This window comes from Actinoplanes sp. NPDC020271 (assembly GCF_044388125.1).
Taxonomy (GTDB): Bacteria; Actinomycetota; Actinomycetes; order Mycobacteriales; family Micromonosporaceae; genus Actinoplanes.
Genome location: NZ_JBIRWQ010000012.1, coordinates 1 through 55,620 on the forward strand (window position 1 = coordinate 1; position 55,620 = coordinate 55,620).

Below are 55,620 nucleotides of genomic sequence, written 5' to 3' on the forward strand. Positions count from 1 at the left end.
ACCGCGTCCGAACCGCATTCCTGCGGCCCGCCCTCCGGGGCACTCGCTCTACTTTACCCGCCATTCTCAGTTCGTCAAATCCGTGTTTCGCAACCGGATTTTCCGCACCGAGAATTGCCACGATGCTAGATCGTGGGATCTTGGTAGGTTTTCCGTCAGGACGGCCGCTCCGAGCCCCTCGCGGGTCTCGCTCGCTCGCCCGTCTCCCTGGCGGCTCGGTAAACACTACCCGTCGTTCCCGGCAACTCCAAATCGGGGCGGGGCGAGCACGGTCACACCTCGGGCGAGGCACAAAACCTCAGGTCAGCGCCCTGATTGCCGAGAACGAGCCGGCCCGCCGCGTGGCGCAAAACTGGACAGAACAGAAAAGGCCCGGTCCCCCGATGAGGGGACCGGGCCGCGAAGAGACACCTCAGTCGGTGACCTCGACGCCGGCGAACGTGCGCTTGCCCCGCCGCAGGACCAGGAACCGGCCGTGGAGCAGAGCAGACGACGGCACGACCGCCTCGCCGTCGGTGATGCGCTCGTTGTTCAGGTAGGCGCCGCCCTCGTTGATCGTCCGGCGAGCCTCGTTGGCGCTCGCCACGAGACCCGTCTCCTTCAGCAGCGTCCCGACGGGCGGCACCGCACCCCGTACGGAAAGCAGATTTGCCTCGGCCAGAGCGGCGCGCAAGGTGTCGGCGGAGAGCTCGTCGAGCGAACCTCGCCCGAAGAGGGCCTGACTGGCGGCAATCGCCTGCCGGGCCGCTTCCGCACCGTGCACCAGGGTGGTGAGCTCCTCGGCGAGGGCACGCTGCGCGAGACGAGCCTGCGGGCGCTCGGCCGTCGCCTTCTCCAGCTCCTCCAGCTCCTCACGGGTCTTGAAGCTGAAGTACCGCATGTACTTGCTGACGTCGCGGTCGTCGCTGTTGATCCAGAACTGGTAGAAGCTGTACGGGCTGGTCATGGCGGGGTCGAGCCATACCGCGCCGCCCTCGGTCTTGCCGAACTTGGTGCCGTCGGACTTCAGCACCAGCGGGGTGACGAACGCGTGCACCGGGCCGGCGCCGCGACGGCGGACGAAGTCGACCCCGGCGGTGATGTTGCCCCACTGGTCGGAGCCGCCGAACTGCAGCTGACAGCCGTTGCGCACGTGCAGCTGGTAGAAGTCGTTGGACTGCAGCAGCTGGTAGCTGAACTCGGTGAAGCTGATGCCGCTCTCCAGCCGGTTGCGCACCACGTCACGGGCCAGCATCTTGTTGACCGGGAAGTGCTTGCCGACGTCGCGCAGGAAGTCGACGACCGAGACCGAGCCCGTCCAGTCCAGGTTGTTGACCAGGGTGGCGGCGTTCTCCCCGGTGTAGGTGACGAACGGCGAGAGCTGCTCGCGGATGCGCTGCACCCAGCCCTCGACCACCTCCGGCGGGTTCAGGGTGCGCTCGGCGGACTCGCGCGGGTCGCCGATCTGCCCGGTCGCGCCGCCGACGAGCAGCAGCGGCTTGTGCCCGCCCTGCTGCAGGCGCCGGGCGGTGCAGACCTGCATGAGGTGACCGACGTGCAGCGAGGGCGCGGTCGGGTCGAAGCCGACATAGAACGTGATCGAGCCACCGTCGAGTGCTTTGCGCAGCTCGTCGGGGTCGGTCGAGTCCTGGATCAGTCCGCGCCACGTCAGGTCGTCTACGAGAGTCACGCACGGATTCTCCCGCACCGGTCCGTGCGGATCACACCGGGTTTCGGGGATGCTGATCGGATGGGTCACCTGGGTAGCGCGAAACCGCCGATCGAGATCAGCAAGAAGAAGGCCGAGGAGCGGCTGGAGGCGGCGCAGGAGCGGCTGCTGCGCCTGCGCCTGACCCTGGGCGGCCAGATCGGGGACAAGAAGATCGGGCCGCCGCTGTGTGTGCTCTTCGAGGGCTGGGACGCGTCCGGCAAGGGCGGGGCGATCAAGCGTCTCGTGGCTCCGCTCGATCCCCGTCACGTGCGGGTCTCCCAATTCGCCGCTCCGACGTACGACGAGAAGCGCCACCATTTCCTGCAGCGTTTCTGGAATGTGTTGCCCGGTTCCGGCGGGATGACGGTGCTGGACCGCTCCTGGTACGGGCGGGTCCTGGTGGAACGGGTCAAGAAATTCGCCACCGCGGATCAGTGGAAGCGGGCGTACGACGAGATCAACGAGTTCGAGCGCACGCTGACCGCCGAGGGAATGATCCTGGTCAAGTTCTGGATGCACGTGTCGGACGAGGAGCAGCTGAAACGGTTCGAGGATCGGGCCGAAGACCCCTTGCGGGTGTGGAAGCTGACCGACGAGGACTGGCGTAACCGCGAGAAGCGAAAGGCTTACGGCGAGGCGATCGAAGAAATGCTTTCCCGTACGGATCAGCCGCGCGCCCGCTGGCACGTCATCCCCGGCGACGACAAGGGTTACGCGCGCTTGGCCGTCGTCGAGCAGGTTTGCCACGTCGTGGAGAAGCGGCTCGCCAAGCTCGGCCTGTTGAGCTGATTAGTCCGCTTTGCCCGATATCCTGAGGGCATGAGCAAGTTGCTGTTGAGTCTGGCCGCCGTGGTGGCGGGCGTGGCCGGCACCGCCGGAGCCGCGGTCGCCACCGAGCCCACGCCGCAGGCCACGGCCACACCCGTCGCGTCACCGGCCGTGGCCGTGTCGGCCGCACCCGCCGCACCCGCCGTGCCCGCCAAGCCGCAGGTCAAGGGCAAGAAGGCGGTCGCGGTGGTGGTCGTGCGCACCCGCTCCGGGGTGACCGGTCAGTCGGTGTTCACGCTGGTCGGGGCGTCCACGAAGCAGGAAGCCGCGATCCTGCGCCTGGCCTCCACGCCGGCGTTCCAGACGGTGCGCCCGAAGTACGTGGTCGCGAACACGCGCGGCCGGTACACGTACAACATGGAAGTCGGTTTCGGGGACAAGACCAAGAAGCGGGTGATCGTCGTGGAAGGCGCTCCCGGCACGCCGAAGGTCGCGCTGGACCTCATCAAGATGATGACGAGCCTGGACGTACCGGACGCGGCGGTCAACTTCCCGCCCGGGTTCCCGTTCAACTGATGCCGATGACGGCCTCCGCCGCAGCGGGCGGAGGCCGTCGTCACACCACCAGCTTGCGCGCCGAAGCGGCATCCGGCGCCGCCACCGCGAGCTCCGCGAGGCGACGGCACTCGTCGTAGGTGTACCGCGCCAGCGAGGCCCGGACCGCCGGCACCGCGCGCGGCGACATCGACAGACTGCCGATGCCGAGCCCGGCGAGCACCGGGGCCAGCCCCGGATCGGCCGCCGCCTCCCCGCACACGCCGACGGGTTTGCCGCTGTCCCGCCCGGCCTCCCCGCAGATCGCGATGAGCTGCAGCAGCGCGGGCTGCCAGGGGTCGAGCAGGTCGGCCAGGTCGCCGCACATCCGGTCGGCCGCGAACGTGTACTGACTCAGGTCGTTGGTCCCGATGCTGAGGAAGTCGACGACGCCGAGCAGGTCCCGGGCCCGCAGCGCCGCGGCCGGCACCTCGATCATCACCCCGGCCTTGGGCAGTCCCGCCTCGTGCACGGCCGCCGCGAACTCGGCCGCCTCGGTCAGCGTCGACACCATCGGCGCCATCACCCACACGTCCGCGTCGCAGTCCTGCGCCGCCGCCGCGATCGCCGCGAGCTGCGTGGTCAGCACCTCCGGGCGCCGCCGGGCCACGCGCAGACCCCGGACACCGAGTGCCGGGTTCGGCTCGCCGTCCTGGTTCAGGAACGGCAGTGGCTTGTCGGCGCCGGCGTCGAGCGTCCGGATCACGACCCGCCGCCCGGCCATCCCGCGGAAGACTTCCCGGTACGCCGTGACCTGCTCGTCCTTCGTCGGTTCGGCGGTGCGGTCGAGGAAGAGCAGCTCGGTGCGGAACAGGCCGACGCCCTCGGCGTGGACCTCGTCGGCGGCCGGTACGTTCTTCGCCGACCCCACGTTGGCGAGCAGTTTCACCGCATGCCCGTCCGCGGTCGCGCCCGGACCGGCGAGCTCGGACCCGACCCGATTCTCCGCGTGGAAAACCGAATCGGCGGGCCCGACTTCTCCCGTCGCGCCGTCCACCCGGATCAGAGTGTGCTCCGGAATGTCCAGGATGCCCCGGCAGGCGACCACCGCGGGCAGCCCGAGCGCCCGGGCCAGGATCGCCGTGTGACTGGTCGGCCCGCCGATCTCCGTCACCAGCGCCAGCACCTGCGACGGGTCCAGGTCCGCGGTGTCGGCCGGCGCCAGATCCCGGGCCACCAGAACATAGGGGTGACCGGGCTGCGGCACTCCGGGCATCGGCAGCCCGAGCAGCACCGCCACCGCCCGGTCCCGCAGGTCGTCCAGGTCCGCGACCCGTTCCGCGAGATAGCCGCCGGCCTCGGCGAACATCTCCCGGAACGTCCCGAACGCGGCGCCGATCGCGTGTGGCGCGTCGGTGCCGCCCTCGACGTGCTCGCGGACGGCGTCGCGCAGTTCCTCGTCGTCCGCCATCAGCGCCTCGGCCCGCAGCACCTCGGCCACGGTCTCCTCGGACGCCCGGTCGGCCCGCCGTTCCAGCTCCGCGACGACCTCGGCGAGCGCCGCGAAGGCCCGCGCCACCTCGGCCTCGGGGTCGGCCACCGGGGTGGGCGGGGGCAGTGCGGGCGCCGCCGCGATCCGCAGCAGCGGACCGGCGGCGACACCCGCGCACACCCCGATCCCGGAGAGGCCGGCAACCTCAGGCATCGCCGGCACCCTCAAGAGCGTCCAGGTCCTTGGCGAGTAGCGCGGCCAGCCCGTCCAGGGCCTCGTCGGCCCCGTCGCCGTCGGCCTCCAGGACGACCTCGGTGCCCTGCTTGGCGCCGAGCGCGAGCACCGACAGCATGCTCTTGGCCGGCACCGGCTTCTTCTCGCCGACCCGGATGGTGACCTTCACCGGGGCCTTCGCCGCCGCCTCGACGAAGATCTTGGCGGGGCGGGCGTGCAGCCCGCTGGCGGAACCGACGGCAACCGTACGCGTGGGCATGAACCCTCCTAAGGCTCGATGGTGACCTTGATGGCTTCGCCGCGCTCGACGATGCCGAACGCGTCGATGGCCCCGTCCAGCGGCAGCCGGTGCGTGATCAGGTCGGCGACCGGGACCGCGCCGGTGGCGACGAGTTCGAGGGCCTGCTTGTTGTGCGCCGGGCTGGACCCGTTCGCCCCGATGATCATCAGCTCGCGGTAGTGCACGAGGTTCGAGTCGCAGGTGATCGTCGGCTTGTCCTTGGGCAGGCCGCCGAAGAAGCTGATCCGGCCCTGCCGCGCGGCCATCTGGATCGCCTGCTCCTGCGCCTTGCCCGAAGCCGCGGCGGTGATGATCACGTCGGCGCCACGCCCGCCGGTCAGCTTCAGGACCTCCTCGATCGGGTCGACCTCGGCCGCGCAGATCGCCGCGTCCGGCTTGACCAGGTTCGCGGCCATCTCCAGGCGCTGCCGGCTGAGCTCGACCAGGAAGACCCGGGCGGCGCCGCGGGCCCGGGCGAGCCGGACGTGCAGGCAGCCGATCGGACCGGAACCGATCACCACGACGTCGTCGCCCTCACCGACCCGGGCGAGATTCTGCGCGTTGAGCGCGCAGGCGAGCGGCTCGGCCACGGACGCCTCGGCGAACGAGACTCCCTCCGGGATCCGGTTCAGGCCATCAACCTTCAAGACCTCCTTGGGTACGACCATGAACTGCGCGAATCCACCCTCGAAGTGGTAACCCATCGACACCTGGTTCGGGCAGATCGTCATCCGGCCACGCCGGCATTCGTCGCACTCGCCGCAGGGGATCGCCGCGATCACCTGCACCCGGTCGCCGGGCGCCCACCCCTCGACGCCGTCGCCGACGGTCACCACCTCGCCGGCGATCTCGTGGCCCATCACCCGCGGCGGGTGGATGTGGTGGTGACCGAACTTGGAGATCTTCACGTCGGTCCCGCACGTGGAGCAGTTCCGGACCCGGATCTTCACCTCGCCCGGGCCGGCCTCGGGCTCCGGCACGTCCTCGAACCGCACGTCACCGGGAGCGTGGAATCGCACGACCTTCATGAGTTGCTGTCCTCTTCTTTCAGGGCCCCGAGCAGCCGGATCACGGTCTCGGGATCGGTGGCCTCGCGCAGTTCACGGGCCTGGTCCTCGTCGAGCAGGATCTCGGCGAGGGCGGCGAGCAGTTCCACGTGCCCGTCGCCGTTGGCGGCGATGCCGACGCAGAGCGTCACCGGCTCGCCGTCCCAGTCCACGGTCTCCGGGAAGCGCAGCACCGACAGCGCGTCCCGGTTCACCAGTTCCTTGCCGCCGAGGGTGCCGTGCGGAATCGCGACACCCTCACCGACGTACGTGGAGATCGACTGCTCGCGGGCGAGCATAGTGTCGACGTAGCCGGGCTCGACCGCGCCGATCTCCACAAGGGCCCGGCCGGTGCGGCGGATCGCGTCGTCGCGGTCCGCCGCCGTCTCGTCGAGCCGGATCGCCCGGCGGTCCAGCAGCTCAGACATTGAGGTCGGTGCCCTGCTGGATGGCCTTGACCACCTTGGTGACGGCCGGGTCGCCCAGGAAGACCTGGAACGGCACGATCGGCTTGCCGGGCGCGATCGAGCGGGCTCGCGCGGCCAGGCCGTTGTGGCAGACGACCAGGTCGGCGTCGGCCGGGATGGAGTTCACCGGGGTGTGCTCCACGGTGACCCCGCTCTTGCCGAGCTGTTTGCGCAGCGTGCTGGCGAGCATCACACTGCTGCCCATGCCGGCGTCGCAGGCGACGACGAGCTTGTGAATGTCCTTGCCGTTGATGATGGCCATGGCCGGGACCTCCGTTCGTGGTGGTTAGGCGGTTTGTTCCTTGCCGGTGACGGTCGCCTCGGAGGCGACGACCGGGTGCTGGGTGCCGGCGGTCTCGGCGGCCAGGATGGCCTCGTCGGACTCGGCCTCGTCGGCCTCCTGGTCGGACTTGAGCTTGCCGAAGCCGAGCAGCAGCGACGCGACCCCGAAAGTGACCGCGGCGGCGATGATGACGCCGAGAATCATCCCGAAGTAGCCGTCCTTCGCGGTGACCGCGAAGTAGGCGAAGATGCTGCCGGGCGCCGGGGTGGCGACCGTGCCCGTGCCGGTGATCATGAAGGTGGCCACGCCGGACATGCCGCCGGCGATCATCGCGAGGATCAGGCGGGGCTTCATCAGCACGTACGGGAAGTAGATCTCGTGGATGCCGCCGAGGAAGTGGATGATCATCGCGGCCGGGGTGCTGGGACGCAGCGACTTCGGGCCGAAGAACAGGTAGGCGGCGAGCAGGCCCAGACCGGGGCCGGGGTTCGACTCGATCATGAACAGGATCGACTTGCCGTGCTCCTGCACCTGCTGCACACCGAGCGGGCCGAATACGCCGTGGTTGATGGCGTTGTTCAGGAACAGCACCTTGGCCGGCTCGACCAGGATCGAGGCGAGCGGCATCAGGCTGTGGTCGAGCAGCCAGTCGACGGCGTTGCCGGCGGCCTTGGTCAGCCCGTCGACGACCGGGCCGACGGCCAGCTTGCCGAGGATCGCGAAGCCCGCGCCGATGATGCCGGCCGAGAAGTTGTCGATCAGCATCTCGAAGCCCGGCTTGACCTTGCCGTCGATCGCGTTGTCGAAGAGCTTCAGGACGTATGCGGTGAGCGGCGCGATGATCATGGCACCGAGGAACATCGGCACGTCCGCGCCGACGATGACGCCGAACGTGGCGATCGCACCGACGACCGCGCCGCGCTGGCCGTGCACGATCCGGCCGCCGGTGTAACCGATCAGGACCGGCAGCAGGTACTTGATCATCGGGTCGACGAGCTCGGCCAAGGTGGCGTTCGGGATCCAGCCGACCGGGATGAACAGGGCGGTGATCAGGCCCCAGGCGATCAGGGCACCGATGTTGGGCATCACCATGCCGGCCAGGTAACCGCCGAGCTTCTGCACCGAAGCCCGGAAACCGCCGCCGGTGACCTCGGGGGTATACGAAGAGGCCATGAGGATCTCCATTCATTGGACTGGGGTCGTGCTGGTCCCCCGTACTAAAAAATCGGTTTTTGTATCTGAATTTCGGGTTTGCTACGGGTAGCGGCAGGCCGCGACCTTGCGGCCGCCGATCATCTATCGGGGGTACGTCAGTGGGGGCTGATCGGTCGGGACAGGTCCGGGTGAGCATCCAGCCGGACGGTCGTGCGGTTCAGGTCCTCGGGTCGCGGCATCCGGCTGCCGGGCAGGCTGACCGCGGCCGCACCCCAGGCCAGGCCCTCGATCAGCGCCGCCTCGCCGCGCGCGCCGGCCGCGAGGAACCCGGCGAGCAGGGCGTCACCGGCACCGACGGTGCTGCGTGGCGTGGTGACCGGGGAGATGCCGGTGAGCACACCGGACTCGTCGACCAGCACCGCGCCGTCCGCGCCGAGGCTGGCCAGCACGGTTCCGGCGCCGGCCTTGCGCAGCCGGTCGCAGGCGTCGAGCACGTCGCCGAGCGTGGTGAGCTCGCCGCCGACCGCCTCGGCCAGCTCCTCCCGATTCGGCTTGACCAGGGCCGCGCCGGCGTTGACCCCGGCCAGCAGGGCCGGACCGCTCGAGTCGACGGCGAGCCGCGCGCCGGCCGCGACCAGCCGGTCGCAGAGCGCCGCGAACGCCTGCACCGACGGGCCGGGCGGCAGGCTGCCGCAGAGCACCACCCAGTCGGCCCCCCGCGCGGCGGCCAGCACAGCGTCGCTGACCTGGTCGAACTCGGCCGTGGAGAGCACCGGGCCGGCTTCGTTGATCTTCGTGACCGTGCCGTCCGGTTCGGCCACGGTGATGTTGGAACGTGTCCGTCCGGCGATCGGGACGGCCACCAGGTCGACGCCCTCCCCCTTGAGGAGGTCGACCAGTTGCTCGCCCTCGGCGCCGCCCGCCGGGACGACCGCGGTGGAGCGGACGCCGTTGGCCAGCAGCGCGCGGGAGACGTTGACGCCCTTGCCGCCCGGGTCGATGTGCGAGTCGGCGGCCCGGAGAACAGCGCCGCGCAGCAGCTCGTCCACTTCGAGCGCCCGGTCGACGCTCGGGTTCAGAGTGACGGTGAGGATCATGCTTTCACCAACCGGACGCCGGTGGCCTCGACCTCGGCCGCCAGCTCGTGGTCCAGGCCGTTGTCGGTGATCAGCAGGTCCAGCTCGGTGAGACCGCCGAACCGGGCCAGATAGTCGTTGCCGATCTTCGTGTGGTCGGCGAGCAGCACCACCCGGCGGGCCGCGGCGATCATCGCCCGCTTGACCGCCGCCTCGGCCGGGTCGGGGGTGGTCATGCCGCGCTCGACCGTGCAGCCGTTGGTGCCCATGAAGGCCACGTCGACATACATCTCGGACAGTGGCCGCAGCGCCCAGTCGTCCACCGTGGCCAAGGTCTTGCCCCGGACCCGGCCGCCGAGCAGCAGCACCGACAGGTTCGGCTTGATGCCGAGCATCGCGGCCAGCACCGGGGAGTTGACCACGACCGTGAGCTCCCGGTCGGCGGGCAGCAGCTGGGCGAGACGGGCGGTGGTCGTCCCGGCGTCCAGAATGATCGCGCCGTCCTCCGGGATCTCGGCCAGCGCGGCCTTCGCGATCCGCTCCTTCTCGCTGATCAGCACGGCGTCGCGGGTCGCGAGGGCGGGCTCGAAGCCGAGCCGCTCGACGGGGATCGCTCCACCGTGCACCCGGCGCAGCACGCCGGCCCGTTCCAGCACGGTCAGGTCCCGCCGGATCGTCTCGGCCGTGACCGTGAAGCTGTCCGCCAGCGCCACCACGTCGACCCGGCCCTCGGCGCGGGCGCGCCGCACGATCTCCTGCTGCCGTTCCTCCGCGTACATCCACTCACCGCCCTGGCATTGATTTTGCTTTGTCTTTGTTTACGCCCGCTTCTGTCCGAGCGCAATATGTCAAAGAGATTTCGGTCTCCTTACATGGGAAGTCGTGGTAGGCAAATCCGGCGCATATGGTCATCTCCCCCGCACCCGACGTAAGCGACATCGATGCCCGGTTGTGTGGCTTTCCCCCAAGAACGCGCGCCGTGCCCACGGCTGCACCCCAGCCGCGGCTCACCCCGCCGACCGGCGCCCGGCGTTGCCGAACAGCCCTTGAGACAACCACCCGCGCGGGTCGGGAGCCGGTGCCGGCGCGGACTCCTCAGTCCACGGTCCGGGTGGCGACCGTGGCACGGCCGGCTCAGTCCGCGGTCAGGGTGGCGACCGTGGCGCGGATCTGGGCGCGGAGCCAGGCGTGGGCGCCGTCGGCGTCGTACCGCCGGTGCCAGGCCATGGCGATCTCCTTGGCCGGGAGGTCGAGCGGGGGCTCCAGCGCGACCAGGCCGAGGGCTTCCACCGCACGGCTGCCGAGCCGGGCCGGCATCAGCCCGACCAGGTCGGTGCGGGCGACCACGATCAGGGCGGCCCCGAACGTCGGGACGGCCAGCGCCACCTGACGGGCCAGGCCCATGGCGGCCAGGGCCTCGTCGATCGGGCCGGTCAGCTTGCCCCGCCGGGACGCGCTCACGTGGTCCGCCGCGGCGTAACGTTCCACGGTCAGCGCCCCCGACGTCAGCGGGTGGCCGGCCCGGACGACGGCGGCCATCCGGTCGGTGAAAAGCGGCTCGACGACGATCTCCGGCGGCGCGCCCTGGATCACGCCGATGTCCAGGTCGGCCTGACCGTCGCGGAGCTGGGAGCTGCCGTCGGAGGCCGGGTCCTCCCCGAGGAAGCGCAGGCTCACCCCGGGCGCCTCGCCGTGGACCCGGGCCAGCAGTTCCGGGCCGAGCGCGATCGCCACGTCGTCGGCGAGCACGGTGAAGACCCGCTGCAGCGCCGCCGGGTCGGGCGGACCGGGTGGCGTGAAGACCGCGCGGGCGCGTTCGACCAGGGCGTGAACCTCGGTGCGCAGTTCGTGGGCGCGTGGGGTGAGGACCATCTGCCGGCCGGAGCGGACCAGGATCGGGTCACCGATCGCGGCGCGGATCCGGCCCAGGGCGCGGCTCGCGGCGGGCTCGGACAGGTGCAGGCGACGCGCGGCGCCGCCGACGCTGCCCTCCTCCAGCAGGGCGTCGAGGGCGATCAGGAGATTCAGGTCCAGATTCATATGCGTCTGACGCAACCTTCCCCTGCAAAGCATGCATTTGACGTTAGATATAGCCGATCCTAGCGTCGGATCCATGAGACGTGAGAACTCGACACTGGCCCTGACGTGCCTGACCGTGCTGGTGCTCCAGTCGCTGGTCGCGGGCATCAACCTGGCCATTCCGCAGCTCGCCGCGAGCGATCTGCACGCGGACGCGAGCGACCTGGTCTGGATCGTCGACGCGTACGTGCTGGCCTTCGCCGGCCTGCTCATCCCGGCCGGCGCGCTCGGCGACCGGCTCGGCCGCAAAGGCGTGCTGATCACCGGGCTCGCGCTGTTCGGCGTGGCCAATCTGGTCAGCGCCCTGGCCCCGAACGTCGCCGTGCTCCAGGCCGGTCGCGCGCTCGGCGGCGTCGCGGCCGCCCTCGCCCAGCCGGCCACGCTCGCCCTGCTGCTGCACACCACCCGGCCGGAACGGCGCCCGCACGCCATCGCTCTGTGGACCGCCTGCATGGGCTTCGGCGGCATGGTCGGCAACCTGGTCGCCGGGACCGTCCTGCAGTACTTCGACTGGCCCGCCCTGTTCCTCACCTTCGTCCCGGTGGCGATGCTGCTCGTGGCCGGCGTCGCCGCCTGGGTCCCGCGCGCGCCGCGACACGACGCGTCGACCGACCCGATCGGCACGGCGCTGCTCACCGGCGGGCTGTTCGCGCTGCTCTACGGCATCATCGAGGGCCCCGGGAAGGGGTGGACCGACCCCGTGGTGGTGGCGTCCTTCGCCGCCGGGCTGCTCGTCCTCGGCGCCTTCGCCGGGCACGCGCTGCGGTCCCGCAAGCCCCTGCTCGATCCCCGCATCTTCCGGATTTCGACGGTACGGGCGGGAGCCCTCGGCGTCGGTGCCACGTTCTTCGCGTTGTTCGGCCTGTTCTACGTGAACGCACAGTTCCTGCAGGACGTCAAGGGGTACTCGGCGCTGCTCACCGGTGTGGCCATCGGTCCGCTGGCGATCGGGATGGGAGTGGTGTCGCGGCGGGCGGTGCCGCTCGCCCAGCGCTACGGGCCGCGGCCCGTCATCACGGCCGGACTGTCCGGCATCGTGATCGGCCTGGCGCTGCTCTCCACGGTGGACGCCGGCACGCCGTACCCCGTCTACGCCGCGTACCTGCTGCTGATGGCGGCCGGGATGGGACTCTGCGCACCCGCCCTGACCGGTGGGATCCTCGCCGGGCTGCCGGCCGGCAGCGCCGGCCTCGGCTCAGGCCTGAACTCGGCGGCGCGGGAAGTCGGGGCCGCGCTCGGCGTGGCAGTCATCGGCACCGTGCTGAACTCGCACCACGCACTGCGCTCGCCGGACGACTTCCTCGCCGGCCTGACCGTCGGCTACCGCGTACTGGCCGGAGTCCTCGTGCTCGCCACGGTCGCCGTGGTGACGATGTGGCCGGCCCCCGCCCGTGACCCGGAGAAGGCGTCCGCGCTGGTCTGACCGGCCCGGTCGAGTCCCCGGCTGGTTCTGACGGTTGTTGTTCGCACCCCATGACAACCGCCGGAACCAGCCGGGACCGGGAGCACGGCCGCAACCCGGGCCCATGACGCAGCTCGCGCCCACACCCGCCCGCGCCCGGCAACCCGCACCCGACCGACCGCACCCCAGCAAGCCGGACCCTCGCCCGCGCCCGGCAACCCGCACCCGGCCGCCCGCGCCCGGCAACCCGCACCCGGCCCGCCGCGGCCGACCTGGCAGTGGGAGGACCAGCGCTTCGTGTCCGGCCGCCGGCACGCTGACAACTGCGCTCGGCTGCTCGGCGGGCGCGGCACCACGAAGTGGGGGTGCCGCGCCGGGCGTGGATCGGGGCGGGGTGGGTGTGAGTGTGGGTGGGGGGACCGGCGGGGGCGGATGGTCGCCGGGCGGGCCGGCACCGGGATCAGGTGGCGGGCCCGGACCGGGGACGGGCGGGTGCGGTCGGGTGCGCGGCTGGGTCGTACCAGAGACTGATTTTGATCTTTTATCGGTCGTCGGCCGGGACGTACGCGGGGAGGCCGAGCGTCTTGCGGATGGCGTTCTGGACCTCGTCGACGGGCGGGCGGCCGTCGACGTCGTGGACGACCTCTTTGCGCTGGAACAGTTCGAGGACCGGGCGCGTCTTCTCGTGGTAGTCGCGCAGGCGGGCCTCGAGCGCCTCGGGCGTGTCGTCGGAGCGGGTGGTCAGCTCGTGGCCGCAGATGTCACAGCGGCCTTCCTGCTCGGGGCGGTCGCCGATCAGGTTGTAGTCCATGCCGCAGTTCGGGCAGACGCGGCGGCTGAGGACGCGGCGGCGGACCTCGTCGTCGGGGAGTTCGAGGTGGATCACCGCGTCGAGGTCGAAGCTCTCCATGAAGAACTCGGCCTGCCGGCCGTTGCGCGGGAAGCCGTCGATGACGAACCCGTAGTTCCAGTCGTGCTGGCGCAGCCGATCCTGCACGACCGACTCGACCAGCTCGTCGCTGACCAGTTCGCCGGTCGCCATGGTCCGTTTGACCTGGGCACCCATCTTGGTGTGATTGCGGACGTTCCACCGGAAGATGTCGCCGACGCCGATGTGGACCAGGTCGAGATCCTTGGCCAGCAACTGGGCCTGGGTGCCCTTGCCGCTGCCCTGCACTCCCATGATCACGTACTTGCGCATGTGGCTGGCCTCCTCAGTCAGCCGCGCCGATCCGCAACGGGCCGGGCGCGGGGCCGGTCAGTGTGGTCGGGTCGATGCTCCAGGCGGCCGCGACCCGGAACACGTCACGTTCGGAGACCAGGATGGTGGATTCCTCCGGGTCGTAGTCGCCCGGGAGGCCCGCTTCCCGTTCGGCCGGGCCGGGCTCGCCGAACCACGAGGTGACCTCGCCGGTCTGCCCCACATACCCGAACGCGCGCACGAGATCACCCTTCACCGCGCGCTGCCATCGATGCAACTCTGTTACCCGATGTGTGGCGAAGTACTGCACCTCGGTGCCGAGCGTCGCGGAGAGCGCCACCACGTCCGGGCCGGGGGTCATCAGCAGCCGGCCCGGGGCCAGCACCCAGGACGTGTCGCGGGCGCCGGGCAGCGGCGGGGTCACCGCCACCCGGTCGTCGTTGAGGTGCGCCACGTCCAGGCCGTCACGCCAGCCGACGGTGCCGAGGTCACGCAGGCCGAGAGCGGCGAGGACGGCTTCCGGCGAGGCGCCGGCAACCGCCAGCCACGCCTGCTTGCCGCCGAAACCGATCATGACGTCATCCATGTCAGCAACGCTATCCGAGTGTCCGATTATGCCCAGCCGTAATCGTGCCGGAGCTTGTCCGCCACCCAATCGAACCGGGCCCGGTCGAGGATCGCGCCCTCGCGGCGGATGCCGTCCTCCTCGACCTCCAGGACCCGGTCGAGGCGCAGCCAGCTCGGGCGTTCGCTGCGGTCCCAGTCGCCGGCGCCGAGGGCGAGCCAGTTCGGCTGGCCGTCGCGCTCGCTCTGACTGGAGAGCATCAGGCCCAGGAGGGTACGGCCGTCGCGGCCCACCACCAGGACGGGACGATCCTTGCCCTGGCCGGGGTCGTCCTCGTAGGGGACCCAGGTCCAGACGATCTCGCCCGGGTCGGCGTCGCCGTCGAGGCTGGGGGCGTAGGCGATGGTGCGCCCGCGGTCCTGGGTGGGGATGTGCCGGGGTGGCCGGGGTTTCGCGGGCGCGGGGGCCGCGGGCCGGGTGGTGCGGCCCGTGGACTTCGGGGGCTGTCCGCCGAAGATCCGGCGCAGGAGGGAGATCAGTGTTTCGAGCACCGCTGAACCTTACGGCCTTCCCGGAACTGTACGGCCATACAGTATGACGATACAGTCCGCGCCACCGCCGGCAGCCGGGAAGGATGCAGGACATGACGCGCTATGGACCCATGTTCGGGCCGGACCACACGTTCCTCGGAGTGCCCGCGTGCGACTGGCGCGAGCCCTCGACCTACGCCGACGCGGACGTGGTGATCATCGGCGCGCCGTTCGACGGCGGTACGTCGCACCGCCCCGGCGCCCGGTTCGGCCCGCAGGTGATCCGCGGCACGGACTACCTGGCGCACGACGGCACCCGCCCGCACCTGGCGATGCGCGTCGACGCGCTCGGCGCCGACCTGACCGTCAAGGACGCCGGCGACCTGGAGGTGTTCAGCGGCGAGATCCAGCGCAGCTGCGCGACCATCGAGGAGGGCGTCGGCTTCATCGCCAAGCACGGCGCGATCCCGCTTGTCCTGGGCGGCGACCACACCGTGACCTGGCCGGACGTGGCCGGCGTGGCGAGCGCGCACCCACCGCAGCGGATCTCGGTGATCCACTTCGACGCGCACGCGGACACCGGTGACATCGAGTTCGGCTCGCTCTACGGTCACGGCCAGCCGATGCGCCGGCTGATCGAGTCCGGCGCGGTCCGCGGCGACCGGTTCCTGCAACTGGGCCTGCGGGGCTACTGGCCGGGGCCGGACGTCCTGGACTGGATGGCCGACCAGCGGATGAACTCCTTCCACATGAGCGAGATCGTCGAGCGTGGGCTGGACGCGGTGCTGGACAGCGCGTTCGAGATCGCCATGGACGGCTGCGACGGCGTCTTCCTCTCGGTCGACATCGACGTCTGCGACCCGGGGCACGCGCCGGGCACCGGCACCCCGGAACCGGGTGGGTTCACCGCGCGGCAACTGCTCGACAGCGTCTCCCGGATCTGCCACGAGCTGCCGGTCGTCGGCATGGACATCGTCGAGGTGTCGCCGCCGTTCGACCACGCGGAGATCACCGCGATGCTCGGGAACCGGGTGGTGCTCGAAGCGTTGTCCGGGATGGCGCGGCGGCGCAAGGACGGTGACGGGCCGCGGTGGAAGCGCTCGACCCCGCTGCTAGAGGGCCGGGGAACGGCCCAGCAGGCGGGCTAGCGCGTCTTCGAGCAGCTCACCCGCGGCGGCCCGGTCGATGGCCGGGTCGCCGAGGACCACCGGCAGAGCGAGCCCGTCGATCAGCGCGAGCACCTGCCGGGCGGTCCGCATCGGGTCGCCGGTGGTGATGTTCTCCGCCAGCAGTTCCCACCACCGGGTGTAGTCACGCAGGACGTCGGCCCGGACCTCCGCGTCCCGGGACGCCCACCGCCAACTCTCCACCCAGAGTCGCCAGGTCGTGTCGTTCCCCAGGTGTGTGGCGACGGCGAGGAGCCGCTCCCACGGGTCGGTCAGCGTGGCCAGTCGCTCCCCGACCAGCTGGAAGTCCCGCTCGGCGGCGTGCCGGAAGACCGCGATCAGCATGTCCTCACGGGTGCCGAAGTAGTACTGCAAGGTGGACACACCGACCCCGGTCGCCGCGCTCACGTCGGTGAACCGGGTCGCGTCGGCGCCGCGCGCCGCCACCACCTCACCGGCCGCGGCGAGCACCTCGACCCGCTTGGCCGCCGACCGCCTCACCGGGCCAGTCTGTCACCCGACGAAGTCCTGGGTCATCCAGGTCACGCCCTTGCTGTCGCGCACGATGCTCAGGCCGATCCGGGTGAAGCTCTTGCTCAGCAGGTTCTTGCGGTGCCCGTCGTTCGGCGCGACCTCGGCCAGCATCGAGTCGGTCAGCCCGTTCGCGGCCTTGATGATCGCGGAGGCGCTGCTGCCGCTGGAGCCGTACCCGATGTTCTCCCCCGCGCTGCCCCACTCGACGCCCTGCGCGGTGAACCGCTTGCCGATGTCACCCTCGCCGGAGCACTGGTGGGACAGCCCGCAGCCGTTGATCATCAGCTTGTTGTGCAGGGTGGACGCCTTCGACAGGTCGTCGTCGAGCTTCAACGCGGACAGGCCCTCGGCCTTGCGGGCGGCGTTGAGGTGCGCGAGCACCTGCTCGACGACCTGCTCATCCGGGGACTGCGTCGACACCTTGGTCGTCACCGGCACCTTCTTCGGGGTGGTGCTCGGGCTCGGCCTGGTGCTCTTCTTCGTCACCGAGGGCGACGGTGACGGGCTCGCCGGCGTGGTCGTCACCGAGGGGACCGGAACGACGCTCGGGGACGCCGGGGCGGCGAGCGGGACGTCGGCCGGACGGGGGTCGGCGGACGCCTGCCGGCCCAGGCCCATCACGATGAATCCGGCGCCGAGGGCCACGGCCGCCGAGCCCGCCCCCACGGTGTAACGGAAACGACGGGCAGCGGCGAGCGACACGGGATATTCACCTCGGTAGGCCGGACAGGGGACGACGCCCCATGACTATGCGCGACCGGCCGGGTGTGTGCGGTGCCGGAAAGGATTCCTTAAGGAACGGCTCACGGACTCATAAGGGTCGACGTGTCCCGACGTCGAACTCGCCGGCCCGCACGCCCTCCAGGAACGCGGCCCACTCCGCGTGCGTGAAGACGAGCACCGATCCGTCCGGGTCCTTGGTGTCACGCAGCGCCACGATCCCCGGGAGGTTGCCGGCGACCTCGACGCAGTCGCCCCCGTTACCGCCGCTCCGGGTGCTCTTGTGCCAGACAGCACCGGTCAGGTCAGCCATCGCTCTCCTTGATGATCGCGCCGATGAGGTCATCGGAATCGGACTGGCTCAGCGCCGTGGCATCGAGCGCGGCCCAGATGTGCTCGTAGGACTCGACCTCGCCGAGCTTATCCAGGTAGAGCGCGCCGGTGAGGTTCTCGCAGTAGATGGTGGTCGGCTCGGGCGAGGCCGTCCCGACTGCCGGGAACTCCAGGATCGTGAACTGCCCTGAGCTGGACGCCTGGTGCGGGCCGGCCGCGAACGGGACGACCCGGACGCTGATGTCCGGCCGGGTGGAGACGTTGACCAGGTGGGCGAGCTGTTTCTGCATGCCCAGCGTGTCCGGTACCGAGCGGCGCAACACACCCTCGTCGATGATCACTTCCAGCCGCGGCGCCTTCGGGCGGTTGCGGCGCAGCAGGGACTGCCGTTCCAGCCGGACGGCGACCGCGTTCTCCACGGCGGCCGGGTCGTCGCCGAGCCAGCGACCGAAGACGAACTCCGCGTACTCCCTGGTCTGCAGCAGACCCGGGATCACGCTCGGCGCGTACTGCCGGAGGCGGGACGCGGCCTGCTCCATGCCGACGTAGAGCTCGAACCAGGCGGGGACGACATCGCCGTACGCATGCCACCAGCCCTTCGCCTTGGACTCCTGGGCCAGGCCGACCAGCACCTCGGTCATGCGGCCGGGAGCGCCGTACACCCCGCACATCGCGATCACGTCGTGCTTGCGGACCGGGACCTCGCCGTTCTCGATCCGGTACATCCGCGCGCGGGAGAACTCCAGCTCCTGCGCCGCCGCCATGAGCGAGATGCCGGCCTGCTCGCGCAACTGCTTGAGCAGCCGCCCGACCTGCCGTCTCGGTACCGTCGAACCCGTCTCCGACATGCGCGGCGACCTCCTCCCGTAGCACTCCGCCCCGCCTGGCGGTGTGCACATCGCCTCGCCGCGACATCGACCGGTGTCTCGAACGAGACGATCCGTTCGACTACATCGAGACGCCGGGAATCCATTTGCGGGATTCTCGCTGCCACGGCTTGAGCCCGAGCCTAAAGCACGCGACGCTCCATTGTGTAGTCGTCGAGTTGCGGAAGGTAAGGGTGCAGATGCTCGTACCGCGGACCGAACACGTCGGCGAGCGCCCCGCGTGGGACTGCCGGGTCTGCGGTCAGCCGTGGCCGTGCGCGACCGCCAAGGTGGAGCTCGCCGAGCAGTACCAGAAGTTCCCGCACGGCCTCGCCGTCTACCTCGGCTCGTGCCTGATCGAGGCGATCGACGACTGGGCCGCCGGGGCCGGCGGGCCGCCCGCCGACCTCTACGAGCGCTTCCTGGGCTGGGCCGGGCCGGAGGCGCCCTGAACCACCTTCGCCTGCAGCGCCTGATAGAGCTGGGCATCGTCGACAGTGGTGAACAGCGTCGGATCAGAACCGGTCAGCACCACCCACGGGCAGGTCTTGGCGGCGCCGTTCAGGGTCGACTCCGCGATCTTGCGACCGGTGGCGACCTCATACACGCTGAGCTTGTAGCGGCCGACCATCAGGGGCATGTCGGGAGACGCCGCGACGTCGGTCCGGCAGTCCTTGACCTTGGCTCCGCCGCCGATCAGATCCAGACATGCGACGAGCTGCGCCTGCTTGGCGGCCGGAGCCCAGGTCTTCTTCGCGGCGGCTGAGCCCGAGAACGCGTAGCGGTTCAGCGTGCGGGCCGAGCGGTCACCCAGGTCCAGACGCTCCCGGGCACTGATGACGACCGGGTGGGGGCCCTTGCCGGCGTACTTCGGGGCGGTCGGGTAGTAGGTGTTGCCGCAGACCGCGTCGAGGTCGGCGGCCGCGGCGACCGGCTTGGCCGCGGGCTGCGGAGCGGTGGGCGACGGCGAAGCGGAGGACGGCGTGGCGGCGGGCGCCGGCGAGGAGGCCGCCGACGGGTCCGCCTCGTCGGAGGTGAAGACGCCACTGCAGGCCAGGCAGAAGCCGATGACCAGGACTGACGCGAGACCCGCGGCGATGAAGCCGGTGCGGCGGGTGGCAAGTCCACCCCGTTTTCCCGTACGGCGTGAGCCCTGCTCGCCGTCCGCCCCGGCGCCCGCCGAGTCGTCGTTCTCCTGCGGCTCCCCGGCCAGCACCATCGTCAGCTCCCCAGCCCCGTCCCGATGGCGGCGAACTATACCGACCAGTAACACGCTCGTCACCAGGAGCGCGTCGACCCTCCGGGATGGATCAGAACGACCAGGGACCGAACCGGCCCCAGGCGACCACCGCGGAGAGCACCAGCAGGATCAGGCTGGGCAGCACGGCCTGGTTCTCCTTGCGGCGCACGTGCACCACGATCGCCCCGATCATGGTGATCGCCAGGCCGGTCGCGGCCATCGGGACCAGCACCGGAGCGACGTCCAGCAGGGCCGGGAGGAGCAGGCCGACCGCACCGAGCACCTCCGCCAGCCCGATCAGCTTGACCTGGCCGTCACTGAAGTCGGCGGCCCAGCCCAGCCCGGAAGCGATCAGCTTCTCCTTCGGCTGCAGCATCTTCATCGCCCCGGCGGCCAGGAAAGCGGCCGCGAGCAGACCCGCGATAATCCACAGAACGACGTTCATGATTCCTCGATTCACTTCAACAGTTGACGGAAAGTTAGCTCCATTGACTTAAACACGCAAGTGATCCTCGGTTAAACGCTTGAGCTATGCTCGGGACATGGAGAAGACCGAGCCACAGTGGCTGAGCAGCGAGGAACGCGAAGCCTGGCTGGTCCTGATGAGCCTCTTCATGCGGCTCCCGTCAGCACTCGACACGCAGTTGCAGCGCGACGCGGGGCTCAGCAATTTTGAATACGGGATCCTCGCCGGCCTCTCCGAGTCCCCCGGTCGCACCTTGCGGATGAGCGAGCTCGCCGTCCTCGCCGAGGGGTCCCTGGCCCGCCTCTCCCAAGCCGTCGGCCGCCTGGAGAAACGGGGCTGGGTCCGCCGCACCCCGGATCCGGAGGACGGGCGCTACACGCTGGCGGTGCTCACCGACGACGGCTGGGACAAGGTGGTGGCGACCGCCCCGGGGCACGTCACCGAGGTTCGTCACCTGATCTTCGATCAGCTCACCAAGGCGCAGACACGCCAGCTGCGGGACATCGGCCGGCGGATCATGCACGCCGTCGACCCCGACGATCCGTGCGGCGCCACCCGCCTCACCGCCGACTGACCTTTCCGCGGGAGAACGCGATGTCATCACTGTTCAACCCGGCGGTGCCCGCCGGGGCGTACGACGAATTCCTGATCGAAGCCCTGCCCCGGGCCCGCGCCCAGCGGGGCTGGACGCCGGCCGACGGACCGCTCCCGGCTCTCTACCTGAGTCACGGCGCGCCGCCGCTCTTCGACGACGGGCCCTGGCTGCGGGAACTGTTCGAGTGGGCGCAGTCGATGCCGCGGCCGACCGCGATCCTGATCGTCTCCGCCCACTGGGAGAGCGCGCCGCTGTCACTCTCCGCGACCGGCGCCGGGACCCCGCTGGTGTACGACTTCGGCGGCTTCCACCCGCGGTACTACACGATGGAGTACGCGACGCCCGACGCCAGTGCGCTGGCGCAACGGGTCGCGGCGGTGATGCCCGACGCCCATCCGGTGCACCAGCATCCGCGGCGCGGCCTGGACCACGGGGCCTGGGTGCCCCTGATGGCGATGTACCCGCTCGCCGACCTCCCCGTGCTGCAGCTCAGCATGCCGACACAGGACCCCGCCGGGCTGCTCCGGATCGGGGCGCGGCTGCGGGAGTTGCGTTCCGAGGGCGTACTGGTGATCGGGTCGGGTTTCATGGTCCACGGTCTGCCGTTCGTCACCCGGGAAATGCTGTTCTCCGGAGCGATCCCGACCTGGTCGTCCGATTTTGATCACTGGGCGGCGGAGGCACTGGCGCGCGGCGACGTGGACGAGCTGGCGGCCTACCGGCACCGGGCGCCGGGGATGCCGTTCGCGCACCCGACTCCGGACCACTTCACGCCGCTCTTCGTCACGCTGGGTGCGGCCGACGAACCGGACGCGCCGGCGCGGACCGCGATCGAGGGCTACATGATGGGCTTCTCCAAACGCTCCTTTCAAACCCTCCCCTGACCCCACCGGCCCAGCCTGCACTCGCCGCCGCCACGCCGTCCCTCGGCGCCGGTCCTCTGTTCCCGCCCGGCGACCCCGCCGAGCACGTCGGAACACCTCACGCCCAGCTCCGCGTCCGGAACACCGCCCAGAATCAGCCCGGCGGACGCGGCCGGCGCCCGGCAATGGTTCGGGCGCGCCGAAGCACTGCTCGGGGCCGGCCGGGCGGCTCACGCCGGGGCGCGAACCCTCGTGGTGGGCGCTCGCTGCGGTCGGCCGGGGATGAACGGGTGCACTCGGTGTCCGCGGGGGTGCACGGTTCGCGGGGGTTCGGTGGGTTGTGGTTGGGTTGAGGGGTGGGATATGGGTGGATGGAGTTGCCGGCCGGGGCGGTGGACGTGGCCGCGCGGGAGTTGCTCGGCTGGCGGCTTTCCGCGAACGGGGTGACGGTGCGGCTGACCGAGGTGGAGGCGTACAGCGGGCTGGGAGCCGATCCGGCCAGTCACGCCCATCGCGGCGTCACGAATCGGAACGCGGTGATGTTCGGGCCGGCCGGTCGGCTCTACGTCTATCAGATCTACGGGATGCACTTCTGTGCCAACGTCGTCTGCGGCGAGGAGGGCAAGGCCGCGGCGGTGCTGCTCCGGGCCGGTGAGGTGGTGGACGGGGTGGAGACTGCGCGCGAGCGCCGGCCGGCCGCGCGGCGGGATGCCGGTCTGGCGGCCGGGCCGGCCAAGTTGATGCAGGTCCTGGCGTTGAACCGGGCTGCCAACGACACCTCGGTGGTCGACGGGAGCGGCCCGGCGACGCTCGCGCCGCCGACCACCGGGACAACGGCGATCGAGGCCGGGCCGCGGGTCGGGGTGACCTCGGCGCACGACGTCCCGTGGCGTTTCTGGATCGCCGGCGACCCGACGGTCAGCGCCTACCGCCGGCACACCCCCAAGCCACGCCGACTCCGCACGTAGCCGAGCACCCCGGCGCCGCCGCCCAGCCGGACATGTTGAGCCCACCCGGCCGGGCAACGCCGACGCTCGGCCCGGCCCGGGCCCGCCGGGGCCGGACAATCCGGATGCCCCGGTCCTCCCTGCGGGCGCGGTGCACGACGTCGATCGAGTGACCGGGCGGCCGGCGGTAGGGGTGGACGTCAGGACTCGTCGACGCCGGCCTCGAGGGTGAAGACGCCGAGCCGCTGCGTCGGCCGGGTCAGCGCGACGTAGAGGTCGTTGGCGCCGCGCGGCGAGCCGGCCCGGATGCGCGCCGGGTCGACGACCACGACGGTGTCGAACTCCAGCCCTTTGGACTGGGTGACGGTGAGCAGCACGGCGTGGTCCTCCAGGTCCGGCGACGAGCCGGTGGTCAGCGCCGGCAGGGCCGCGGCCAGGGCCGGCAGCACGTCGGCGGGGGCGATCACGGCGAGGCGGCCGTCACCTGCGGCGGTGATCTCCCGCGCGACGTGCGACGCCAGGTCGGTGAGCGTGCCGGTCGCCTCCCACGGTTCGACACCGGTGGAACGGACGGGTTTCGGTGCGACGATCGGCGGGTCGGCGTCGGCCAGGGCCTGCTCGGTCCAGCTCATGATCTCGGCCGGGGTGCGGTAACTGACCGTGAGTTCGGCGAGCCGCCACCGGTCGGCGACGTAGGGCGAGAGCACGTCCGCCCAGCTCGCCGGGGCTCCGAGGGTGCCGCTCTGCGCGAGGTCGCCGACGACGGTCATCGAGCGGCTCGGGCAGCGCCGCATCAGCAGCCGCCACGCCATCGGGGACAGTTCCTGCGCCTCGTCGACGATGACGTGGCCGAAGACCCAGTTCCGGTCGGCGGCGGCCCGCTCGGCGGCGGTGCGGAACTCCCGTTCCTCGAGGTGTTCGGCGAGCATGTCGGCCTGCATGACGTCCGCGATGTTGGGGATCGCGGCCTCGTCGTCGTCCTCCAGTTCATAGGATTTCGAGCCCGCGGTGATGTCGAGAACCCCTTGCGCGTACGCCAGGCGCCGTCCCTGCTCCCGGGCCGCCGCTGCCCGGGCCGCCCGGTCGTCCGCCCCGAGGAGTTCGGCCGCCTCGTCGAGCAGCGGCACGTCCGCCGCGGCCCAGCCGGTGCGTGGCGCACGGCGGAGCAGCACGGCCTCGGCCGGATCCAGCAGGCCGGATGCCGCCGATTCGAGGGCGCCTTCCACGGCGTACAAGTCGATCAGCAGTTGATCGGGGGTGAGCACCGGCCAGAGCGAGTCGATCGCGGCGGTGACCACCGGATCGGCCGCGAGATCGCCGCGGAGGTCCGCGCGATCGGCCGCGTCGAGCAGGTTGGGCGTGGTCAGCGCGTCGTCCTCGCCGAGCGGGTCGTCCCAGAACGGGTCGTCGCCGATCCGGTCGGCGACCTGGGCGGCGAGCGCGTCGAGGACGCCGGCGACGAAGATCGGGCGGGCCCGGTTGTGGGTCAGGCCGGAGTCGCGGGCGCGCTGCCGGGCCGGCTCGCAGTCGGCCGCGGTGAGCCGGAGCACGTGCCGGTCGACCTCGACCTCCAGGGGTTCGGCGGGCACGCGCTGCCGGTCCCGGACGGCCGCGGCGAGCAGGTCGACCAGCACGGCGCGACCCTTGATCTCGGTCACCTCCGGCGCCTCGGCGTGACGCGCGGTGATGCCGGGATAGAGGTCACCCATCGTCGCGAGCAGCACGCCGGTCTCCGCGAGCGACGGCAGGACCTGCGAGATGTAACGCAGGAAGGTCGCGTTCGGCCCGACGATCAGCACGCCACGGGCGGAGAGCTGCTCGCGGTACGTGTACAACAGGTACGCCGCGCGGTGCAGCGCGACCGCGGTCTTGCCGGTGCCGGGGCCGCCCTGGACGACGAGCACTCCCCCGGCCTCGGCGCGGATCACCCGGTCCTGTTCGGCCTGAATGGTCTCGACGATGTCGCGCATCCGGCCGGTGCGGTTCGCGGTGAGCGCGGCGAGCAGGGCGGCCTCGCCGACGATCGAGGTGTCGGCCCGGGCGGCGTCCAGGTCCAGGATCTCGTCGTCGAGTTCCACGACGGTACGTCCCCGGGTGCGGATGTGCCGCCGCAACGTCACCCCGAACGGGCTGATCGCGGTCGCCACGTAGAACGGTCGCGCGGCCGGCGCCCGCCAGTCGATGAGCGGGGGCTCGCCGGTGTCGTGGATCCCGATCCGGCCGATGTGGAGGGGGCCGCCGTCACGCAGGTCGAGACGGCCGAAGCAGAGTCCTTCCTCGACGGCTTCGTACTGGGCGAGGCGCTCGGCGTACGCGTAGATCGTCGCGTCACGCTGGAACAGTTCGCCACCTCGGAGGCGGGCCTCACTGAGGCGGTTCCGGAGCTGTTCGCGGAGTTGATCGAGGTGGCTGTAGACCTCGTCGAGGTGGGATTGTTCGCCGGCGAGACTTGACAGACTTGACACCGTTGCCCCCAGGACGTATTCTGATGGTGGTTCTTTCGGCTTTCTTTGCCGAAAAGTGTGGCAACTGGCCAGGCTAGCAGAGTTTCGCCGTGTCCCGCTCGGGTAGCCGCGCTTCATGACAGCGACCGTCACCTTCATCGGCAACGCCACCACCCTGCTCCGGCTGGGCGCGTTCACGCTGCTCACCGATCCCGCCTTCGGAAGCGCGGGCAGCCGCGTCTACCTGGGCAAAGGCATGTGGACCAAGCGTCTGACCGACCCCGCCGCGGCGTACGCCGATCTCCCCGCCCCCGACGCGATCCTCCTCTCCCACCTGCACGGCGACCACTTCGACCGGGCCGCTCGCCGGGCGATCCCGCGCGACCTGCCGATCCTCACCACCCCGCAGGCGCAGCGGCGACTTCGCCGCAACTGGTCGGCCGCACAGGGCCTGCCGGTCTGGGACGCCCAGGAGTGGCATCGGGACGGCGAGACCCTGCGGGTCACCGCGCTCCCCGGCCGCCACGGCCCCGGCCTGTTCGACCTGCTGCTGCCGGACGTGATGGGCTCGCTGATCGAATGGGAGCGCGACGGCGAGCCGATGCTGCGTCTCTACATCACCGGCGACACCCTGTACCGGCCGTTCCTCGGCGAGATCAAGCAACGCTGCGGGGACGTCGACGCCATGCTCATCCACCTCGGCGGCACGCGGGTCCTCGGCATGCTGGTGACCATGGACGGCCGGCAGGGCGCCGCGCTCACCCGACTGATCCGGCCCAAGGTGGCACTGCCGATCCACTACGACGACTACCGGGTGATGAAGTCGCCGCTCAGCGACTACCTGGTGCGCTGCCGCGAAGGCGTGCACCCGCTGGTCCGCGGCGACACGTATGACCTACCGGTCCGGGTGCGCTGAAACCTCTCCACGGCCGACCGGCGGGCACTAGCGTCTGTCGGTGATGATGTCGCATCGGGGGCTGCTGCTGTACAGCGTGCTGTGCGGGGCCGGGGTGCTGTGGTCGGGCGGGCTGATCGTGGCGCTCGCGCTGGGCCACCGGCCGGTCGACAAGGTCGTCGCCGTGGGCGTCGCCGCGCTGCTGACCGTGCCCGGTTTCGCGGCCGCCGTCCTGTCCAACCGTCGCGGTTACCGCACCCAGCAGCCACGGCGCCTGTGGGCCCTGGCCTCCTGGGTGCCGCCGCATGTCCCGGTCTGGGCGGCACTCGCGGCCGGGGCGGTGTTCTTCGGCTTCTGGCTGGCCATCGTGCTCGCCTTCGTCACCCTGAAAGGCAATCCGGAGGTACGCCCGGACGGGACCTTCGTCCTCGACAAGACCACCGTCGTCACCCAGGAGACGTACGAGCGGCAGGTCGACCACGAGCAGCAGATCTCGCTCGGGGTGCTGGGCGCGTTCGCGATCGGCGGCTGCTTCCTCTGCGCGGCCCGCGCCACCGACCACGAACCCGGTTGACGGTTTTCCCCACTGACCACGAGCCTCGCTGACGGTCTACAGTCACGGGCATGCGATGGCGGCCCGTCCTTCTCGTGAGCGGCGTCGTCGTGCTGCTCGCCCTCGCCGGGGCCGTCGCCGTCCGAGCCGGCCGCAGCAGCAGCCCGGCCGGCCCGGCCCTGCACCTCTCGGCCACCGCCGAGCAGTGGCGCGTCCACGAGGTCAACCGGCAGCTCGCCATCGCCCTGCACAACAACGGTGACGTGCCGGTCCACGTGACCCGGGTCGAGCCGGTGCTGCCCTCCTTCGACGGCGAGGCGGGCGTCGACACCGACGCGGTGCTGCCGGTCGGCGGGTTGCGCGTCGACGTCCCGGTTCCCTACGGCACCGGCACCTGCGCGACCGCCGCCGCGTCGCACGTCGTCGTCGACGCCCGCGCGGAAGGCTCGACCGTGGTCGAACACCTCACCCTCGCGCTGCCCGACCCGAACCCGCTGCTGGACCGACTGCTCCGCGCCGACTGCGCCACCCAGCGGATCCAGCAGAGCGTCACGCTGCGCTTCGGCCCGTGGACCGACGCCGGCGACTCCGGTCTGCGCGGCAGCCTGCTCGTCGAACGGACCGCCGCCGCAACCGGCACGATCGCAGTCCTGGAGCTGGACGGCAACGTGATGTACGCGCTCACGCTGCCCACCGGCACGCCCCTCGCCACGGTCACCGCCGCCGAGCCCACGGCCTCGGTGCCGTTGACGGCGTCGCCGGGACGCTGTGACGCGCATGCGCTCGCCGAGATCAAGAAGCCGTTCGAGTTCCTGGCGACGGTCACGTTGGACGGCGGCGACAAGCTGATCACGGCCGTCCCGGTGCCCGACGCCGACCGCAAGACCCTGGACACGATGCTGCGCCGCATCTGCAAACTCCCACCCGCCGGCTGACCGGCCCGACCCCCGCCGCACCGCGGCCCCGGCCGGGCGTCACGCACCGCGGCCGGCGCTACGGGGTGTACGCGGCGGCCACGGCGGCCGGTCTCGACCTTGCCCGGCGCCGCGCCGAGCCGGCCGGCAGACGCCGGCTCGCCGGGCAGGTCCTGGCCGATCGATCCGCGGCATCATCGGCGGACCGGAAGCGGGACGCCGGCGCGCCGTGAGGCTTGCTAGCATCCGCGCACCACAGATCGAACGGGGTCACGTTGCGCAGACTTCCTCTCCTGGTCGCGGCGGTTGTCACGCTGCTTCCGGTCACCCTTTTGAGCACCACCTCCTCGGCCTCGGCGGCGACGGGCAAGCTGACCGTCAAGACGTACGACCGGGCCGGGGCGACGTTCCGCACGAAGGTGCAGATCATCAATCTGGCCACCAACGAGAGCTGGACCGTGTCCAGCTTCACCGCGAAGGCGCTGCCCAAGGGCAAGTACGCGGTGATCACCGACATCTGGAACACCAAGGACAACACCGACACTCTCGGCGGGAGCATCGTCACCGTCCCGGCCGGCTCGGTGAGCGCCACGATCGACGCCCGCAACGGCCGGTCGGTCACCATGAACCTGGACAAGAGCCCCGGCACCGGCTACACGCAGACGGTCCGGGCGGCGATCTGCACCGTGGACAACGGCGCCCCGATCAAGATCGACGCTTGGAACAGCCCCGGGCGGCTCTTCGTCATCTCGAACAGCTCGACGAACCTGCGGTTCGCCTACTCCTCGATCTGGCAGTCCGAGGACGGGAAGGACACGTACATGGTGGCGCACGGTCCGTCGGCGAAGGTGCCGGCCGGCGTCCGGGGCACGGTCAGGACGGCCTCGCTGGGCACGGTCACCGCGTGGGCCCGGCGCGGGCCGGCCGGCAGTGACCAGACGAGCATCTCGTTCCAGGAGGACAACGACTGTCACGCCGGTTACGGGGCCGGCGTGTTCAACGGGCAGACGCCCGGTTCGGCCAAGGTCCACGCGAACGCCGGCAAGTGGATCCTCGACGCGGACTGGTACGCGGCCGAGTCGAACGGCAACACCGCCTCGATCGGGGGCGACACCCGGAACCTGACGGTCGCGGCCGGTAAGTCGTACGCCCGGACGTTCTTCGCCTCGGCCTGGGGACCCGGCTACCACGTTCCGGAACTGACCGGTTCGAGCCTGACCTTCGACACCGACAGCATGTTCCGCGATCCCGGCAACTCCGGCTCGATGATGGAGGCCAGCGAGCTGTCCCGGGTCATCCTCACCGACAGCCGGAACAAGGTGCTGAAGTCGCAGTGGCGGCAGTCCTGGGGCGACCACGGCGACCCGTTCTTCACCGCCCGGATCCCGGCCCGCGACTGGTACACCCTGCAGATCAACGCCCGCCGGTACCGGCCCGGCATCACCTACCCGGCCGACATGCTCTCGACCAGCGCGCAGCTCACCTTCAAGATGCGGCTCGACCCCAAGGCCAAGCCGCGGCTCACCGACGTGCTGCTGCCCAGGCTGACGCCGTCCGGGCTGAACCTGCGCAACGAGGCCAAGGCCGGCGGCACGACGACGGTACGGATCGACACCGAGCGGCGCACCTGGGACACCGACCTCGCGGTCGGCAAGGTCACCCCGCGCAGCGTCTCCCTGCTGGCGTCGTTCGACCAGGGCAAGACCTGGAAGCCGATGCCGGTGAAAAAGAGCGGGACCGCCTGGGTCGGCACGGTCACCAACCGCGGCGCCGGCACGATCTGGCTGCGCAGCCGGGTGACCAGCACGACCGGGGCGTACGCACAGGTCACGATCGCCCGCGCGTACGCCGTCGCCTGATCGGCGGGCTCACGAGGTCGGCGCGACTCCTTACGGATCGTGGAGGAGCCGCGCCCGACCGACCACCGCTGGACCCACTTGGCGGCCGTGTCCTTCTTCGTGCGGTCGGCCAGGTGGTGCCAGTCCATCCGGCAGCGGGTGCGGGTGATGTCCAGGACGCCGAAGCCGTGCCGTCCGTCTCGACCCACGGCCAGAACGACGTCAAGGAGATGTTCGGCCGGGCTTCACCCTGGTCAACTCGCCGGTAGCTCTGCCGGCGTCTCAGCAGGCGGCCTCGCTGAGGATCACGGGCGTCACGCCGCGCACCGGTTCGCCGCCGACCGGCAGGGTGGTCACCGGGGTGAGCTCGCGACGCGTGGTCTCGCCGATCGCGTCGCCGGCCGAGGCGGCGAACTCGTCGGCTATGTCGATCGCCTCGAGCACGAGGCCCCGTCGCTCCCCCAGGCGCACACATCGCCCGGCGGCCAGCTCGGCGCGCAACGCCGTCAGCTTGCCGAGACAGTCATCCAACAGGCCGAGCATCTGATCGTGCATGGGGGGGCGCCTCCGTTACCGCACACCGCGATCGGGCCGCCACCGGCACGGCGGCGGCCCGAAGCGCGTCACTTCTTCTTCTTGTTCTTCTTGTCCTTCTTCTTGTCCTTCTTCGACTTCTTCGCCATGGGTCGTCCCTCCTGATCGGCACTGAACAACAGGCTCGATCGTAGGCTCGACGGCAGGCCGTAGATAGCCGTTTGGTCACCCGTGGTAGATCCTACGTTTACTTTTTGTTCTTCCGGTTAGGTGCTTGTGAATTCCCGACTCGCGGGACGCATGACCACAACGCGGACACAGCGCACGAGGCGGATGTGCCAGAAACACGAAACGGCCGGCCCGATCGGGCCGGCCGCCGGAGCTCGGGTCAGGAGAGGACCGCCTCGACGGCGTCCTCGATGGACGGGCCGTAGAGGTTGTCGTCGCCGCGCGGACAGAGCCCGGTCGCCTCGAGCGCCTGCCGGACGTGACCCTCGGCGTTCACCACCTCGTAACCGTGACCGGTCCGCATCGCCCGGGTGTAGCCGACCAGCAGCACCTCGATGCACTCGCTGCCGATCAGGTCGATCCCGGCCACGTCGACGACGACCCGGGAACCACGCGCCCGGTCGAACGCCTGTCGCAGCTCACGGCGCAGGTCGGCGCTGGACCGGCGGTCGAAACAGCCGTCGAGGTGCAGGAAGACCGTCGAGCCGGTCTTGCCCGGATTGCGGTGGATCACACAGCGCACTTCGCCCATACCGACAGGTCTACCGAAGAGATGTGTACACACGACCAACAGCGCGATAAGACGTAATCCGCGAGCCATGAGGCCTGCGTCACTGTTCGCGCCCGGCCGGGCCCGGCCGTCTACCGTGTGGCGGTGGAGATCGAACTCTGGTCGGTGGTCACCGAACCGGAGGCGCTCGCCCTGGCCGGCCCGGGTGCGATGCTGCTGACCGGGACGGAAGCGGCCTATGCGGTCGGCCCGGACACGATCGTGGTGGTCGCCCCGTCGGCCGGCGAGGCGGGCGAGATCACGCTGCCCGGGCCCTTCCCCGAGATGGTCGAGGAACGGCTCGCCGGGGTGCTGCGGCCGGCGGTGTGCGCGTTCGCCCGATTACCCGAGGGCTGCCTCGCGCTGGGCCTGGCCCGGTCGACCGTGCTCGGTTACCGGCGCGGGGCGCTGCACGACATCCGGCTGACCTTCGAGGCGCCGGTGCCGCCCGGTCTGCTCGGCCGGGTGGCGCCCGGGCTGGACTGGCTGGAACAGGTGGGCTTCGACCCGGTCGGGGCGATGGAACGGTTCATCGCCGGGTGGTATCACGACGTACCGACCGGTAATGATTTTCCGTTCTCCGGGGGTCCGCCGCCGCTGCAGGCGTTCCATCGGGCCGCCGCGGGCCGGCCGGAGGTGCTCGGGGTCTCCTCGCGGATCCTGCCCGAGCCGGTTGCCGGGCGCCCCGATGGCCTGATCACTTTCGGCCAGGCCGGCGACGGCGTTTTCACGATGGTGATGGAGCCGGACGAGAAGGACCCAAGAATTTGGTACGACGGCCTGAGCGACCGCCTCCTCCCGGAACGGGAACGTCTCAGCGGCCACCTGTTGCAGTCCACCCTCGCGCGAGCCGCGATGGACGGCCCGCTCGGCGGGATGGCGTTCGTCGACCGGCCCCAGGCGCGGCGGGTCATCGCCCCGCTGCGCCGGGTGCCGCTGCGCCCGATGCGCTGGCCGTCGCTGTTCACGCGCTGTTACGCCGGGCCGGGCACGGTCGTGCTGCTCGGCGAGGACGACGCGGACTGGTTCGAGATGTACGTCGGCGTGCGTCACCCGGATCTGCTGCGCCGGCTGCGCAAGCTGGGCCTGGACTGGGAGTCGTTCACCGACTCGTGACGAGCAGGCCGTCCCGGGCCGAGGTCAGTTCCTCGATCGCCGCGTTCAGCGAGTCGGCGCCCGGCCCGTCGCCGGCCATCTCCCGCGCCATGGCGAGCAGCCGCAGCGTGTCGGTCATGTTCGCCGCGGCCGACTTCACCCGGCGGGTCAGGTCGTCGCGCATCAGGTTCAGCAGAGGCTCATCCACGGAGAGTCACATCGGCGGCCGCGCGGACGGCTGAAGGAACCCGGGCTTCCCATCTCCCGGGAATCTCGACAATCTCAACTGATTTAGTAGACAAGGTGGGTGATCGTCGGCCAGACTTCCGTCTCATGGACCTGACCATGGCGCTCGCGGGACTCGGCGTCGGGATCATCGTGGGCCTGACCGGCATGGGCGGCGGGGCCCTGATGACCCCGATCCTGGTGCTGCTCTTCCACGTCAACCCGGTCGCCGCGATCGGCAGCGACCTCGCCGCCAGCGCGGTGATGAAACCGTTCGGCGGCGCGGTCCACGCCCGCCGCGGCACGGTGAACTGGAAGCTGGTCGGCTGGCTCTGCGCCGGCAGCATCCCCAGCGCGTTCCTCGGAGTGCTGCTGCTGCGCCTGCTCGGCGACGACGAGAGCGTCCAGCACATCGTCAAGATCAGCCTCGGCGTGGCGCTGCTGCTGGCCGCCGGCGGCATGATCGCCAAGGCGTGGAGCAGCCGGCGCAACGGTGACGGGCCGCCCGCCGAGATCGTCGTCCGGCCGCTGCCCACCCTGCTCATCGGTGTCATGGGTGGCCTGGTCGTCGGCCTGACCTCGGTCGGCTCCGGCTCGCTGATCATCGTGGCGCTGCTCGCGCTCTACCCGAAGCTGCGCGCCAACGACCTGGTCGGCACCGACCTGGTGCAGGCGATTCCGCTGGTCACGGCGGCGGCCCTGGGGCACGCGTTCTTCGGCGACCTGCACCTGGACATCGCCGGTGCGGTGGTGCTCGGCTCGATCCCGGGCGTGCTGATCGGCTCCCGGATCTCCTCGCGGGCGCCGGGCGGGCTCGTCCGGTCCGCGCTGATCATCGTGCTGCTGGCCAGCTCGCTGAAGCTCTTCGACCTCTCCACCGCAATGGTGGGCGTGGTCACCGGCATCGCGATCGTGGTCGCCGTCGCAGCCGGGCTGATCAACCGGAGGAAGCCGGCCGCCGCGGAGCCGGAGCGGGAGCGCGTTCCGGCCTGACCGACAAGGACGGCCGGCTGACCTCATTTCCCTCCCGATCCGGCCGACATGATCGGTAGGAGGTCGGATGAGCGTTCGACGGAAGCTGCTGGCCGGATACCTGGTGGTGGCCTGCCTTGTCGTCGCCACCGCGGCGACCGCCTGGTTCTCCGGCATGTACTCGGCGCGGCACGCCGCCGCCAAGGAGGCCGCCCAGGTCGCCCGGGGCATCGGCAAGGACATCGCCCTCGGGCTGCCGATCGACACCCCGGGCGAGCAGACCGCCCCGCTCTACCAGAGCGCGAGGTCGCTGGCCAATTACATCGAGCGGCTGCACGACACCCAGCACCGGGACGTCGTCGCGGTCGACAAGAACAAGCGGATCCTCGGCGACGCGGTGCCGGAGAACGTCGGCTCGGTCTTCGACCACGACACCGGCGACGAGATCGGCCGGACCATCGCCGACGGCGAGTCCCGGATCTTCGTCGAGGAGAGCGTCGACTACCCGGCCGGGATCAAGCAGGTCGTGGTACCGATGCAGAACGCCGCCGGGCGCACCATCGGGGCGGTCGTCCTGGAGTACACCCCGCTCTACAACCAGATGCTCGCCTCCGCGCGGCGCGCCCAGCTCGTCATCCTCGTCGTCGCCGCGGTCGCGTTCCTGCTGGTCATCGTCCTCGGGCACCTGCTGGCCCGCTCGCTCACCCGGCGGATCACGTCGCTGACCACCGCGGTCGGCGTGGTCCGCACCGGCGACTACTCGCACCGGGTGCCCGGCGAGCCCGGCTCCGACGAGATCGGCCGGCTCGCGGTCGCCTTCAACGAGATGGCCGAGCAACTGGACTCCTCGGCCCGGGAGATCCTGGCCAAGGAGTACACCGACAGCATCCTGGCCAACGCCGGCGAAGGCATCTGCGGCGTCGACCCGGACGGGCGGATCGCGTTCGCCAACGCGGCCGCCGGGCGGATCACCGGCCTCGGCGTGACCGGGCTGCTCGGCCGGGAGGCCACGACCGTACTGCCGGACGCCGGGGACGGGCTGACCCCGGGCACCCGCGAGGTGACCCTGGAACGGCCGGACGGCACGAGCGTGCAGGTCGAGTACACGGCCAGCGAGATCGCGAAGGGCGGGCGCCCGATCGGTGCGGTGGTCGTGCTCCGGGACGTCAGCCGGCAGCGCGCCCTCGAACACGACCTGCGCCACCAGGCCCTGCACGACGGGCTGACCAACCTGCCCAACCGCAAACTGCTGCTCGACCGCCTCGAACACGCGCTCGCCCGGGCCCGGGCCACCGGCGGGCCGCTCGCCGTGCTCTACCTCGACCTCGACGGATTCAAGCGGGTCAACGACAGCCTCGGCCACAACGCCGGTGACCTGCTGCTGCGCACCGCGGCCGAACGGCTCACCCACGCGCTGCGGCCGCAGGACACCGTGGCCCGGCTCGGCGGGGACGAGTTCGCCGTACTGCTCGAGGACGCCGACCCGGAAACCGTCGAACACCTCGCCCGGGAATGCCTGACCGTGCTGTCCCGGCCGTTCCTGATCCACAACCGGGAATCGCTGGTCTCGGTGAGCATCGGCGTGGTGCCCGACGCGGCCCGCTACGCCGACGCCGACGAGGTGCTGCGCAACGCCGACGTGGCCATGTACGCGGCGAAGGAACAGGGCAAGAACCGGTTCCTCACGTTCGAGACCCAGATGCACGAGCAACTGCTGAACCGGCTCGACCAGGAAGCCCGGCTGCGCGACGCCGTGCACCGGGGCGAACTGCGGCTGCACCTGCAACCGGTGGTCGGTGTACCGGCCGGGCAGATGGCCGGGGCCGAGGCCCTCGTCCGCTGGCAGGACCCGGAACAGGGACTGCGGATGCCCGGCTCGTTCATCCCGCTCGCCGAGGAGACCGGCGCGATCGTCGACATCGACCGATGGGTGCTGTTCGAGGCGTGCCGCGCGGTCAAACGCTGGCAGGACGACGACCCGGCCACCGCGCCGGCCTGGGTGAGCGTCAACCTCTCGGCCGCGCACCTGGAGGTGCCGGACCTGACCGACCAGGTGGCGTACGCGTTGTCCAGCACCGGGCTCTCGGCCCACTGCCTGGTGCTGGAGCTGACCGAGACCGTGCTGATGCGGGACCTGGCGGTCACCTCGGTCCGGTTGGAGGAACTGCGCGAGCTGGGCGTCAAGATCGCGATCGACGACTTCGGGACCGGGTACTCGTCGTTGGGGTACCTGCGGGACATCCCGGTCGACGTTCTCAAGATCGACCGGTCGTTCATCGACGGGATGGCCGGGAACGGGCGACAGCAGGAACTCGTCAACGCGGTGATCCAGCTCGGTCACACGCTGGGGCTGCGGGTGGTGGCCGAAGGGATCGAGGACGCCTCGCAGTTGAGCCTGCTGACCGTGATGGGGTGCAAGTTCGCGCAGGGGTATCACCTGGGGCGGCCCGAGCCGGCCGAAGCCCTGATCACCCGCCTGTCGACGCCCACCCTGCACGCCTGACCCGTCTCGGCCGCGAAGCACCACTGGGCGCCGGCCCGCGGGGCGGGCCGGGTGCCAAGCGGTTCATCACGATCGTGGAGGCACTGCTGAGGTCCCAGCCGCCGGGAAAGGGCGGGACTCCGGGGGTGTTTCCGCACGCCCGAGGCACCCCGGGGAACCAGCCGGCCCCGCCCTCCCGGGCTGATCGGGTGAGCGGGGCCGGGGTTCCGGTTCGTCCGGTGCCGGATCCGGGCCGGCCGGACCTTTGTTCAGTTCTGGACGAAGACCGAAACTGTACGCGCCGGGACTGTGAACGTGCCGGTCGCCGCCGCGAACGAGGCCGTGCGGACCACCGGGTCGGCCGAGGACTGCTGTACCGGGTGCAGCGCGACCTTCGCGCCGGCCAGCGACGGCACCTTCTGCGTGGCCGCCGAGGCCGTGGCGTTGAAGACCACGGTGATCGACTTCCACTTGCCGTCGAGGCCGCGCGTGTCCAGCGTCATCGTGATCACGCCGGGCGTCTCGTCCTTGCCGGAGAGCGGGAACGCCACCCGCTGCTGCACCTGGGAACCGGTGGCCAGGCCGAAGACCGGCGACGACTTCCGGATCCTCAGCAGCTCCTGGTAACGGTTGTCGGCGAGGCTGATCGCCGCGCAGTCCGGTGTGAGGGCCGGATCGGCGAGCAGCGGCTTGGCGTACTTCCACTTCGACTGGTTGTCGGCGGCGGGCGGCAGTCCCTTGCCGAAGCCGTTGCCGCGGGTGCAGTCCCATTCGATCTCGTTGAACCAGTCCCCCGAGTTGAACGAGTTGCGGTCCAGCGACTTCGAGCGCAGCCGTTCACTGCCCGCGGTCACGAACCCGAGACCCTGCCCGAGCACGGTGGTCGCGAGCGCCACCGACTGGGCCCGGGCCCGGTCGGTCGCCGAGGTCGACGGCGGCAGCTTGTACGCCAGGGCGTCGTAGAGGATCTCGTTGTCGTGCGCGTCGACGTACGTGATCGCCTCGTCCGGCGCCGCGGTGTACCCGGCCGGCGAGCCGTTGTAGTCGACCTGCGACCCGGTGACCGTGGCGCCGCTGGAGTCGACGAAGCGGTAACCGGAGAGGTTCCCGGTCAGTCCGACCTTGATCAGATCCTGGTAGCGGAGCAGCCGGGCCTTGTCGTCGGCCGAGGTGCTCTCGGCCAGCCCGGACGCGAAGCCCTGGATCCGCGGGTCGTCGTCGAACGGGCCGCCGCCACGGACCGCGTCCCGGAGCCGGTCGTTGAACGTGCCGATCCCGGTGCCGGCCAGGTTCACCTGCGTGGCCTGCACGAAGCGGGCGTTGCCGGCCACCTCGCCGAAGTTCCAGCCCTCGCCGTAGACGTAGATGTTCTTCCCGTCGACGCCGTCGCGTCCGAGGGTGAGCTTGTCCAGCGCCTTGCGGACGGCCAGGATGTTGGCCTTCGGGTGGTGGCCCATCAGGTCGAAGCGGAACCCGTCGACCTTGTACTGCTTGGCCCAGGTGACGATCGAGTCGACGACCAGCTTGCCCATCATCGCGTTCTCCGGCGCGGTGTTGGCGCAGCAGGTCGAGTCGGCGACCGTACCGTCGGCGTTCAGCCGCTGGTAGTAGCCGGGCACGATCTGGTCGAGCACCGACTTGTCGTCGACGCCGGCCGCCGCGGTGTGGTTGTAGACGACGTCCATCACCACGCGCAGGCCCGCGTTGTTGATCCCGGCGACCATGGTCCGGAACTCCTTGGTGCGGCCGGCCGGGTCGACGGCGTAGCCACCCTCGGGCACCGTGTAGTGCAGCGGGTCGTAACCCCAGTTGTAGCCATCTTTGTCCGCCACCGCTCCGACGCAGGCCTGCTGCTGATCGGAATCGGACGGGTAGGACGCCAGGTCACAGGCGGGCCGGGCCTGGTCGGCCCGGTTCTCGGGGATCGTCGCGAAGTCGAACACCGGCAGCAGGTGCAGGTGTGTGACGCCGGATCTGCCCAGGTCGGCCAGGTGCTTCAGGCCGGCCGAGTTGCCCGTGAAGGCCTCATAGGTGCCCCGCCGGGCGGCGGGAACGGACGTGTCGGCGATGGAGAAGTCGCGCACCGACAGCTCCTGGATCTGGATCTTGGCCGGCGCCGTGGCGGCCGGCTTCTTCAGAGAGCTCCACCCGGCCGGCGCCAGCTTCGGGTCGGACAGGTCCAGGAACTGGCTCAGCTTCGAGTCGGTGGACAGCGCCACCGAGTACGGATCGGTCACCGATGCGGTGACGATCTTGTCGACGGCCGGCTGCCAGGCGGTGACCCGGAACTTGTAGTACTTGCCGTAGTCGCCGCGCGGCACCGGCAGGGACCAGACCCCGGTCCGGTTGTCCCTGGTCATCGGCTTGAGCGTGGCGCTCGACCCGACCGCGTCGTAGACCTCCAGCTCGACGTCGCGAGCCGTCGGCGCCCAGACCGACACCCGACCGTTGACGTAGCCGAGATCAGAATCGGTCGCCGCGGTGTAGACGTCGTCGAGCACGCCCGCGGTCTGCACTCCGGTCGCCGCGAGCAGCTTGCCGCTGGTGTCCCGCTCGGTGACCACGACCTGGCCCCGCAGGATGTCCGGCACGTTCTTCGCGTCGAGCTGGAACGCCCCGTACTGCCAGAGGTGCGGGAATCTCGCCCGCTGCGCCTCGGTCAGACCGGTGCGCTGCGAGGTCAGCGGGACGGACTGATAGGAACCGGTCAGCTCGCCGTCGGCGACGCCGATCCCGCCGGTCGCCGAGTACACCAGGGTGTAGACCTTGCCGTCGGTGCCCGCACCGACCGGCTGCAGCGTCGTGCCGGTGCCGGTCTTCCAGGCGATCGTCGACCGGTCCATCCAGACCGCCGACTCCTTGGTCACGTCGGCCGACCCGCCGCCGCCGACGGTCTTGACCAGCGGCAACAGCCGGGTTTCCTGCCCGGCGAGCAGCCAGACCTCGTGTCCCGACTCGGCGAAGGTGAGCCGCTGGTCGGTCGGCAGATCCTTGGTGTCGCCGTTGTGGATGAGGTAACTCAGCCCGGCCGCGCCCTCGGCGAGAGGAACCTCGAAGACCGCGCCGTACGCGTCGAACCGCGCCGGCTTCAGCGGACTGCCCCAGTCCGTGCCGGTCGCCGCGCCGTCCCAGACGTGCAGCCCCCAGCCGTCGTAGTTCCCGTCCGCCTTACGCCAGTGGACGACCGCTTTCGACTGGTCCTGCGTGACCGCCGGCGGCGTGGTGTAGACCGCCGGGTCGCCCTGCTTGAGCCACACCTCCGGGGTCTTCGCCGGGTCCAGTGAACGGTCGGCGTCGGTGTCCTTCACGTCGTCCTTGCCGACCACGATGAAGCCCATGCTCCTGGCGTTCGGCGCCAGCTTGACGTAGGCGAAGCGGCCGTACGCGTCCTCGCCGACGAACGGCTGACCGCTGGGCCAGGTGGTGGACATCGACGGGTCGACGTCACCCCAGGTGTAGAGGCCGTAGTCGTCGTAGCCGCCGGCCGGGCGCTGGTAGTGCACGATCGCGTAGCCGACGGTGGACGCGGCCACCGGCGTACCCACCGTGATGTTCGTCGTCGACGAGGCGAGCCGCCCCTTGCTGTCGCGCACCACCGCTTTGTATCTGACCGGAGTGTTGCCGGCCAGCCCGTCCAGGTCGTGGTAGACCCGGTAGGGCGCCTTGTCAGCGGTGCCCAGCAGCTTCCACGGGCCGTTGCCGACCCGCGCCGCGAAGGTCACCGTGGCGAGCGGGTCGCCGGTGGTCTCGGCGGTGAGCTCGGTGCGCGTGGCCACCGAGGTGCCGGCGGCGGGCTTCAGGGTCACGGTCGGCGCGGCCGGCGTCGCCGGAAGAGCCGACCTCGATTTCAGTACGAGCGTGGACAGCGCCGGCACGGTGATCGTCACCTTGCCGTCGGCTCCCGCCGTCACCGGGGCCGACCCGCCGTAGATGCCGGTGAACGTGGCGCCCGGCGACCCGGTGGCGAAACTGACCGTCTGGGTGGTGGTGGCGTTGTTGGCCGCGACCACGTACTCGGCCCGCTTCGCGGTGTCGGTGCGGGAGACCGCGAAGACGTTCCCGGATGCGTACCGCGTCGTCTGCACCCCGTTGACCAGGGCCGGGTTCGCCTTGCGGAGCTTCGCGAGCGCCGCGATCGTCCGGTAGAGCGGGTGCGACGTGTTGTAGTTGTCGGCCGCGTGGGTGCTGTCGGTGCCGATCAGGTCGTCGTCCAGGTAATCCGCGGACTTGCTGGCGAACATGTCCTGGCGGGCGTCCTTGTCGCCGCCCGGCCCGGTGAAGCCCTGCTCGTCGCCGGAGTAGACGACCGGCTGCCCACGGGTCAGGAACATCAGTTCGTGCGCCAGCTGATCCCGCTTGAGCTGCGTGTCGGCGGTCGCGGCGCTCGCGATGAACGAGCCGATCCGGCCCATGTCGTGGTTGCCGAGGAACGTCGGCAGCCGCTCGGCGCTGGTCGTGGCGGTCGTGTAGAGGTCGTCCTCGGCGTAGACGTTCCCGAGATCAGCGGCGTTGCCGGCGCCGGTGACGAACGCCTGCGCCGCCGCCTGGAACGAGAAGTCCAGCGTGGCGGGGAGCTCACCCTGCCGTACGTAGGTGGATTCGATCTCCTGATCGGCGCTGTAGACCTCGCCGAACATGAAGAAGTCGTCCTTGCCGGCCTTCTTCGCGGCCTTCCGGATGCCCGCCGAGAACTGCGGCCAGAAGTCGAGGTCGGTGTGCTTGACCGTGTCGAGGCGGTAGCCGTCGATGCCGGTGGCGCCGATCCAATCGGCGTAGATCTTCGTCATGCCGCGGACGACCTCGGGGCGTTCGGTCCACAGGTCGTCGAGGCCGTAGAAGTCGCCGTACTCGCTGTTCTCGCCGGAGAACGTGGAGTCGCCGCGGTTGTGGTACATGTTCACGTCGTTGAGCCAGGCCGGGACCTTGACGTTCTTGTCCTCGGCGGCGACCACCGGCGTGTAGGGGTAGCTGCTCGCGTCGACCTTCGGGAAGCCGTTCGTCCCGGTCGCGTAGTTGCGGTCCTCGAAGGGCTGACCCTCGGTGTCCGTATAGGGCGAGGTGCTCTTGTCGATGTACGAGTACTGGTTCTCCCGATACTTGATCACGTCGGCGGTGTGGTTGACGATGATGTCCAGGAAGATCTTCATGCCCCGCTGATGCGCGAGCGTGACCAGCTTCTTCAGGTCGGCATTCGTCCCGAAGTGCGGGTCGACCCGGGTGAAGTCGGTGATCCAGTAACCGTGGTAACCGGCCGAGATGTCGTTGCCGCTGCCCTGCACCGGACGGTTCTTGAAGACCGGCGCGAGCCAGATCGCGGTCGTCCCCAGCCCCTGGATGTAGTCGAGCTTGTCGATCACACCCTTGAGGTCGCCGCCGTGGTAGAACCCCTTGTCGGCCGGGTCGTAGCCGGTCGACAGCCGGTCCCCGGTGAGGCCGCCCCGGTCGTTGGACTTGTCGCCGTTGGCGAACCGGTCCGGCAGGACGAAGTAGTACTGCTCGTTGGTCCCGGCCTGCTGGTCAGCGCCCCAGTTCGCGATGACCGAGGCGCTGGGTTCGGCCGCAGCCGCGGTCGCCTCGGTGGCCGGGACCATGAGAAATGGGAGGAGAAGGCTGAGCAGCGCGGTCCCCCACCGCGATTTACTCGATGCCACTATGCGCCCTTCCGATCAAGAGTTCGTCCATGTCCATACATCAATCGGTGCGGGGTCATCCTTTCACCGCGCCGGCGCTCAGGCCCTCCACGATGTAGCGCTGCAGGTACATGAAGACGCCGACGGTCGGGATCGCGGTGAGCAGCGTGCCGGCGCAGAAGATCCCGAAGTTGGTGTTCCGGTCCGAGCCCTGCACCAGGCCGTAGAGGCCGACCGCGAGGGTCTTCGAGGCGCCGTCCCGCAGGAACAGGTTGGCCAGCAGGAACTCGTTGATCGTGCCGATGAACGCGAGCAGCCCGGCGACCGCGATGATCGGCGAGACCAGCGGCAGCAGGATCCGGAAGAAGATCCCGGTGTGCGAGGCGCCGTCGACCGTGGCCGACTCGTCCAGCTCCTTCGGGACCGTGTCGAAGAACCCCTTCATCAGCCAGGTGTTCACGCCGAGAGCGCCGCCGAGGTAGAGCAGGATCATGCCCCACCAGGTGTTGAAGCCGATCCCGGGCCACAGGTCGGTGATCGTCGAGAAGATCAGGAACAGCGCGACCACGGCCAGGAACTGCGGAAACATCTGGATCAACAACAAGAACAGCAATCCCGTACGGCGACCGGAGAACCGCCGGCGGCTGAACGCGAACGCCGCCAGCGCGGAGAGGAAGATCGAGAGCAGGCTGGCCAGTCCGGCGATCATCACGGAGTTGAGGAACCAGTGCGGGAAGCCGGTGTCCCGGAACAGCCGGGTGAAGTTGTCGAGCGACGCGCCGGTCGGGACCAGCGTGCTCGACGACAGCGTGCCGAGCGGGTTGAGCGCCGCCGACAGCACGAACAGGATCGGCCCGAGCGAGAACAGCACGGCCGGCACCGCGACCAGGTGGCGCCAGCCGGTGTCCGTGAACCACTTCATGCCGACACCTCCGCTGCGCTCCGGCGTCGGCATGAAGTGATTGCCGAGCTCGATGATTCGCCCGTCGGCTCGCTCATGAGTAGACCTCCTCCTGCGCTCGGGTGCGCCGGAAGCCCACCGCGGAGACCACGGCCACGATCAGGAAGATGAAGATCGAGATGGCGGCGGCGAAGCCGTACTGGGCGCCGGAACCACCGAAGGCCAGCCGGTACGTGTAGGTGATCAGCAGGTCGGTGGCGCCCGCGTTCGGGTTGTCGGCCGGGAACGGCCCGCCCTCGGTGGTCAGGTAGATCGCGTTGAAGTTGTTGAAGTTGAACGCGAACGACGAGATCAGCAGCGGCGTCAGCGCGACCAGCAGCAGCGGCAACTTGATCGCCCGGAACGCCTGGAACGGCCCGGCGCCGTCCACCCTGGTGGCGTCGGTCAGCTCGGCCGGGATCGCCTGCAACGCCCCGGTGGTCACCAGGAACATGTACGGGTAGCCGAGCCAGAGCTGCACCAGCAGCACCGCCAGCTGCGCGGTGATCGGCGTGCCGAGCCAGTCGACGTGGGTCCCGAACACGCTGTTGATCAGGCCGAAGTCGGTGTTGAACATGTCCCGCCAGACCAGCAGCATCGCGAACGACGGCATGGCGTAGGGCAGGACCATCAGGATCCGGTAGAGCCCGCGGAAGCGCATCCGGGTCGACTGCAGCGCGATCGCGCAGAACATGCCGAGCAGGAACGTGCCCCCCGTCGACCCGATCGCGAACAGGAAGTCCCAGATCAGCGTGCCGAGGAACGACGACGCGATGGTGTCGTCGGTCAGCACCCGGGTGAAGTTGGCCAGCCCGACGCCGACCTTCCACCCCTGGGCGAGCCGGTCACCGTCAGCGGCGATGAACGCGCCCTCGTCCTCGTCCGCTTTCCACACCTTGCCGGTGGTGGTGTCCTTGATGCTGTCGGTCACAGGATCAAAGGCACGAAGAGCCTTTCCCTCGTACGCACGTGTCAGTCCCGCCGATCGGATGGCGCCGGCCGCGGTCGGCACCGCCAAGTCGGTGATCTCCTGGCTGCGCGCGCTCGCCTGCCCGGCGGTGAGGACGGTGTAACCGGACGGCGGGTTCCCGTCGGCCGGTTTCAGCCCGCTCTCGTCACCGACCGACACCTGCCCGGTCCTCGGGTCGGTGATCAGGAACGCCAGCGCGTCGCCCTTGGTCAGGATCCTCAGCTGGTACTCGGTGGAGCCGGGCACCCGGGTGACCGAGGCGGTCTGGATGGCGGTGATCGCCTCGGCCTTGCTGCCCCGGTGACCGTCACCGAAGTTGGTGAACGCCGTGCCCGCCGTGTAGAGCACCGGGAAGATCTGGAACACGACCAGGAAGATCGTGCCCGGGACCAGGTACTTCGCCGGGATGTACCGCGGCGACAGGTACAGGTGGAGCAGCCCGGCGGTGGTCGCGGCCAGGACGCCCAGACCGATCCAGTGCTCGCCCTCGGCCAGCGGGAAGGCGGCCCAGACCGCGGTCGCGACGACCAGGCCGAGCAGCACGATCTTGACGATCAGGCCGGTCGGCGTCGCGCTCCGCACCGGCGTGTCGTCCTCGGGGGCGGGAAGGGCCCGCGTCGAGGCGGGCCCTTCGAGCTGCGTCGTCATTACTTGGTGATCGCGGCCGAGATGGTCTTGGCCGCGGCGTCGACCGTCGGCTTGGCGTCGGCGCCACCGATGACGGCGGCCTCGGCCTTGCCGAACGGCTCCCAGATGGCGGCCATCTCGGGGATCGCCGGCAGCGGGATGGCGTTCTTGCCGGCCTCGGCCCACTTCGCCACGTCCGGGTCGCTGCTCTTGACCGAGTCCAGCACGCTGGTCAGCGCCGGCGGGCGCGGGTCGGCCTGGTAGAGAGCGGTCGCCAGCTCCGGCGTCGTCACGTAGTTGGTGACGAACTCCTGCGCGAGCGCCTTGTTCTTGCCCTTGGCCGCGACGTAGAAGGTCTGCACGCCCAGGAACGGGGTGGCCTCCTTACCGCCCTTGAACGGCGGGACAGCGGTGATGTCGTACTTGATGCCGGCCTTCTTGGCGTCCGCGGTCGCCCACGGGCCGGAGACGAGGAACGCGCACTTCTTGCCGGTGAAGGTGGCGACCGCGTTGTCCGGGGTGATCGAGCGCTTCAGGGCGCCGTCACCCTTCTCGCCCAGCGCGCGCAGCTTCTCGAACGCGGCGACCGAGCCCGGCTTGCCGACCCCCAGGTCCTTGGCGTCGTAGTCGCCGCTGGAGGTGGTGCCGAACAGGTAGCCGCCGGCCGAGGCGTACAGCGGGTACGCGTGGTAGGCGTCGCCGGTCGGGCCGGACTGCAGGCAGAGGATCTCCGAGGCCTTCTTCTCGGAGACCAGCTTCTTGCCCTGCGCGACCAGGTCCTCGATGGTGGCCGGGGCGCTCGGGGCGAGGTCGGTGTTGCGGATCAGCCCGATGTTCTCGGTCGCGTAGGGGACGCCGTACGTCTGGCTGTTGAAGGTCACGGCCTTCAGCGCGCCCGGCTGAAGTCCGGTCTTCTGCGCGTCGCTGAGCTGCACCGGGTCGATGGCGCCGTTCTGCACCAGGTTGCCGATCCAGTCGTGCGCGCCGACCATCACGTCCGGGCCGCTGCCCTGCTGGGAGGCGGTGAGGAAGGTGGTCTGCTGGTCCTTGGAGATCGCCTGGATCTTGACGGTGACGCCGTTCTCCTGGCCGAACTTGTCGGCGAACGGCTTGAGGGCGGCCGAGCGTTTGTCGTCGGCCCAGATCACGAGCTCGCCGCCGGCGGCGGCCTTTTCGGCGGACGGGCTGCTGGCCGGCGTCTCTTCGCTGTCGCCACAGGCGGCGGCGCCGACCAGGCAGAGCATGCTGGCCGCGATCACTCCGGCGGTGCGGATGCGCATGGTGAAGCTCCCGTTCTCATACGGATTCAGCGCTACGAAAGGGATGACCTGGGCGCGGACATGGCTCGGCGCCCACAAGATCGGTAAGGTGTCGTCCTTGTTGCGGGGACGTTAGCAAGCTCTTGCAGTCAATGGAAGAGCTTGCAGATCGCTGACCGGAAACGGCGCGGCACTACAGTGACACCATGCGTGCACGGATGGCGGACATCGCCCGTCAAGCCCAGGTCAGCGAGGCGACGGTCTCTCGCGTCATCAACGACCGCCCCGGCGTCTCCGCCGAAACCCGGCAGGCGGTCCTCACCGCCCTCGATGTGCTCGGCTACGAGCGCCCCGAGCGCCTGCGCAAACGCAGCGCAGGCCTGGTCGGCCTCGTCGTGCCCGAGCTGGACAACCCGATCTTCCCCGCGTTCGCGCAGGTCATCGAGTCGACGCTGGCCCAGCAGGGGTACACGCCGGTGCTCTGCACCCAGTCACCGGGCGGCGTCACCGAGGACGAGTACGTGGAGATGCTGCTCGACCGCCAGGTCTCCGGCATCGTCTTCGTCTCCGGCCTGCACGCCGACACCACCATGGACGTCGAGCGCTACCACCGGCTGATCGAGCGGCCGCTGCCGATCGTGCTGGTCAACGGGCACACCGACGGCATCGCCGCCCCGTTCGTCTCCTGCGACGAGCAGATGGCCGGCGACCTCGCCGTCGGGCATCTCGCCTCGCTCGGCCACCGCCGCATCGGCATGATCTCCGGGCCGCACCGATTCAGCCCGGTCCAGCGCAAGCTCGCCGGTTACCGGGCCGCCATCCAGCGCGAACTCGGCATCCCCGGCTCCGAGGCCGACGACCTGGTCGAGCTCACCCTCTTCGGCGTCGAGGGCGGCGAGGTCGCGGCCGAGCGCCTGCTCAACAAGGGCGTCACCGGGATCATCTGTGGCTCCGACCTGATGGCGCTCGGCGCGATCCGAGCCGCCCGGCGGCGCGGGATGGACGTGCCCGGCGAGGTCTCGATCATCGGCTTCGACGACTCGCCGCTGATGGCGTTCACCGACCCGCCGCTGACCACGCTGCGCCAGCCGGTGGCGGCGATGGCGGTGGCCGCGGTCCGGTCGCTGGTGGACGACATCAACGGGCACGGTTCACCCAGGTCGGAGTACCTTTTCCGGCCTGAGCTGGTGGTGCGTAACTCGACGGCGATGGCGCCGGCGCGGCGGGCCCTGACCGCGGACATCTCGGCCGCCTGACCGATCCTCGGCGGCGGCGCCCCTGCCGCCGCACTCGCGCGGCCCGCTCGCCGCGGCCTGCCCGGCCGCCGGACCACTCGCGCCGTCACGCTGCGCCGCACGCCGCACCGGCCATGCGGCTGTTCCGTGAGCGGTCCCGCGGCGGCGCACCTCTCCGGCCGCGGCAACTCTGCCGGTTTGTTCCTGGTCAGACCCGTTTACGGCGGTAGCGGTGCCAGAACTGCACCCGGCTCCGGTCCGGACTTCGCCCGCTCGCACGGCCGACACTGGAAGAAACTTGCTGCAATTTCTTGCACAGTTTGCGACCCGAGCACGCGGATACGCTCAGGAGAGCGTGTTCTTGGACTCGTTCATGCGGACGGCGTCCGTGCAGGTTGCGGCGGTCTCGCCGGAAATGCTGCCGAGAATCGGCGACGCATCCGGTCATCGGCCGCAAGGACATGCGGGCTTCTTGCAATCCTGATCAAGACGACCCGGCCACGAGCGTCACTCTTCGCCACTTTCTCCGATGTGAGCCATGCCACTTCGGCGCCGCGTTACCGTAGATCGCGAACACGCCGGCCGCGTCGCGGGACAGCAGCCCGTGCCGCACCCGGCGGCTGCCCCTCGACCGGCAGCGAGATCAATCGCAGGGACCGCGCCGGCCGCCAGGACTCCTCCGGGGCGAAACGGGCCACGGATCGTCGCAGCGCGACACGTCGAACTCCGGGCCGTCAGCCGAGCGGGGGCGCGGGCGGCCCGTCGTCGTGGAGGGCTCGCTGAACCACCCAGTACACCTGATCGACGGTGAGGCCGTAACGGAAGGCGATCGCGTTCACGTCGTGGCCGTCCGCATACTCCGCGACGATGGCGTCCTCGTTCGGGAACGGGGGCGGCTGCGCCGGGAACCCGTAGGCGGGCGGCGCGTAATAACCCTGGACGGGCGGCTGAGTGGCCGGCGGTGGACCGGGCGGAGGGGGTGGCGGCGGGTAGTAGCCCTGAGCCGGTGGTGGCGGCGGGTAGTAGCCCTGAGCCGGCGGCGGCGCGTAGTAGCCCTGAGCGGGCGGGTAGTCGCCCTGAGCCGGCGGCGGCGCGTAGTGGGGCGCGGGCCGGCCGGTGGGGCCGACCTCGCCCTGGACCACGGCATACACCTGCTCGACGCTCAAGCCGTAGCGCGCGGCGATCGCCTCGACGGGGTGACCGTCGCCGAACTCGGCGACGATGCGGTCCGCCCAGCTCGCATCTGATTCGGTCACGTTCGTCAAGCTACCCTCCGCGCGCTACCGCCGTACTGCGGCAATCGCGGCCGCGACCAGAGGCGGACCGCGAGTCGGAAGATCAGCTCAGCCAGGTGGTCAGATTCCGCAAAGCGGTGCGGATCTCCGGAATCGGGACGAACTCCTCGTCCGTGTGGGCGAGCAGCGGGTCACCGGGCCCGTAGTTCACCGCGGGAATCCCCAGCGAGGCGAAGCGGGACACATCCGTCCAGCCGAGCTTGGCCTGCGGCGCCCGGCCGACCAGCTCGACGAACTCCTTGGCGGCGGGCCGGTCGAGGCCGGGCCGCGCGCCCGGGGCCCGGTCGGTGACCTCCAGCTCGAAGCCGGCGAAGACCTCGCGCAGGTGGGCCTCGGCGGCGTCGGTGTCCCGGTCCGGCGCGAAACGGTAGTTGACGAAGATGGTGCACAGGTCCGGGATGACGTTGCCGGCGATGCCGCCCTCGATCTTCACCGCGTTGAGGCCCTCGTGGTACTGCAAGCCGTCGACGATCGGCTGCCGCGGCTCGTAGGCCCGCAGGATGTCGAGGACGCCACCGGCGGAGTGGATCGCGTTGCTGCCGCGCCACGAACGGGCGGCGTGCGCGGCGACGCCGGGCACGGTGATCTTGACGCGCATGGTGCCCTGACAGCCGCCCTCCACGGTGCCGTCGGAGGGCTCGCCGAGGATCGCGAAGTCGCCGGCCAGCCACTCCGGATGGTTGCGGACGAGCCGGCCCAGGCCGTTCAGCGCGGCGGCGACCTCCTCGTGGTCGTAGAAGACATAGGTGACGTCGTAGCGCGGCGCGGTGAGAACAGCGGCAAGCTGGAGCATGACGGCGACGCCGGCCTTCATGTCGACGGTGCCGCGGCCACGGAGGGTCTCGCCGTCCTCGACGACGGGCAGATTGTCGGCGATCGGCACGGTGTCCAGGTGACCGGCGAGGACCACGCGGGTCGGGCGGCCCAGGCTCGTCCGGGCGACCACGGCATCACCGTCGCGCAGCACCTCCAGGTGGGCGAAGCCGCGCAGCGCGGCCTCGACGGCGTCGGCAAGCTGCTTCTCGTCGCCACTGACCGAGGGGATGTCGCAGAGGACGCGGGTGAGGGCGACCACGTCGCCGGTGAGATCGAGATGAGCCATGATGCAACTTTATCAGACGTCAGGTATTATTATGCACGAGCTACAGTCAGCGGGAAGTTCCGAACGATCAAGGAGTGGGTGTGCCGGAGAGTGACGAGCCGACAAGGCTCTGGGGTGCGCGGTTCGCCGGTGGGCCGGCGGAGGCCCTGGCCCGGCTGAGCGTCAGCGTCCAGTTCGACTGGCGCCTGGCGCCGTATGACCTGCTCGCCTCCCGAGCCCACGCCCGCGTCCTCGCCAACGCCGGCCTGCTCGACGCGGAGGAACTGGGCAAGATGCTGGCCGCGCTCGACGACCTGGAGCAGGCGTGCGCGACCGGCGAGTTCCGCCCCACCGTCGAGGACGAGGACGTGCACACCGCCCTCGAGCGCGGCCTGCTGGAGCGCCTCGGGGCGCTCGGCGGCAAACTGCGCGCCGGCCGGTCCCGCAACGACCAGGTCGCCACCGACCTGCGGCTCTACCTGCGTGACCACGCCCGCGGCGTGGCCGTCGCGCTGATCGAGCTGGCCGACGCGCTCACCGAGCAGGCCGCCCGCAACGTCGACACCCCGGCGCCCGGCATGACCCACGTGCAACACGCGCAGCCGGTCAGTTTCGGTCACTGGCTGCTGGCCCACGTGCAGCCGCTGCTGCGCGACCTGGAGCGTCTGCGGGACTGGGACGTGCGGACCGCGATCAGCCCCCTCGGCTCCGGCGCGCTGGCCGGCTCGTCCCTCCCGCTCGACCCGGCCGCGGTCGCCAAGGAACTGGGCTTCTCCGCCCCCGCGCCCAACTCGATGGACGCCGTCGCCGACCGTGACTTCGTCGCCGAGTTCCTCTTCACCACCGCCCTGATCGGCGTCCACCTGTCCCGCCTCGGCGAGGAAGTGGTCCTCTGGACGTCCACCGAGTTCGGCTGGGTCGAGCTCGACGACGCGTTCGCCACCGGGTCGTCGATCATGCCGCAGAAGAAGAACGCGGACATCGCCGAGCTGGCCCGGGGCAAGAGCGGGCGCCTCATCGGCGGCCTGGTCGCGGTGCTGACCATGCTCAAGGGCCTCCCTCTGACGTACGACCGGGACATGCAGGAGGACAAGGAGCCCGCCTTCGACGCCGTCGACACGCTGGAACTCCTGCTCCCGGCGCTGGCCGGCATGATCTCCACGATGACCGTCCGGGTGGACCGGCTCGCCGCCGCCGCTCCGGTCGGCTTCTCGCTGGCCACCGAGGTCGCCGACTGGCTCGTCCGCCGCGGGGTGCCGTTCCGGGACGCCCACGAGATCACCGGCAAGCTGGTCGCCCTCTGCTCCGCGCGCGAGTGCGAGCTGGAAGACCTGACCGACGAGGATCTGACGACGGTCAGCGACCACCTGGACCCGTCGGTGCGCGAGGTGCTCTCGGTGTCGTCGGCCCTCGCGGCCCGCACGACGCCGGGCTCGACCGGGCCGGGGCCGGTCCGCGATCAGCTCGCGACCGTGCAGCACAAGCTGGACACCTGGCGGCAGTGGGCGGTGGAGAAAGCAGTTCCGCGCTGACCTCTGGTTCGCGCTGACCTCTGGTTTCGCGGCGGGGTCCCGGCGGTTGTGCGCCGAGGCCCCGCTTTCGCTCCTGCCGCCGCCCGGTTGCGGTTCCGGCGGCGACCAGCCGTTTCAGCGGACGACGGGCTCGAGTCGCAACGCGGTTGCGGTTCCGGCGGCGACCAGCCGTTTCAGCGGACGACGCGCTCGAGTCGCAACGCGGTGAGGGACAGCCACAGGCAGAGCAGCCCGGCCGGCATGACGACCAGTCGCGCCGTCGAGCCGACCGCGGTGTCCAGGGTCATCAGCAGCATTCCCAGCACGGCGAGGACCGCGACCCCGGCCCGGATCCGGCGCAGCACGGCAAGCTGGACGAAGAGCGCGACCAGCCCGGCGATCAGCAGGACCGGCCCGGCACCGTACAGCACGGCTTGCACCCCGGGGATCCGGAACGCCCGCTCGAACAACTCTCGCATCCCGTCCCGGTCGGACGCGGCGACGCCGACGGCGATGTCCACGATCATCTGACCGAGAACGGCCAGCAGCCCGGCGGCGGCGACGACAGCGCCCGCCGTCGCGACCACAGTGGCCCGGCGCGACCCTCGCGCCCGGCGCCACAGCTCGGCGATGACCAGAGCGAACAGCCCCCACCCGAGGATCCACACGGCGTGCGCCGCGACCCAGCCGGCGCCGGTGCTGCGGCTCCCGCCCAGCCGCATGATCGTCCAGCCGGTGAGGACCCCGGCCGGGGCGAGCAGCAGCGCGGCCGCGGTGGGACCGGGGCGGGCCCGCACCACGGGAGTGATGATCACTCGGCGTCCTTGAGGATGCGCTCCACGGTGGCGACCCGCTGGTCCATCTCCGCGAGCTGGTTCGTCACCTGGGCGAGGCGGCCGGCGGTGTCCTCCTGGGTCGCGACGGCCCGCTCGGCGATCTGCCGCAGCTCGGTGTCGCGCGCCAGCGCCGCCTTGGCGCGGCGGCTCGCCCCGATCTGCAGGATCACGACGACCGCGATGGCGCCGAGGGCCAGGAAGATCACCAGTTCTTCGACGAGGTAGTCAGGCATGTCAGTCCTTTCCGGGGTCACCGGCGTCGTTCGGAGCGGTCAGCGTCAGGGCGGCGCCGGCCAGGGTTTGCGGGGTCAGGTGCAGCACGAACGGCGTCACCTCGTAGAACTTCATCGCCTTGCCGTCCTCGGACAGCTCGAGCGTGGCCGAGACCAGGCCGGATTTCTCCAGCCGCTTGAGGTGCACCTGCAGCAGGGCCCGGCTGATGCCGAGGTCGCGGGCGAGCTGGCTGACGTAGTTGCGGCCACCGGCCAGGGCGGCCAGGACGCGCATCCGATGAGGGTTGGCCAGGGTGGCCAGCACGTGCACCAGCTCGTCACCGGTCAGGTCGTCAGTTTGCATAACCATCCTCGGCACATGCAAAAGATTATTGGCAGGTGCCAGATGTGTCAACCATCGACGCCGATGTTGTTGATCGACGGCCCGCATCCCGGGCCCGGGAACAGCGATGAGCGCCGGCCGCGGGTGGCGGGCCGGCGCTCATCGGTGTTCCGGGCGGCTGAGGCCGCAGTGGTGGTCCGGTCAGTCGGCCGGGTGGGCGGCCAGCCGCGCGATGCTGCCCGGCATGGCGTACATGTGGGCGAACGCGCGCGCCTGCTCCCCGGTCCAGGCCGACGAGCCGTGGCCGTAGACGATGCCGGCCCGGGTCGCGGCGTCGAGCAGGCTGTACGGGCTCTTGCTGCCCAGCAGCACGATGTTGCCCTTGTGCAGCAGCACCCGGACGGTCCCGGTGACCCGCGCCTGGCTGGAGTCCAGGAACGCCCGGAAGTCGTCCATGATCGGGTCGAAGTAGACGGCCTCGTGCAGCAGGTCGCCGTACGTGTTGCCGAGCGTCGCCTTCGTCGCCTGCTGCCGGTTGGAGAGGACGAGTTTCTCCAGCTCACGGTGGGCGGCGATGAGGATGAGCATGCCGGGCGCCTCGAAGCCGACGCGGGCCAGGTTGCCGACCATCGTGGAGCCCATGTGGATGCCGCGCCCGACGCCGTGCTCGCCGCCGAGGACGTTGAGCGCCCGCAGGATGGCGTAGTTCGGCGCGTCCGCCTCGACCAGGGACTCGCCACCGGCATAGGTGGCCGCGATGACCTGCCCCTTCTCGAAGGTCAGGTGCAGCTCGACACCCTGCTCGGGCGCGTCGGCGATCGACTTCGTGTAGGTCCAGGCGTCCTCGGGGAGATAGTCCCAGCTCCCGTACGTCTCCTCGCCGCCGATCGAGGTGCCGATGAGTCCCTCGTTGATCGAGTACTTCTTAACCTTCTCGCTGACCGCGAAGCCCCGGCTGCGCAGGAACTCGGCCTCCTCCTCGCGGACCAGGCGCTCGTCGCGTACGGGCGTGATGATCTCCAGGTGGGGAGCGAGAGCCCGGATCACGGCGTCGTAGCGGACGTGGTCGGCCCCGGCCCCGGTCGAGCCGTGCGCGACGGCGTCCGCGCCGACCTGGAGCGCGACGTGGACGACCTTCTCCGCCTGGATCAGCCGCTCGGCGCCGACGCACGACGGGTAGGCGCCGTTGCGCAGGTAGTTCGCCTTGATCGCGTACGTGATCACGCGGTCGTAGAGCTCGGCGCGCGCGTCGACGACGTGGTGCTCGACCGCGCCCAGTTCCTCGGCGCGGGCCGACACCACCTCGGCCTCACCGCTGTGCAGGCCACCGGTGTCGATGTTGGCGGTCACCACGTCCCAGCCCTTCTCGCGGAAGTCCACGAGGGCGTACGAGGTGTCCAGCCCACCGGAGAAGGCGAGAACGATCTTGCGCTTGGTCATCGGGACTGTTCCTTTTCGAGAATCGGCACGTAGGTCTTGCCGTCGTGACGGACGTGACCGGGCGGCAGGACGTAGAAGTCGCAGCGTCCCGCCTCGATGTCCTTCTGCATCGCCTGCTGCCGTTCATAGTCGAACGGGTCGAGCAGGAACGTCGGCTCGGGAGTCGGCGCGCCGGCCGGCAGGGTCAGGTCGGACTGGTAGACGAACGAGCCCGGCGAGGTGTGGAACGGGACGGTCGCGACCAGGATCTTCAACGCGCCGAACTCGGTGTGGACCTTGAGCGCGCTGTTGTCGTACTGCGTGACGCCGTCGAGTTTCTGCGCGCGATAGGAGGAGAGCGCGAGCGCCTTGGACGCCTTGCCCAGCCCGACGGCCGGCATCAGCGACCACAGCGACCAGCCGACCCAGCGCCCCGGCTCGGCCGAGGGCGCCGCGCAGTAACCGCCGACCGGCACCGGACCGGTGTAACCACTGGCCCGCATGTCCTCCTGCACCTTGCGCAGCAACTGCTTGACGTCGGTGTCGAAGCGGAACGTGGACCGCTCGACCATCGCCGCGAACTCGTCCTGCGGCAGACTCGCGATCAGCGCCGCGGCCGGCATCAGGATCAGGTCGACCATCACCCACTGCGGCATCGGGATGCCACGGTCACCGAAGGCGATGCCGTTGATGACATTGAAGAGATTCAGGAATTCCCGTACGGACCAGTCGCGCTCGGACGTGTCGGTGAAATCCAGCCAGTTGAGCTTGTAGCCGTACGGCAGCTCGTTCAGGTGCGGGCGGATCGTCTCGTTGGAGGCGAGGAAGAACTCCACGCCGAGCGCGGCCAGCGTGCCGGTGTGGTCGGCGAAGTCCGGGAACCGGGTCTCCACGGCGGGTGCGAAGGTCATCGCGGGCTCTCCTCACGGTCGTTCTCCGACCGGCTCCAGTTGTCGAGTTTCGCTGCCAGGGCCGCACCCGAGCCCGGCCCGCCGTCCCGGGCCACGACGAGGATCGTGTCGTCGCCGGCGATCGTGCCGACCACGTCGGCCAGACCGGACCGGTCGAGCGCGCTGGCCAGGAACTGCGCGGCGCCCGGCGGGGTGCGCAGGACCGCGATGTTGCCGCTGGAGTCGACGCCGGTGAGCAGCTCGCGCAGCAGCCGGATCAGCCGGGCGGGCCCCTGACCGGTGGTCTCGCGCAACGGCCGCTTGCCGTCCTCGGGGATCAGGTAGGCGCCGCTGACCTTGACCGCGTTCAACTCCTCCAGGTCGCGGGAGAGCGTGGCCTGGGTGACCTGCACGCCCTCGGAGGCGAGCAGGTCGGCCAACTCGGTCTGGGAGTGCACCGTGCGGCTCCGGATCAGCTCCACGATCCGGGCGTGCCTGCCCGCGCGCGTGACCGGTGAACTCATGTCGGCACTCCGCTTCGCTGCGCGCCGGCACGAGTGACGAGGCCGAGCGTGCTGATGAGCTCCCTACGGTCGCTCATTGTTGACCGCCAGCAACCAGGCGAGCAGGGCCTTCTGCGCGTGCAAACGGTTCTCCGCCTCGTCGAAGACGACGCTGTGCGGGCCGTCCATCACCTCGTCGGTGATCTCCTCGCCGCGGTGCGCGGGCAGGCAGTGCAGCACGATCGCCTCCGGCGAGGCGACTTTCAGCAGCTCGTCATTGATCTGGTACGGCCAGAACGGGGTGAGCCGGTCCTTGCCGTCGCTCTCCTGACCCATCGACGTCCAGGTGTCCGTGGCGATGACGTGCGCACCGTCGGCCGCCTCCCGCGGGTCGCGCAGCACCTCGACCGAGCCCCCGGTCCACGCCGCGATCTCCGACGCGCGCCCGACCACGGCCGGATCCGGGTCGAACCCGGAGGGGCCGGACACCCGCACGTGCATCCCCGCGGTGGCCCCGGCCAGCAGGTACGAATGGGCCATGTTGTTGGCGGCGTCACCGACGTACGCCAGGATCCTGCCCTTCGTGGTTCCGAGCCGCTCCCGGATGGTCAGCAGATCGGCCAGCAACTGGCACGGGTGGTACCCGTCGGAGAGCGCGTTGATCACCGGCACGTCGACGCCGGAGGCCAGCTCGGCGAGCCGCTCGTCCTCGAACGTGCGGTAGACCATGGCACTCACGTAGCGTGACACGACCCGACCGGCGTCGGCCAGGCTCTCGCCCCGGCCGAAGTGCGTGTTCTGCGTGTCGACGATGATCGGCTGGCCGCCCAGCTCGGCGATGCCGGCCTCGAACGAGAGCCGGGTACGCAGGCTGGCCTTGTCGAAGAAGACCGCGACCGAGCGCGGGCCGGCCAGCGGCGTGAAGCCGAACCGGTTCGCCTTCATCTCGGCGGCCAGGTCGAGGACGTCGGACTGCTCCTGCGGGGTCAGGTCGTCGTCGCGGAGGAAGTGGCGCAGGGTCACCGGATACCGTCCAGGGCAGCGATCAGGGCGTCGGCCTGATCGGAGGAGATGATCAGGGGCGGGGCGATCCGGATCACGTCCGGCTTCGCGGCGTTGACCAGGAAACCGGCGGCGCGCAGGCGGGCCGCGAGGTCGGCCGCGTTGTCCTGGTTCAGCACGATGCCGAGGAGCAGCCCGGCGCCGCGGACACTCTTCACGTACGGGTGGTTCAGGGCCTCGATCCCCCGCCGAAGCTGCTCACCGACCCGCTTGACGTGGTCTAGCAGTCCCTCGCCGGCGATCGTGCGGACGACCGCGAGGCCGGCCGCGCACGAGACCGGGTTCCCGGCGAACGTGCTGCCGTGCAGGCCGGGCGTGAGCAGGTCGGCGGCCGGGCCGAACGCGATCGCCGCGCCCAGCGGCAGGCCACCGCCGAGACCCTTGGCCAGGGTCACGACGTCCGGCTCGACGCCCTCGCTCTGGTGGTGGAACCAGTGGCCGGTGCGGCCGATGCCGGTCTGGATCTCGTCGAGCACGAGCAGCGCGCCGTGGCGGGTGCAGATCTCGCGGGCCGCGGTCAGGTAACCGGCCGGCGGGACGACGAC

General features: G+C 70.4%; 53 protein-coding genes and 1 pseudogene (1 of these 54 only partly in view). 17 read left to right on the forward strand and 37 right to left on the reverse strand.

Going from position 1 to position 55,620, the window contains the following annotated elements; genetic code table 11:
* Positions 1–412: 412 nt before the first annotated feature.
* Complete coding sequence (gene tyrS, locus ACH442_RS25080; protein WP_396340536.1) at positions 413–1,669, reverse strand: tyrosine--tRNA ligase; 1,257 nt, start codon at positions 1,667–1,669, stop codon at positions 413–415.
* Between the two features lie 60 nt (positions 1,670–1,729).
* Here tyrS and ACH442_RS25085 point away from each other — a divergent pair, with 60 nt between their 5' ends.
* Together ACH442_RS25085 and ACH442_RS25090 are read left to right on the forward strand one after the other, a co-directional pair.
* A complete protein-coding gene (locus tag ACH442_RS25085; protein WP_396340537.1) occupies positions 1,730–2,479 on the forward strand; it encodes a polyphosphate kinase 2 family protein in 750 nt (249 codons plus the stop codon).
* Positions 2,480–2,509: 30 nt separating this feature from the next.
* A complete protein-coding gene (locus ACH442_RS25090; RefSeq protein ID WP_396340538.1) occupies positions 2,510–3,034 on the forward strand; it encodes a hypothetical protein in 525 nt (174 codons plus the stop codon).
* Between the two features lie 40 nt (positions 3,035–3,074).
* Here the strand turns inward: ACH442_RS25090 and ptsP are convergent, their stop codons facing one another.
* The 9 genes from ptsP to ACH442_RS25135 all read right to left on the reverse strand — a co-directional run bounded on the left by ptsP (position 3,075) and on the right by ACH442_RS25135 (position 11,065).
* Complete coding sequence (gene ptsP / locus ACH442_RS25095; RefSeq protein ID WP_396340539.1) at positions 3,075–4,697, reverse strand: phosphoenolpyruvate--protein phosphotransferase; 1,623 nt, start codon at positions 4,695–4,697, stop codon at positions 3,075–3,077.
* Positions 4,690–4,977: an HPr family phosphocarrier protein gene (locus ACH442_RS25100; protein ID WP_396340540.1), complete on the reverse strand. Its 288-nt coding sequence runs from the start codon at positions 4,975–4,977 to the stop codon at positions 4,690–4,692. Before ACH442_RS25100 ends, ptsP begins: the two co-directional genes overlap by 8 nt.
* Before the next feature lie 8 nt (positions 4,978–4,985).
* Positions 4,986–6,026 (reverse strand): zinc-dependent dehydrogenase, encoded by a 1,041-nt coding sequence (locus tag ACH442_RS25105; protein WP_396340541.1) that lies wholly within the window; start codon positions 6,024–6,026, stop codon positions 4,986–4,988.
* Positions 6,023–6,472, reverse strand: a complete 450-nt coding sequence (locus ACH442_RS25110; protein ID WP_396340542.1) for a PTS sugar transporter subunit IIA — start codon at positions 6,470–6,472, stop codon at positions 6,023–6,025. Before ACH442_RS25110 ends, ACH442_RS25105 begins: the two co-directional genes overlap by 4 nt.
* Entirely contained in the window at positions 6,465–6,773 is a 309-nt protein-coding gene (locus ACH442_RS25115; RefSeq protein WP_396340543.1) for a PTS lactose transporter subunit IIB, read from the reverse strand. Before ACH442_RS25115 ends, ACH442_RS25110 begins: the two co-directional genes overlap by 8 nt.
* 24 nt (positions 6,774–6,797) lie before the next feature.
* Positions 6,798–7,967: a mannitol-specific PTS transporter subunit IIC gene (gene mtlA, locus ACH442_RS25120; protein ID WP_396340544.1), complete on the reverse strand. Its 1,170-nt coding sequence runs from the start codon at positions 7,965–7,967 to the stop codon at positions 6,798–6,800.
* Positions 7,968–8,104: 137 nt separating this feature from the next.
* Entirely contained in the window at positions 8,105–9,046 is a 942-nt protein-coding gene (gene pfkB / locus ACH442_RS25125; protein WP_396340545.1) for a 1-phosphofructokinase, read from the reverse strand.
* Positions 9,043–9,804 (reverse strand): DeoR/GlpR family DNA-binding transcription regulator, encoded by a 762-nt coding sequence (locus ACH442_RS25130; RefSeq protein ID WP_396340546.1) that lies wholly within the window; start codon positions 9,802–9,804, stop codon positions 9,043–9,045. The genes pfkB and ACH442_RS25130 overlap by 4 nt, the downstream gene beginning before the upstream one ends.
* Positions 9,805–10,159: 355 nt before the next feature.
* Positions 10,160–11,065, reverse strand: coding sequence for a LysR family transcriptional regulator (locus ACH442_RS25135; RefSeq protein ID WP_396340547.1), 906 nt, complete (start codon positions 11,063–11,065; stop codon positions 10,160–10,162).
* Between the two features lie 73 nt (positions 11,066–11,138).
* Between ACH442_RS25135 and ACH442_RS25140 the strand changes: the two genes are divergently transcribed.
* Entirely contained in the window at positions 11,139–12,527 is a 1,389-nt protein-coding gene (locus ACH442_RS25140) for an MFS transporter (protein ID WP_396340548.1), read from the forward strand.
* 520 nt (positions 12,528–13,047) lie between these two features.
* On the opposite strand, the gene ACH442_RS25145 is transcribed toward ACH442_RS25140, so the two are convergent.
* From ACH442_RS25145 to ACH442_RS25155, 3 genes are read right to left on the reverse strand one after another with little or no spacing between them, the layout of a single operon-like run.
* Positions 13,048–13,707, reverse strand: a complete 660-nt coding sequence (locus ACH442_RS25145; protein ID WP_396340549.1) for an adenylate kinase family protein — start codon at positions 13,705–13,707, stop codon at positions 13,048–13,050.
* 13 nt (positions 13,708–13,720) lie between these two features.
* Positions 13,721–14,293, reverse strand: a complete 573-nt coding sequence (locus tag ACH442_RS25150) for a hypothetical protein (protein WP_396340550.1) — start codon at positions 14,291–14,293, stop codon at positions 13,721–13,723.
* 26 nt (positions 14,294–14,319) lie between these two features.
* Entirely contained in the window at positions 14,320–14,823 is a 504-nt protein-coding gene (locus ACH442_RS25155) for a type II toxin-antitoxin system PemK/MazF family toxin (RefSeq protein ID WP_396340551.1), read from the reverse strand.
* A gap of 92 nt (positions 14,824–14,915) precedes the next feature.
* Between ACH442_RS25155 and speB the strand changes: the two genes are divergently transcribed.
* Complete coding sequence (speB, locus tag ACH442_RS25160; protein WP_396340552.1) at positions 14,916–15,950, forward strand: agmatinase; 1,035 nt, start codon at positions 14,916–14,918, stop codon at positions 15,948–15,950.
* Here speB and ACH442_RS25165 read toward each other — a convergent pair.
* The 4 genes from ACH442_RS25165 to ACH442_RS25180 form a co-directional block, all read right to left on the reverse strand.
* Entirely contained in the window at positions 15,915–16,469 is a 555-nt protein-coding gene (locus ACH442_RS25165) for a TetR/AcrR family transcriptional regulator (protein WP_396340553.1), read from the reverse strand. The genes speB and ACH442_RS25165 overlap by 36 nt on opposite strands.
* 12 nt (positions 16,470–16,481) lie before the next feature.
* The gene (locus tag ACH442_RS25170; RefSeq protein ID WP_396340554.1) at positions 16,482–17,204 is read right to left on the reverse strand and encodes a CAP domain-containing protein; all 723 of its coding nucleotides are present in this window, start codon (positions 17,202–17,204) and stop codon (positions 16,482–16,484) included.
* A gap of 109 nt (positions 17,205–17,313) precedes the next feature.
* On the reverse strand, positions 17,314–17,535 hold the full coding sequence (locus ACH442_RS25175; RefSeq protein WP_396340555.1) for a DUF397 domain-containing protein: 222 nt from the start codon (positions 17,533–17,535) through the stop codon (positions 17,314–17,316).
* Positions 17,528–18,403 carry a helix-turn-helix domain-containing protein gene (locus tag ACH442_RS25180; RefSeq protein ID WP_396340556.1) on the reverse strand — a complete coding sequence of 292 codons (876 nt, stop codon included), beginning with the start codon at positions 18,401–18,403 and terminating at the stop codon, positions 17,528–17,530. The genes ACH442_RS25175 and ACH442_RS25180 overlap by 8 nt, the downstream gene beginning before the upstream one ends.
* Positions 18,404–18,621: 218 nt before the next feature.
* On the opposite strand from ACH442_RS25180, the gene ACH442_RS25185 reads away from it, so the two are divergent.
* Positions 18,622–18,873: a hypothetical protein gene (locus ACH442_RS25185; protein WP_396340557.1), complete on the forward strand. Its 252-nt coding sequence runs from the start codon at positions 18,622–18,624 to the stop codon at positions 18,871–18,873.
* Here ACH442_RS25185 and ACH442_RS25190 read toward each other — a convergent pair.
* Complete coding sequence (locus ACH442_RS25190; protein ID WP_396340558.1) at positions 18,831–19,640, reverse strand: hypothetical protein; 810 nt, start codon at positions 19,638–19,640, stop codon at positions 18,831–18,833. The two genes, ACH442_RS25185 and ACH442_RS25190, sit on opposite strands and share 43 nt — an antisense overlap.
* 91 nt (positions 19,641–19,731) lie before the next feature.
* On the reverse strand, positions 19,732–20,106 hold the full coding sequence (locus tag ACH442_RS25195) for a DoxX family protein (protein ID WP_396340559.1): 375 nt from the start codon (positions 20,104–20,106) through the stop codon (positions 19,732–19,734).
* A 97-nt stretch (positions 20,107–20,203) separates the two neighbouring features.
* Between ACH442_RS25195 and ACH442_RS25200 the strand changes: the two genes are divergently transcribed.
* The 3 genes from ACH442_RS25200 to ACH442_RS25210 all read left to right on the forward strand — a co-directional run bounded on the left by ACH442_RS25200 (position 20,204) and on the right by ACH442_RS25210 (position 22,553).
* On the forward strand, positions 20,204–20,701 hold the full coding sequence (locus ACH442_RS25200; RefSeq protein WP_396340560.1) for a MarR family winged helix-turn-helix transcriptional regulator: 498 nt from the start codon (positions 20,204–20,206) through the stop codon (positions 20,699–20,701).
* A 20-nt stretch (positions 20,702–20,721) separates the two neighbouring features.
* Positions 20,722–21,606: a dioxygenase gene (locus ACH442_RS25205; RefSeq protein WP_396340561.1), complete on the forward strand. Its 885-nt coding sequence runs from the start codon at positions 20,722–20,724 to the stop codon at positions 21,604–21,606.
* Positions 21,607–21,956: 350 nt separating this feature from the next.
* Positions 21,957–22,553 carry a DNA-3-methyladenine glycosylase gene (locus ACH442_RS25210; RefSeq protein WP_396340562.1) on the forward strand — a complete coding sequence of 199 codons (597 nt, stop codon included), beginning with the start codon at positions 21,957–21,959 and terminating at the stop codon, positions 22,551–22,553.
* A gap of 179 nt (positions 22,554–22,732) precedes the next feature.
* Here ACH442_RS25210 and ACH442_RS25215 read toward each other — a convergent pair whose 3' ends face one another.
* Positions 22,733–24,997, reverse strand: a complete 2,265-nt coding sequence (locus ACH442_RS25215) for a HelD family protein (protein ID WP_396340563.1) — start codon at positions 24,995–24,997, stop codon at positions 22,733–22,735.
* 115 nt (positions 24,998–25,112) lie between these two features.
* Between ACH442_RS25215 and ACH442_RS25220 the strand changes: the two genes are divergently transcribed.
* The 4 genes from ACH442_RS25220 (at position 25,113) to ACH442_RS25235 (ending at position 29,197) form a co-directional block, all read left to right on the forward strand.
* Positions 25,113–25,892: an MBL fold metallo-hydrolase gene (locus ACH442_RS25220; RefSeq protein WP_396340564.1), complete on the forward strand. Its 780-nt coding sequence runs from the start codon at positions 25,113–25,115 to the stop codon at positions 25,890–25,892.
* A 43-nt stretch (positions 25,893–25,935) separates the two neighbouring features.
* A complete protein-coding gene (locus ACH442_RS25225; protein ID WP_396340774.1) occupies positions 25,936–26,445 on the forward strand; it encodes a hypothetical protein in 510 nt (169 codons plus the stop codon).
* 50 nt (positions 26,446–26,495) lie between these two features.
* Complete coding sequence (locus ACH442_RS25230) at positions 26,496–27,359, forward strand: hypothetical protein (RefSeq protein WP_396340565.1); 864 nt, start codon at positions 26,496–26,498, stop codon at positions 27,357–27,359.
* Between the two features lie 254 nt (positions 27,360–27,613).
* Positions 27,614–29,197 (forward strand): hypothetical protein, encoded by a 1,584-nt coding sequence (locus ACH442_RS25235; protein ID WP_396340566.1) that lies wholly within the window; start codon positions 27,614–27,616, stop codon positions 29,195–29,197.
* Positions 29,198–29,458: 261 nt separating this feature from the next.
* Here the strand turns inward: ACH442_RS25235 and ACH442_RS25240 are convergent, their stop codons facing one another.
* Together ACH442_RS25240 and ACH442_RS25245 are read right to left on the reverse strand one after the other, a co-directional pair.
* The gene (locus ACH442_RS25240) at positions 29,459–29,731 is read right to left on the reverse strand and encodes a hypothetical protein (protein WP_396340567.1); all 273 of its coding nucleotides are present in this window, start codon (positions 29,729–29,731) and stop codon (positions 29,459–29,461) included.
* 367 nt (positions 29,732–30,098) lie between these two features.
* On the reverse strand, positions 30,099–30,470 hold the full coding sequence (locus tag ACH442_RS25245; protein ID WP_396340568.1) for an STAS domain-containing protein: 372 nt from the start codon (positions 30,468–30,470) through the stop codon (positions 30,099–30,101).
* 123 nt (positions 30,471–30,593) lie between these two features.
* Here ACH442_RS25245 and ACH442_RS25250 point away from each other — a divergent pair, with 123 nt between their 5' ends.
* Positions 30,594–31,604 carry a hypothetical protein gene (locus ACH442_RS25250; RefSeq protein WP_396340569.1) on the forward strand — a complete coding sequence of 337 codons (1,011 nt, stop codon included), beginning with the start codon at positions 30,594–30,596 and terminating at the stop codon, positions 31,602–31,604.
* Here ACH442_RS25250 and ACH442_RS25255 read toward each other — a convergent pair.
* A complete protein-coding gene (locus ACH442_RS25255; RefSeq protein WP_396340570.1) occupies positions 31,591–31,791 on the reverse strand; it encodes a hypothetical protein in 201 nt (66 codons plus the stop codon). The genes ACH442_RS25250 and ACH442_RS25255 overlap by 14 nt on opposite strands.
* A gap of 125 nt (positions 31,792–31,916) precedes the next feature.
* Between ACH442_RS25255 and ACH442_RS25260 the strand changes: the two genes are divergently transcribed.
* Together ACH442_RS25260 and ACH442_RS25265 are read left to right on the forward strand one after the other, a co-directional pair.
* Positions 31,917–32,801, forward strand: coding sequence for a sulfite exporter TauE/SafE family protein (locus ACH442_RS25260; protein ID WP_396340571.1), 885 nt, complete (start codon positions 31,917–31,919; stop codon positions 32,799–32,801).
* A gap of 67 nt (positions 32,802–32,868) precedes the next feature.
* Complete coding sequence (locus ACH442_RS25265; RefSeq protein ID WP_396340572.1) at positions 32,869–35,283, forward strand: putative bifunctional diguanylate cyclase/phosphodiesterase; 2,415 nt, start codon at positions 32,869–32,871, stop codon at positions 35,281–35,283.
* A gap of 248 nt (positions 35,284–35,531) precedes the next feature.
* Here ACH442_RS25265 and pulA read toward each other — a convergent pair whose 3' ends face one another.
* The 4 genes from pulA to ACH442_RS25285 all read right to left on the reverse strand — a co-directional run bounded on the left by pulA (position 35,532) and on the right by ACH442_RS25285 (position 44,709).
* Positions 35,532–40,853, reverse strand: a complete 5,322-nt coding sequence (gene pulA / locus ACH442_RS25270) for a pullulanase-type alpha-1,6-glucosidase (RefSeq protein ID WP_396340775.1) — start codon at positions 40,851–40,853, stop codon at positions 35,532–35,534.
* A 115-nt stretch (positions 40,854–40,968) separates the two neighbouring features.
* The gene (locus ACH442_RS25275) at positions 40,969–41,814 is read right to left on the reverse strand and encodes a sugar ABC transporter permease (protein WP_396340573.1); all 846 of its coding nucleotides are present in this window, start codon (positions 41,812–41,814) and stop codon (positions 40,969–40,971) included.
* 73 nt (positions 41,815–41,887) lie between these two features.
* The gene (locus tag ACH442_RS25280) at positions 41,888–43,450 is read right to left on the reverse strand and encodes an ABC transporter permease subunit (RefSeq protein WP_396340574.1); all 1,563 of its coding nucleotides are present in this window, start codon (positions 43,448–43,450) and stop codon (positions 41,888–41,890) included.
* Positions 43,450–44,709 carry an extracellular solute-binding protein gene (locus ACH442_RS25285; protein ID WP_396340575.1) on the reverse strand — a complete coding sequence of 420 codons (1,260 nt, stop codon included), beginning with the start codon at positions 44,707–44,709 and terminating at the stop codon, positions 43,450–43,452. The genes ACH442_RS25280 and ACH442_RS25285 overlap by 1 nt, the downstream gene beginning before the upstream one ends.
* A gap of 185 nt (positions 44,710–44,894) precedes the next feature.
* Here ACH442_RS25285 and ACH442_RS25290 point away from each other — a divergent pair, with 185 nt between their 5' ends.
* Complete coding sequence (locus ACH442_RS25290; RefSeq protein ID WP_396340576.1) at positions 44,895–45,944, forward strand: LacI family DNA-binding transcriptional regulator; 1,050 nt, start codon at positions 44,895–44,897, stop codon at positions 45,942–45,944.
* A gap of 713 nt (positions 45,945–46,657) precedes the next feature.
* Here the strand turns inward: ACH442_RS25290 and ACH442_RS25295 are convergent.
* Both ACH442_RS25295 and dapE read right to left on the reverse strand, forming a co-directional pair.
* Entirely contained in the window at positions 46,658–47,179 is a 522-nt protein-coding gene (locus ACH442_RS25295; protein WP_396340577.1) for a hypothetical protein, read from the reverse strand.
* Positions 47,180–47,261: 82 nt separating this feature from the next.
* Positions 47,262–48,320: a succinyl-diaminopimelate desuccinylase gene (gene dapE / locus ACH442_RS25300; protein WP_396340578.1), complete on the reverse strand. Its 1,059-nt coding sequence runs from the start codon at positions 48,318–48,320 to the stop codon at positions 47,262–47,264.
* A 74-nt stretch (positions 48,321–48,394) separates the two neighbouring features.
* Between dapE and argH the strand changes: the two genes are divergently transcribed.
* Positions 48,395–49,831, forward strand: coding sequence for an argininosuccinate lyase (gene argH, locus ACH442_RS25305; RefSeq protein WP_396340579.1), 1,437 nt, complete (start codon positions 48,395–48,397; stop codon positions 49,829–49,831).
* 173 nt (positions 49,832–50,004) lie between these two features.
* Here the strand turns inward: argH and ACH442_RS25310 are convergent, their stop codons facing one another.
* The 8 genes and pseudogenes from ACH442_RS25310 to ACH442_RS25345 all read right to left on the reverse strand — a co-directional run.
* Positions 50,005–50,625, reverse strand: coding sequence for a hypothetical protein (locus ACH442_RS25310; RefSeq protein WP_396340580.1), 621 nt, complete (start codon positions 50,623–50,625; stop codon positions 50,005–50,007).
* The gene (locus ACH442_RS25315) at positions 50,622–50,879 is read right to left on the reverse strand and encodes a hypothetical protein (RefSeq protein ID WP_396340581.1); all 258 of its coding nucleotides are present in this window, start codon (positions 50,877–50,879) and stop codon (positions 50,622–50,624) included. Before ACH442_RS25315 ends, ACH442_RS25310 begins: the two co-directional genes overlap by 4 nt.
* Before the next feature lies 1 nt (position 50,880).
* Complete coding sequence (locus ACH442_RS25320) at positions 50,881–51,222, reverse strand: ArsR/SmtB family transcription factor (RefSeq protein ID WP_396340582.1); 342 nt, start codon at positions 51,220–51,222, stop codon at positions 50,881–50,883.
* A 180-nt stretch (positions 51,223–51,402) separates the two neighbouring features.
* Positions 51,403–52,641, reverse strand: a complete 1,239-nt coding sequence (gene argG / locus ACH442_RS25325; protein ID WP_396340583.1) for an argininosuccinate synthase — start codon at positions 52,639–52,641, stop codon at positions 51,403–51,405.
* Positions 52,638–53,531, reverse strand: coding sequence for a hypothetical protein (locus tag ACH442_RS25330; RefSeq protein WP_396340584.1), 894 nt, complete (start codon positions 53,529–53,531; stop codon positions 52,638–52,640). The genes argG and ACH442_RS25330 overlap by 4 nt, the downstream gene beginning before the upstream one ends.
* Positions 53,528–54,037 (reverse strand): annotated as a pseudogene (locus tag ACH442_RS25335) (arginine repressor); the annotation flags it as partial. The pseudogene ACH442_RS25335 and the gene ACH442_RS25330, both read right to left, overlap by 4 nt.
* Before the next feature lie 60 nt (positions 54,038–54,097).
* Complete coding sequence (argF, locus tag ACH442_RS25340; protein WP_396340585.1) at positions 54,098–55,036, reverse strand: ornithine carbamoyltransferase; 939 nt, start codon at positions 55,034–55,036, stop codon at positions 54,098–54,100.
* On the reverse strand, positions 55,033–55,620 hold the 3' portion of the coding sequence (locus ACH442_RS25345; RefSeq protein ID WP_396340586.1) for an acetylornithine transaminase. The gene runs 567 nt beyond the window's last position; only the last 588 of its 1,155 coding nucleotides appear in the window; its start codon lies beyond the right edge, outside the window; it ends in the stop codon at positions 55,033–55,035. The genes argF and ACH442_RS25345 overlap by 4 nt, the downstream gene beginning before the upstream one ends.

What these genes read in the sequence shown, in the direction of transcription:
- ACH442_RS25085 (WP_396340537.1), top strand. Translation starts at nt 1,730, where the DNA reads ATGGGTCACCTGGGTAGCGCGAAACCGCCGATCGAGATCAGCAAGAAG.
- ACH442_RS25090 (WP_396340538.1), top strand. Translation starts at nt 2,510, where the DNA reads ATGAGCAAGTTGCTGTTGAGTCTGGCCGCCGTGGTGGCGGGCGTGGCC.
- ptsP (WP_396340539.1), bottom strand. Translation starts at nt 4,697, where the DNA reads ATGCCTGAGGTTGCCGGCCTCTCCGGGATCGGGGTGTGCGCGGGTGTC.
- ACH442_RS25100 (WP_396340540.1), bottom strand. Translation starts at nt 4,977, where the DNA reads ATGCCCACGCGTACGGTTGCCGTCGGTTCCGCCAGCGGGCTGCACGCC.
- ACH442_RS25105 (WP_396340541.1), bottom strand. Translation starts at nt 6,026, where the DNA reads ATGAAGGTCGTGCGATTCCACGCTCCCGGTGACGTGCGGTTCGAGGAC.
- ACH442_RS25110 (WP_396340542.1), bottom strand. Translation starts at nt 6,472, where the DNA reads ATGTCTGAGCTGCTGGACCGCCGGGCGATCCGGCTCGACGAGACGGCG.
- ACH442_RS25115 (WP_396340543.1), bottom strand. Translation starts at nt 6,773, where the DNA reads ATGGCCATCATCAACGGCAAGGACATTCACAAGCTCGTCGTCGCCTGC.
- mtlA (WP_396340544.1), bottom strand. Translation starts at nt 7,967, where the DNA reads ATGGCCTCTTCGTATACCCCCGAGGTCACCGGCGGCGGTTTCCGGGCT.
- pfkB (WP_396340545.1), bottom strand. Translation starts at nt 9,046, where the DNA reads ATGATCCTCACCGTCACTCTGAACCCGAGCGTCGACCGGGCGCTCGAA.
- ACH442_RS25130 (WP_396340546.1), bottom strand. Translation starts at nt 9,804, where the DNA reads ATGTACGCGGAGGAACGGCAGCAGGAGATCGTGCGGCGCGCCCGCGCC.
- ACH442_RS25135 (WP_396340547.1), bottom strand. Translation starts at nt 11,065, where the DNA reads ATGAATCTGGACCTGAATCTCCTGATCGCCCTCGACGCCCTGCTGGAG.
- ACH442_RS25140 (WP_396340548.1), top strand. Translation starts at nt 11,139, where the DNA reads ATGAGACGTGAGAACTCGACACTGGCCCTGACGTGCCTGACCGTGCTG.
- ACH442_RS25145 (WP_396340549.1), bottom strand. Translation starts at nt 13,707, where the DNA reads ATGCGCAAGTACGTGATCATGGGAGTGCAGGGCAGCGGCAAGGGCACC.
- ACH442_RS25150 (WP_396340550.1), bottom strand. Translation starts at nt 14,293, where the DNA reads ATGGATGACGTCATGATCGGTTTCGGCGGCAAGCAGGCGTGGCTGGCG.
- speB (WP_396340552.1), top strand. Translation starts at nt 14,916, where the DNA reads ATGACGCGCTATGGACCCATGTTCGGGCCGGACCACACGTTCCTCGGA.
- ACH442_RS25175 (WP_396340555.1), bottom strand. Translation starts at nt 17,535, where the DNA reads ATGGCTGACCTGACCGGTGCTGTCTGGCACAAGAGCACCCGGAGCGGC.
- ACH442_RS25180 (WP_396340556.1), bottom strand. Translation starts at nt 18,403, where the DNA reads ATGTCGGAGACGGGTTCGACGGTACCGAGACGGCAGGTCGGGCGGCTG.
- ACH442_RS25185 (WP_396340557.1), top strand. Translation starts at nt 18,622, where the DNA reads ATGCTCGTACCGCGGACCGAACACGTCGGCGAGCGCCCCGCGTGGGAC.
- ACH442_RS25190 (WP_396340558.1), bottom strand. Translation starts at nt 19,640, where the DNA reads ATGGTGCTGGCCGGGGAGCCGCAGGAGAACGACGACTCGGCGGGCGCC.
- ACH442_RS25195 (WP_396340559.1), bottom strand. Translation starts at nt 20,106, where the DNA reads ATGAACGTCGTTCTGTGGATTATCGCGGGTCTGCTCGCGGCCGCTTTC.
- ACH442_RS25200 (WP_396340560.1), top strand. Translation starts at nt 20,204, where the DNA reads ATGGAGAAGACCGAGCCACAGTGGCTGAGCAGCGAGGAACGCGAAGCC.
- ACH442_RS25205 (WP_396340561.1), top strand. Translation starts at nt 20,722, where the DNA reads ATGTCATCACTGTTCAACCCGGCGGTGCCCGCCGGGGCGTACGACGAA.
- ACH442_RS25210 (WP_396340562.1), top strand. Translation starts at nt 21,957, where the DNA reads ATGGAGTTGCCGGCCGGGGCGGTGGACGTGGCCGCGCGGGAGTTGCTC.
- ACH442_RS25220 (WP_396340564.1), top strand. Translation starts at nt 25,113, where the DNA reads ATGACAGCGACCGTCACCTTCATCGGCAACGCCACCACCCTGCTCCGG.
- ACH442_RS25225 (WP_396340774.1), top strand. Translation starts at nt 25,936, where the DNA reads ATGATGTCGCATCGGGGGCTGCTGCTGTACAGCGTGCTGTGCGGGGCC.
- ACH442_RS25230 (WP_396340565.1), top strand. Translation starts at nt 26,496, where the DNA reads ATGCGATGGCGGCCCGTCCTTCTCGTGAGCGGCGTCGTCGTGCTGCTC.
- ACH442_RS25240 (WP_396340567.1), bottom strand. Translation starts at nt 29,731, where the DNA reads ATGCACGATCAGATGCTCGGCCTGTTGGATGACTGTCTCGGCAAGCTG.
- ACH442_RS25245 (WP_396340568.1), bottom strand. Translation starts at nt 30,470, where the DNA reads ATGGGCGAAGTGCGCTGTGTGATCCACCGCAATCCGGGCAAGACCGGC.
- ACH442_RS25260 (WP_396340571.1), top strand. Translation starts at nt 31,917, where the DNA reads ATGGACCTGACCATGGCGCTCGCGGGACTCGGCGTCGGGATCATCGTG.
- ACH442_RS25265 (WP_396340572.1), top strand. Translation starts at nt 32,869, where the DNA reads ATGAGCGTTCGACGGAAGCTGCTGGCCGGATACCTGGTGGTGGCCTGC.
- pulA (WP_396340775.1), bottom strand. Translation starts at nt 40,853, where the DNA reads ATGGTCCCGGCCACCGAGGCGACCGCGGCTGCGGCCGAACCCAGCGCC.
- ACH442_RS25275 (WP_396340573.1), bottom strand. Translation starts at nt 41,814, where the DNA reads ATGAAGTGGTTCACGGACACCGGCTGGCGCCACCTGGTCGCGGTGCCG.
- ACH442_RS25280 (WP_396340574.1), bottom strand. Translation starts at nt 43,450, where the DNA reads ATGACGACGCAGCTCGAAGGGCCCGCCTCGACGCGGGCCCTTCCCGCC.
- ACH442_RS25285 (WP_396340575.1), bottom strand. Translation starts at nt 44,709, where the DNA reads ATGCGCATCCGCACCGCCGGAGTGATCGCGGCCAGCATGCTCTGCCTG.
- ACH442_RS25290 (WP_396340576.1), top strand. Translation starts at nt 44,895, where the DNA reads ATGCGTGCACGGATGGCGGACATCGCCCGTCAAGCCCAGGTCAGCGAG.
- dapE (WP_396340578.1), bottom strand. Translation starts at nt 48,320, where the DNA reads ATGGCTCATCTCGATCTCACCGGCGACGTGGTCGCCCTCACCCGCGTC.
- ACH442_RS25315 (WP_396340581.1), bottom strand. Translation starts at nt 50,879, where the DNA reads ATGCCTGACTACCTCGTCGAAGAACTGGTGATCTTCCTGGCCCTCGGC.
- ACH442_RS25320 (WP_396340582.1), bottom strand. Translation starts at nt 51,222, where the DNA reads ATGCAAACTGACGACCTGACCGGTGACGAGCTGGTGCACGTGCTGGCC.
- argG (WP_396340583.1), bottom strand. Translation starts at nt 52,641, where the DNA reads ATGACCAAGCGCAAGATCGTTCTCGCCTTCTCCGGTGGGCTGGACACC.
- ACH442_RS25330 (WP_396340584.1), bottom strand. Translation starts at nt 53,531, where the DNA reads ATGACCTTCGCACCCGCCGTGGAGACCCGGTTCCCGGACTTCGCCGAC.